Raw genomic sequence first — 45062 nt, forward strand, 5'->3', positions numbered from 1 at the left:
GAATCCGTCATAAACTGATCCGTCCTTTCACACCCCGTCATAACGGGAAAGTGGAACGCAGCCACCGGAAGGATAACGAGCGGTTTTATGCCACCCATACCTTTTATTCCTTTGAGGACTTTTCCAGGCAGCTCCAAGTCTATAACCGTAGGGACTATAATCTGTTCCCTATGAGACCTCTGGGTTGGAAATCCCCACAGACTGTCCTGAAGGAATTTATTAAGGAGGGTGTAACATATGTTTGACAAACCCACAAACCCCTAAATAACATACAAAAATGTCATCATCTATCGTTATCAAGTTTTTTTCCCTTATGTTTTTCATTATTTTCTTTTTCATCTAAAAATAATGATTCGATTTTCTGCATGAATTCAACTGCCAGTGCTGAATGATACGTATCCTTTCGATAGACCCAACCAATTTCAAAATCAAATGGCGCATCTTTAATAGGCAAAACCTGTGCATACGAAAAGAATGGAACATTTTTGTAAGCTGGTGTACAATTTACAACACAGGCATAAGCATTTTTATTTTGGATAAACTCATGAGCAGTTGTTCTGTCATTTACCTCAATCAATGTTTTTGCTCCCATAACTGTGCGCATTTTTTTATTCACAACATCCAAAATAGGAAATTTTTCAGCAATAATCGTTAAAGGGAATTCATGCAATTCTTTGATGCTTATTTCCTTTTGATCTCTTTCAACCTGATGATGAACAGAAAACATCGCTGCTGGTTTACTGCTGTAAATCGGTTCATAAATAATATCATCAATTTCCATTTTGGCAAGCCATTTTCTTTTATCAATGGTAGGTATTGAAATCAATCCTAGTTCCACAGAACGGTCATACACATCCATGAGAATTTCAGACACAGATGTCTGGTTATAACGAAAATTGACAGCTGAATTTTCGTAGCGTTCCATGAGATCCCGAAAAACCACTTGGGCAAACAGAAGATAAGAAACTGATACAGAAAATGACAACGGAATTTGTGCTGCGGAAAAATCTTTCGCAGCATACTCTATCTGATCTGCATATTTCAACAATCCCTGCGCATTTTGGATAAATATTTTTCCAAACTCGGTCAGTTGGATTCCATTATAAGATCTGATAAATATTTTCTGCTGCAGCTCATGCTCCAGTGACTTCAAAGAATTACTAATATATGGCTGTGAAAGAAATAGATTTTGTGCTGCTTTGTTAATGGAACCTGACTGATAAATGCTTAATACCTGCCGTATCTGTTCAATCTTCATCACTCCACCTCCCGTTATATTATAACATATTTTTATAACCCGTGCCAGTTTTACATATTACCTTTTTTACCCTTGTTTCACATATAATAAACTTATCCAATCGGTTGGTGGCAATGAAGGATTATTTCAGAAAGGGTGTGTGATTATGACATCTTGGATTCAGGCAGACGATACTTTATACCTTTGGATGGTCGTTGTTCTGGTAACAGCCATAGCCATCACCATTGAGCAGAAATGGAAATGGGGCGCACGTATCAGCAGCTGTGTCATGTGTATTGCAGGCGGTATGATTCTGGCAAATTTAAAAATCATACCATTTACTTCCCCTGTTTATGACAGCATCGGAAATATATTATTATTACTTGCTATTCCTCTGCTGCTCTTCAAATCAGATATTCGAAAAATCTACAAATCCAGCGGTACCACATTTTTGATCTTTAATATCTGTGCAGTCAGTGCTTTTCTGGCATCTTGCCTGCTGCCTTTGATTTTCAGAAATGTAGACAATATCGCAAAATTCTCTGCTATGTACAGTGTTGCAGCCGTAGGCGGTACCGTTAATGCTGTTGCAGTTACACAGATTTTTGACGTACCTACAGACATGCTGAATGGTCTTGGGTTGGTTGGTAATTTTACAGTTGCTATGATTGTATTCTTTTTCGGACAATTTTGCCGCACGCGCTTCTTCCGTACAAAATTCAATCATCCTCATATTGATGAATATGAACAAGAATTGGCAAAAGGCGGAAATCCTGACGGAACAACAGAAGCAGCCATGTACTGGAAAAGTAAAGGCATTTCTTTGAAAGACATCGCGCAGGCAATGGCAATCACATTTGTTATTGTCAGTGTCAGTCAACTGATTTCCGGTGCCATCAACGCAAACAGCAGCAATTTTATCATCAAGCAGCTCTTTGGCAGCGTTTATCTGGTCATGACATTGCTGACTACCATCGTTGCAACGGTATTCCCCAAATTCATGTCCAATGTAAAAGGTTCTGATGAACTGGGGAACATCATGCTGCTTATGTGGTTTGTAACCATTGGCTGTTCTGCAAACCTTGTACAGATCATTCAATACGGCGGTCTGATTATCTGCGCATTCTGCATCGTATTCTCTGTCATGTGTCTGCTGGTATTCTCCATTGGCAAAATCTTTAAATTTGACTTGGAAGAAATGATGGTTGGCATTATTGCCGCCATTGGTGACCTCCTACTGCTGCTGCCCTTTCCATCAGCATGGGTTGGAAAAAAATGGTCGTTCCCGGTGTACTGGTAGGTCTTTACGGCTACATCATCGGTAATTATATCGGCGTGCTTGTCGGAAATATTTTCGGCGCTTAAACAATGAAAGAAAAGAGGTTTCAACATGTTAGATATTCTGATTCAAAACGGTTCTATCATTGATGGAACAGGAAAAAAAGCATATATAGGTGATATTGGTGTTTCAGGCGGAAAGATTACATTTCATACAGACAAAGAATCTGCCGCTCACATAATCAATGCTTCCGGTAAAATTGTCTGTCCTGGCTTCATTGATTTTCATTCCCATGGTGACATGGTGCTTGGTCAGAATTTCGCAAAATTATGCAAAGTTTCTCAAGGGATCACAACAGAAATCGCTGGTCAGTGCGGTTCTTCCATGTTTCCTGTAAGACCAGAAAAATTAGATTTATATCAAACACTGCTCTCTGTTGGAACAGCCACATATCCTGATGACATGCCAAACTGGACAACCTTTGCTCGCTATTTAGAATATGCCAAACAAGTTCCTCTTGCAGCAAACATTAAATTTTTGGTAGGTCACGGTTCTCTGCGCCTTGCAGTTATGGGATATGCATGCAGAAAGCCTACAAAGGAAGAACTGGAGCAAATGAAAACATTACTGCGAGAATGTATGGAAAATGGTGCCCTTGGCATGAGTTCCGGCCTGATCTATACACCCAGTGCTTATGCAGAAACAGAAGAACTCATTGAACTTGCGAAAGTGGTTGCAGAATATGATGGACTGTATGCTACACATATGCGCAATGAATCTTATGATGTAGTCAATTCTGTAAAAGAAGCCATTGAAATTGGCAGACAAAGTGGTGTACGCGTCAGCATTTCTCACCACAAAGTCTGTGGTAAGCCAAATTGGGGATTGTCCCAAGAAACACTGAAACTGGTAGAAGATGCTATTGCAGAAGGCATTCGCATCACTTTGGATCAATATCCATATACCGCTTCCATGACCCATTTGAATGCCTGTATCCCCCCTTGGTATTTCACCGAAGGCATTCCAGCAATGGCAGAAAAGCTGAAAGACCCAGATATTCGTAAAAAATTAAAAGCTGAAATTGAAGATCCAAAAACGCCTTTTGACAACTATGTTCAAAATTGTGGTGGATACGCAGGTGTTTTTATTTCCTCCTGCCCTGTAACCCATGAAGCAGAAGGCATGTTCTTGAGCGATTATGCGGCACAAAAAGGCATTGATCCATTTGACGCCCTTTGTGACCTTCTGGTCATGAATGGCGGTGTGGGAACAGCCATTTACCATTGTATGTCTGAAGAAGACCTGAACCGGATATTCACCTTTCCCCATACTGTTGTAGGAACTGACGGCATTTGCCGTGCTATGGAAGAAAAAGCGCATCCCCGCTCTTTCGGTACGTTTGTCCGCGCTATTTGTCACTTCCATAAGGAAAAAAATCTCATGGCTCTGGAAGATGTTATCCGCAAAATGACTTCTCTGCCTGCCAGCCGTGCAATGCTTTCCAACAAAGGTATTCTGGCAGAAGGCTATGATGCCGACATCAATATTTTTGATCTGGAACAATTAGAAGATACTCCAAACTATGTACATTCTAATCAAGTATGCAAAGGTATGGAAACCGTCATTGTCAATGGGGTAGTGGTTTACGAAAATGGCAGCCTCACAGGGCAACACGGCGGAAAAATCCTACTGCATCATAACAAATAAAACGAAATAGCACATAACTTCCCATATTCGGATTACATATCCGAGATTCTCTCTCTGAAAAGCCCTTTATACTCCCCATAAAGGGCTTTTGACATTACGAAAAAGTCAGAATCTCCGCATGAAAACAAAGAAAGCTGAAATCCTTATGCTACAAAGGATTCCAGCTTTCTTATTTTTACAATGACTTTATTAGATATGTTTCTTCTGAAGAATGTTATCTTTAAGGGAAGCCTGCTTTTTTCATGCTGACTTCTTATTGACTTTACACTGCAAAAATAGATTCCTACCATCTGCTCTGTCATTGTTCCATAAGCTGCAATGTTTCATTCTGCCAAACACCAAAGACTTCATCCATCTTTTCCGCAACCTGTTTGCCTTTCATGATATCCAGCATCTTCTTTTCAAAAGCTTCAGACTGTTCCGATTCTACCAGCACGCAAAACTGCACCTGATCGGTATACTGGGTATCATGAAGCACATGACCATCCTGCAAAATTTCATACTGTACTTTTCCAGAATCTGTGTAATCCACCGTCACAAAATAACGGCTATACAGCACCAATTCCGCAATACCAGCTGCCAACAATCCTTCTTTTGCAGCTTTGCCATAAGCACGCACCAGACCGCCGGTTCCAAGAAGAGTACCGCCAAAATATCTGGTTACCACAATGGCAGTATCTTTCACGTCTTCCCCTTTCAGAACATTCAACACCGGCATACCCGCTGTGCCCTGGGGTTCACCATCGTCACTAAAACGCTGGATTTCATTTCTTTCACCAATCTGATAGGCAAAAACATTATGGGTTGCATCCCAATATTTCTTTTTCAATTCATCGATAAAACTTCTGGCTTCTTCCTCTGTTTTGACTGGGCGAACAGTCGCAATAAAACGGGATTTCTTTTCCACAATTTCCGCTTCCGCCTGTGCCAGAATGGTTTTATATTTTTTCAACATAAGCAATCACCTTGCTTTAGTATACCAAAAAGCTGCAATCCACTCAAGAAAGAAACCGCATAAAAGCTATATTTTTTGCGCAGAATAATGCTGACAAACAAAAAGGAGGAATACAGACATGGCTGGACAAAAATATCAGGATCTCGCAGATTTACTGCTGCACAACGAACGGGCAAAACATTTTTACAAAGGCTTACCTGACACTACACAAATCGCATTATCCAACAACAGCAGTTCCATCTGCTCCATGGAAGACCTGCGGAATTTTGTAAGTACCGTAGAACAGAAAAAGAAATAAGGTTTCCCTACAAAACAATAACCCCATGGAACAACAGTTTTTTGTCATTCCATGGGGTTTCTCTATTCTTTGGAGGTCATTGCAAAGAACAGATATTATTTTGCTGTAATGCTGTATTCACCGTTTTCTACATCTACAACCAAAGTTGTGCCCTGATCAATATCACCAGCAATGATCTTCCGTGCCAACAATGTTTCGATGTCACGCTGTACCAGACGTTTCAGCGGTCTTGCACCAAAGGCAGGGTCATAACCAGTTTCTACGATATAATCTTTTGCACGTTCTGTCAGTTCACATTTCAGCTGTTTATCTGCCAGACGTTTGTTCAGATCTTTCATAATCAGGTCAATGATATGGGTGATGTTATCCTTTGTCAGAGGTTTGTAGAATACGATTTCATCCAGTCTGTTCAGGAATTCAGGACGGAAGGAATGATGCAGCAATTCTTCTACCTGATTTCTTGCTTCCTGGGTGATTTCGCCGTTGGCATCAATGCCTTCCAGCAGATAATTGGAACCTAGGTTGCTTGTCAGGATGATAACGGTATTCTTGAAGTCAACGGTTCTGCCCTGAGAGTCTGTGATTCGACCATCATCCAATACCTGCAGCAGAATATTGAACACATCGGGATGTGCTTTTTCCACTTCATCGAACAGGATGACGGAATAAGGTTTTCTCCGAACGGCTTCTGTCAGCTGACCGCCTTCTTCATAACCTACATATCCAGGAGGCGCACCAATCAGACGAGACACACTGAATTTTTCCATATATTCAGTCATATCGATTCTGACCATATTCTTTTCATCATCAAACAGACATTCTGCCAATGTTTTTGCCAATTCTGTTTTACCAACACCTGTGGGACCCAAGAACATGAAGGAACCAATAGGTCTGTTCGGGCTCTGGATACCAGCACGGCTTCTCAGGATTGCTTCCGCAACTTTCTGAACGGCTTCATCCTGCCCTACCACTCTTTCGTGGAGGATATCTTCCAGATGCAGCAGTTTTTCACGTTCGCCTTCCATCAGTTTGGCTACAGGAATACCTGTCCAACGTTCGATGATACGAGCGATTTCTTCCTCGGTTACTTTATCACGCAGCAATGTGTTTTTGTTGCCGTTTTCTTCAGCTTCCCGTTCTTTTTCTTCCAGTTCTTTCTGGAGCTGAGGCAGTTTGCCGTATTTCAGTTCTGCGGCTTTATTCAGATCATATTTCCGTTCAGCTGCTTCGATTTCCGCATTGACATCTTCGATCTGTTCACGGAGTTTCTGAACGACACCGATAGCATCTTTTTCGTTTTCCCATTTTGCTTTCAAAGTTGCAAACTGGTCACGCATTTCTGCCAATTCTTTCTGGATTTCTTCCAGATGTTCTTTGGACAGTTTATCATCCTCTTTTTTCAGAGCTGCTTCTTCGATTTCATGCTGGATGATTTTTCTCTGGATAACATCCAGTTCTGTAGGCATGGAATCCATTTCTGTACGAATCATGGCACAAGCTTCATCCACCAGGTCGATGGCTTTATCTGGCAGGAATCTGTCAGAGATATAACGGTTGGACAATGTTGCAGCCGCAATCATAGCCTGGTCCTGAATTTTTACACCATGATATACTTCATACCGTTCTTTCAGACCACGCAGAATTGCGATGGTATCTTCTACGGTAGGTTCGTTTACCACAACAGGCTGGAAACGACGTTCCAGAGCAGGATCTTTTTCGATATACTGTTTATATTCATTCAGTGTGGTTGCACCGATACAATGCAGTTCCCCTCTTGCCAGCATAGGTTTCAGCAGGTTACCTGCATCCATGGCGCCATCGGATTTCCCTGCACCAACAATGGTGTGCAGTTCATCGATGAACAGAATGATTTTACCTTCACTCTTTTTGACTTCATTCAAAACAGCTTTCAGACGTTCTTCAAATTCACCTCTGAATTTTGCGCCTGCAATGAGGGCACCCATATCCAGAGAGAAAATGGTCTTGTCTTTCAGGCTGTTGGGAACATCTTCTTTCACAATACGCTGTGCCAGACCTTCTGCGATGGCTGTTTTACCAACACCGGGTTCACCAATCAGCACAGGGTTGTTTTTGGTTTTTCTGGACAGAATACGGATGACGTTACGGATTTCATCGTCACGACCGATCACAGGGTCCAGTTTTTTGCTTCTTGCTTTTTCCACCAGATCAGTACCATATTTCTTCAAAGCATCATAAGTTGCTTCAGGAGAATCACTGGTTACACGGGTGTTGCCACGTACGGTTGCCAGAATTTTCATAAAGCCTTCTTTGGTGATGTTATACTGACGGAAAATTTCTTTCAGCGCCGCATTAGGGCTGTTCACCATTGCCATGAAAATATGTTCTACGGATACATATTCGTCTGTCATGTTTTCTGCCAGTTTTTCTGCTGCTGTCAGTGTTTTTTCCAAGTCAGAAGAAACATATGTCTGTCCGCCTGTTGCACGAGGCAGTTTTTTCACTTCGTTTTCTGCTGCCTGCAGCAAACCGTTTACATTCACATTCATTTTCTGCATCAGCTGGGGGATCAAACCTTCATCCTGCGTCAGCAATGTAACCAGCAGATGCTGTTGATCCATCTGGGGGTTACCGTATTCCACTGCCATAGATTGGGCGTTCTGAATGGCCTCCAGAGATTTCTGTGTAAATTTTTGTAAGTTCATAACCATTCCACCTTTCTCCATTTAGAATCTATTCAAAATTTAGGTTATTTCCTTTTGAATACGATATTATTATACATTGTTAGCACTCACTTGTAAAGAGTGCTAACAAAACTTTTTGCACAAACTTTCCGAAAAATATCAATATTTATTATGCATTTTTCCATTATTTACACAAACATGACGGACTTTTCAGGCTTCCTTCCTCTTTGATTCTTCTCCCAGCCACAAATCTTCAAAATAAAAAACTGCTGATATTCCACATATAAATGAGTGTCAACAGTTTTTTGATATTTATGTAGGTTCTCCTTTGATTGCCTCTAACTTACCGGAAATTTCTTGAAAAGCTTTCTGAAATGGTGGTGCATCATATGTCTGTTTTGCTTTTTCCAGTAAATCTTCCGCTTCCTGATAATCTTTTTTCATGATGGCCATCAATGTATCAAGGATCGCAATATTGGCGCCATAGCTTTTCCCTCCCCGAAACTTCTGAAAGAGCTGCACATTTGCCTGATATAACGCGGTTGCTTTTTCATATTGATTGGTTTCAAAATAACAAATGAAAAGGTTGATACAATAAACCACATTCACAACAGCACCTTTTCTTTGTTTTTCGGACAATCCTTCCAGTATTTCAACGGCTTCCTTAAATCGTTTTTGCTCCATATATCCCGCTGTCAGATTTAAGCGCAGGGTATTCTGCAAATATCGTCCTTTCGCCGTTTTCAGCAATGCCTGCATTCCTTCAATGTACGCCTGCGGTTTCTCCTCAAGCAGTTGTTCCGACAGAATTCTTACCTTTTTGAAATAATATCGGTTATATAGTATATTAAACAACACTGCACCAATTACAATAACAATCGCGGCGATGTAATAGCCACGCATGAAAACATCCTCATCAATATGAAATGATTTTTGAATGAGTAATGCGACGATGCCGATACAAACACCAATGATAAAAATCTTCATAATGCGCTTCATTCGCATTCCCCCTTATTTCTCTATGCCCTTTTATTTTTGAATCTTACCATAAAGGTCCAAAAGAATCTATTTCAAAATTCTTAATTATAGAAAAAACCAAAACGATAAAAGGTTCTTCTGCAATATTTGATTACAGTAGAACCTTCTTATCTTTTATCAAATCCAATTATATAATTCGAATCATCACAAAATCCCCATCTGCTTTTACTTCCACTTGATAGTCTGTATTGCGTTTCAATTCTTCTAGGGAAGCACTCTCTCCCGGCTCAAGGGTCTGCTCATCTATGACGATATTCCCTTCTGTATCACTGATTCTGAAAGTAACTGCCGATGTACTGTCAATGTGGACGACCATCTTCTTTTTGCAGATCAGATGGTCATAGTTCAAATATTCCTCTCCATTAAAATCAACTGGTTTCCACGCATCTTCTGTATGAATATCACGTAATACAACCATGTTATCTTCCGTGAAAAAATCATATACCTCCCCCACATTCGTATATACCATATAACCTGATATGATAACAGCAATGGTTACAAAAACTGTCACAACCGCAGTCAATATTCTCTTGATTTTTAGCTGATGCTTCAGTTCTTTTAATATTTTTTCATTTTCTTCCTGAATTTTAGGTGCAGACGGAAAAACAAATTCCTGACGCATGATTTCAAAATCCTTTTTACAATTCTCACAAGTCTGCAAATGCATCTCAACAACCTGTGTCGTTTCTTCGCTCAGAATTCCTTCTATATATAACGGCAATAAATCCTTCGCAATACTACAACCGATTTTTTCCATTCTCTATCCCCTCCATATATTCGATAATCTCTTTTTTTTCACGATAAAATGTCACACGCGCCCAATTGGGTGTTTTTCCAAATAACGCAGCAATCTTTTCAAAAGGAAGCTCCCCGAATACACGCAAAGTAAATACCTCTTTATATGGCTCTCTCATCTGATGAAGAAACTGGTGAACAAGCAGCGCACTCTCCTCATCTACGATTTTACTGGTAAAAGATGTCTGACTGATAAGAGGCATCTTTTCTATCTCTTCTGCAACATATATTTTCTGGCGTTTACAATGGGTATAGTATGTATTCCTTGCAATGGTAAACAGCCAGGCGCGTATATCTTTTCTGCCATCAAAAGTATCAATTGTTTTCAGTGATTTTGTAAAAGTTTCCTGCGTGATTTCTTCTGCCAAATCTTCGCTGGCCGATATACTTCGTAAAAATAGAAAAACATCTTTGAAATATCGTTGATATACACTTTCAAAGTCCACCCATTTTCACCACCTTTCACTATAATAACAATCGAAGCTTGAAAACATTACAAGTTTTTTGAAAAAAGTCTCAAACAAAACGGTAGGAAATTCGGCTGTAAGAACACACCAAATTTTCTACCGTTTTAGAATTCTATAAAAAAGCTTTTTCATGGTATCTGTATACAAGGAATCGGACACAGAAAATTTTTTTTAAAAAACTACCATTCCTCCCATGATTTAAGGAATATATTTTTTAATCAGTCGATATGCTGTTGGCTGGCTGACACCTAAAGCCTGGGCAACCTTCACGCTGTTTTGATATTTCTGATAAGCTTCCTGCACCATTTTGCGCTCCACATCTTCTAATGCTTCCCGCAGACTTTTCTTTTCAGAAGTTATATCCTGTTTTTCTTCATATTTATTTTCCCCAATATCAAAAATCATTTTGGGTAAATTTTCCGCTTTGATTTCTTTGCCGTTTGTCAGCACCACTACTTTTTCCATGACATGAGATAATTCGCGTACATTGCCAGACCATTTATAGCGGAGCAGAATTTCCATGGCATCTTCGGAAAGGGTGTGATTTCGAAAATGACATTCATTATATTTGTCCAAATAATGCCGAATCAGGACTTCGATATCATTTTTTCTCTCACGCAAAGGCGGAATGGAAACTTCAAAAATATTGAGCCGATAATACAAGTCTTCCCGAAATGTTTTGGCTTTTACCATATCAGCCAGATTTCGATTGGTTGCCGCAATGATTTTCACATCCACCTTCTGCTTCTTTTCGCTTCCCAGTGCCATAAATTCCTGATCCTGAATAAAATGAAGCAGTTTTCCCTGCAAATCATAAGGAATTTCCGATATTTCATCCAGAAACAGCGTTCCGCCATCTGCGATTTCCACAATTCCCTTTTTGCCTGCGGTATTCGCGCCGGAAAACGCCCCTTTTTTATAGCCAAACAATTCGGATTCAATGAGGTTTGGGTTCATGCAGGCGCAATTGACGGCAACGAAAGGCTTGTGTTTGCGGATACTTTGCTGATGCATATATTTTGCCAGAAATGTTTTGCCTGTTCCCGTTCCCCCCAGAATCAGACATGGATTTTTGACATTTTTGATTTTTCCAATGGTTTCCATAACGCTTTTCATATTCTCACTGGCATACAAAAAGCTTTCTTCCCGGGGTTCTGTTCCATCTGTAATTTCCAGAAAAGCTTCTTCCGCTTTACCCATTTTGTTGTAATTATAAATATCATTGACATTTTGGGCTACATACTTGATATTCCCCTGCTCATCGAATATAGGAACAGAGATGGTGATGATGTCCAGACCTAGATTCGTGATTTGCCTTTTTACGACCATCTTCTTTTTTCGTATACTTCAGGTAATGTGGAATTGCTCCAGTAAGTTTCATCCAATTGTGAAAAATGCGTCCCAATCAGTTCCTCTGCTGTTTTTCCATAATGTCTTTCAGCCGCTTTATTTACAAAAACCAATGGGTTCTTCCCCATTTTTCAGCACTCTGGTGATGGTAGAGGACAATGTGAAAGAGGTTGCATCCAAAGTTGTTGCTAAGAACAGAATGATAACAACAAGATACAGAACCATCGCTACTTTGGAGAACGGCAGCGCATTGATGGTAGCCGTTGCAATCATTTCAGATTGACCATTTGCCAGCATAGCAGGTACATCCAGAATGCCGTCCATACGCAATCCCTGCTGGAATGCTGTTACGCTGCCAAAGAACAGGAACAAGCCTGCAGTACCTGTAATCAGCATATTGATGATGATTTCTCTGACAGTTCTGCCTTTGGAAATCTTTGCAACAAACAAACCTGTGAATGGTCCAAATACCAGCCAATATACAAAATAAAATACGGTCCAGTCCTGGGGATAGCCGCTTCTGGCCACGGGATCTGTCCAAAGGGTCATTCTGACGAATTCTGTTGAGAGAATACCAAGGGAGTTCACCAAAGAATCCAGAATAAACTGTGTATTGCCTGCGATAAAAATGAAAATCAAAAGTGCAATACAGAAATAACATTCCAGTCACTGATTTTTCGCATACCTTTTTCAATCCCTACCAGAGAGGAAATGGAATACAGAACGGCTGTGCCAATCAATACCATTACCATCAAAGTGAAGGATGTGGAAATACCAATCAAATCTGCAATGGCAGCTGCAATGGTAGATGCAGAGGAACCGGCAGAAATACAAATAGAACCAACGGCTGCAAAGATGAAAATAAAGTTTACAATTTTACCAAACCATCCGTTTACCGCTTTTTCTCCCAGAGAATATTTGCATAAAGCACCGAAACGCAGTTCATTATCTTTCTTAATGTAATAATGATAAGCGAAAGGCAGTACAAAAATACACAGCAATGCCCAAGCTGCCGGACCCCAGTCAAAAATCGCATAAGTCAAGGATAATTCATAAGCATATGCTTCGGAAATGGGCGCACCAGCTAAGGCAGGTGCAGCATTAAAATGATATCCCCATTCCAAAAATGCCCAGTAAACAGTTCCTGCACCCAAACCTGTAAAAAACATCATAGCTACCCAGCTCATGGCTTTAAACTCCGGTTTGCAGTTGCCAAAACGAATATTTCCGTATTTGGAAAAAGCCAGTGCTACCAGAAAAATCAATACAATGACAGTAAAGAACTGCATCACAGAGCCAAATGTATATGTCAACGCATGCATAACCTGCGCACCAATTGCCTTTCCAGCTTCTGGATACAAAGTCATGCCAATCATCAAAGCAAGAATGATCACAATGCTGACGATCATCAATCCGACTTCATATTTCTCATTGAGTTTTTTCTTTTCATTCATACAATCTCCCCCTTATCTATCAGATTACCTTTGCTTCTTTTAACGCACTGATTTTTTCTTCCGTATAACCTAACTGCTGTAAAATTGCATCGGTATGTTCACCCAATGTTGGAGAGGGAATATTTGTAACAGGCTTGTTTTCTGACAAATGAATGGGATTTCCCACCAGTTTTACAGGTCCCATGACGGGATCTTCCACTTCAATAACCATATCTCTCGCCAGCAATTGGGGGTTTTCTAAAGATTCTGCAATGCCCATAACAGAGGAGACCGCGATGGAAGAACCATCAAATAAAGCTTCCGCTTCTTTGGATGTGTAATCTTTCAATTTCGCTTCAATCAAAGTTTTCAATTCTGCTTGCTTGTCCAAACGCTGTACATTGGTTTCGTATTCTTCTATATCAGGCAATCCCAAGATATTACAGAATGTTTTCCACTGACTGTCGTCTTTCACAGTAATGGCAATATAGTCGTCTTTTGTTTGATAAACATCGCTTGGAGCCACGTAATGACTAGCGTTTCCGGAACGGCTGATTACCTTGCCATTGTTGGCATATTCTAAAACGGGATATTCCAAAAGTCCAAACAGCGCCCCCAGCATCGTAACATCAATCTGTTGACCTTTTCCTGTTTTCTGTCTATGGTGGAAAGCGATCATCAATCCCAGTAACAACAGCAATCCTGTATAACTGTCACCGATTGCCGGTCCAATTTTTGTGGGACCTTTATCAGCAAATCCGTTCACATCCATAATACCGCTCATGGCTTGGATGACATTGTCATATGCCGGATATTTGGATAATTCGCCTTTTGTTCCGAAGCCAGAAATAGTAGCGTAGATAATATCTGGTTTTACCTGTTTCATCTGCTCGTAGCCTACGCCATATTTTTCCAAAGTACCCGCTTTGAAATTGGAGCACACAATGTCCGCATCTTTAATCAAATCATAGATGATTTTCTGTCCCTCTTTGCTTTTGATGTCCATTGCAATGCTTTTTTTACCTCTGTTAAATGAAGCATAGTAAGCACTATAATCATTTTTAAATGGTCCCCATGTTCTTGCCTGATCTCCGCCGTCAACACGCTCAATTTTAATGACTTCCGCACCATAATCCGCTAAAAATAATGAGCAGAAAGGACCGGCATATGCATGTGTGAAGTCAACCACTTTTACTCCGTCTAAAAATCCCATATGATACAACTCCTTTTAGATTACTTTTTTGCCTTGCAGTGTGTGAATATCTTTTTCTGTTATACCGAGCATTTCCATACAAGCATTGGTATCTTTTCCAAGAGCCGGTGCGTCGGCAAATGATTTTGCTTTGGTATCGCCCAATACAAAAGGAATGGAAGGATAACGAAGCGTACCATATTTTTCGCTGTTCACAGAAACCATATATCCGTTTTCCAATGTGTTTGGCAAGTCTGTAATTTCAGGGATTGTCAATACCGCACAGCACGGAATGCCTTGTGTTCTGCATTTATTTTCTACTTCTGTTTTTGTATAAACAGACAGCCGCTTTGCAAGAATGGGACGAAGAGTATTCATATAATCTGTTCTTCTTCCTTCATTATCAATAAATCTTGGATCTTCTTTTAAATCACCCAAATCCAATACATCACAGAATTTTTCCCATTGGTTCTGTGTTGCGACACCCACTGCCACATAACCATCGGATGTTTCAAATGTGTCATAAGGCGCACAAGAAGGATCAAAATTCCCTTTTCTCTTATGTACTTCTCCTACAGTAGAATAAGCCGCCGGTGCAGCCTCAATGCAGGAATAAATAGAATCCAGTAATGCGATATCTACTTTCTGACCAATGCCTCTGATGTTCCGATCAATGAGCGCCATGACAATGCCTGTGGCAAAATATGCAGCACTGTAATGTTCCGCAATGGATGGTGCAGATTGAACAGGATATTCGTTATGAACACCAGTCATATCCATGGCAACACCTTTTGCCTGGGCTGTAAGAGAGCTGGCAGGCTTATTCTTATAAGGTCCTGTTTCTCCATAATAAGAATAGGAAGCATAAATAATATCGGGTTTCATTGCTTTCAAATCCTCATAACCAAACCCTAATGACTCCATATAGCCCGCTTCTGCACCTACACAAATGACATCATAGAAAGGAAGCAACTTTTTCAAAATTTCTGCTCCTTCTGCTGTAGCAATATCCAGTGTGATACTCTTTTTCCCACTATTCAGGTAATTGAAATACAGACTATCGCCATTTTTGACAGGCTCCCAGTTTCTTGCTTTGTCCCCGCCATTTGGTCGTTCCACCTTTGTTACTTCCGCGCCATAAGATGAAAGATACAACGTTGCTAAACTGATGGTTAGCTTTTCGGATAAATCCAAAATTTTGATGTTTTCTAGTGCATTCATGGTCACAACTCCTTTTGATTTCTTTGCACATATATAAAGCAAAATCTGTGCCAAATCCAGAAATGCCAAAAATGCGGAAAAAATGCACATAAAAAAACAAGATTATTCAGATTCGAATAATCTTGTTTTTGATTGCTATTCTATTCAGAATAATTTATTTATAATAGAATAATTTTGTTTCAGTAATCTTTTCAAATGCCTTGGATATTCCTCCTAGAAAAAATAGATATAAAAAGGTTGAAACGTGACGCGAATCCGCGACCGCTGGTCGGAGATAAGGACTGATATATATTTATTTTTCTATATGTCTATTTTACAATATCCTCAGGATATTGTAAATGGATTCCTGTAAAATAAATCACTTCATTCTATACTTTTCAAGGAGTTCCTCATCTAATTCCACACCAAGTCCAATGCAATCAGGAACTTTCACATATCCATTTTCAAAAGGAATCAGGTTCTTCACCAGTTTCCGGAACAGTGGGCTATTGGACTGTGAATATTCCATAAGATCACAACTTTCTGTTGCTGCTAAAAATTGCACTGTAGCAGAAAGCAATATCCCTGTACTGAATCCATGAGGAATGAGCTTTGTGCCATGAAGCTGTGCCAAGTCATAAATCTTCCGCATTTCACTGATTCCGCCGCATCTAGTAATATCCGGCTGCACAATATCTACTTTTGACCGATTCAGAAATTCCTGAAATTCATAGCGAGTTGTAAGAGATTCTCCGCCTGAAATTTTCGCACTGGTAATGCCGGACAATTTCGCATAACCATCCAAGTCATCAGCCAAAACAGGTTCTTCCACCCAATTCAAATTATATTTTTCCAGACGCTTCATCATATAAGCAGAGTGTCCATAAGTTCTCCATTTAGAAGCCAGGTCGATTTGCAATTCAAATCCTTCGCCTAATTCTTCTCGAACAGCTTTTACGATAGCTTCATCCAAATCGGGATTATCCCCAAACACACCACCGCCAAATTTCAGACTGGTAAATCCTTGTTTTTTCAAGTCTGCTGCTATTTTTGCGCTTTCTTCCGGTGTGTCCGCAGGAATGAATGTACCATAAGCACGTATTTTGTCCCTGTATTTTCCACCCAAAAGAATATGTATGGGAACCTGATAATACTGGGACGCGATATCCCACAAAGCAATATCAATGGCGCTCATGGCATGGATACCCAGCCCCCTTCTGCCATTATAGTTAGATGCCCAGTACATCTTGTCCCATAATTTCTGTATCTCCAGTGGATTTTCACCAAGAATCAATCTCTTTAAACCACCGCAGTACAAATTGGATTCCGGAGCATCCACCATGGCTTTTGCTACCAAAGGAGATGTATCACTTTCGCCCCAGCCAACAATACCAGTATCCGTTGTGATCTTCACCAAAAAGGCATCATCTCCCCATTCACAAGGTGCATCTATTGCAGGGACACGCAAACAAATGGCTTCTACATCTTTGATAATCATATGATTGCTCCTTTCTACAACAGCGACATCCAACGGGCTGCGCTTTTGTCGTTATTTTTCTGTCTTTGTAATATATTTCTGGATCAGTCGATTTGCTTTTGTCTGGCTGATCTGCAAACATTCTGCCATCTTCCGGCTGCTCTTGCAGTGGGCAAAGGCTTCTGTGACAATTTTCTTTTCATATTCCTCAACAGCTTCATCCAAGGACATTTTCTGAGTAAGTACCGCGCAGCCAGTACCTTTTTCATTTGCTACATGAAAGAAACTTTCCGGCAGATTGGTGATTTCCAATGTCTGCTTTTCCGCTGTCAAAACGCCCCGTTCAATGACATTGGACAATTCACGGATATTTCCTTTCCAAGGATATCTTTGAAACAATTCCATCACACGTTCTGAAATCTGAATATTTCTTTCGTATTTTTGATTGAAGATATTCAAAAAACTTACAGCCAATGGCTCAATATCCTCCTGTCGTTTTCGCAGAGGCGGCATCATAATGTCAAACACATTGATCCGATGATACAGGTCTTCCCGAAACTTTCCTGCTTCCACCATTTTTCTTAAATCGCAGTTGGTGGCACAGATGATACGCACATCCAGCTTAATGGGTGTCTGGGAACCAACTGGCATAATGACTTCCTCCTGCAAAGCATGGAGAAATTTTGCCTGCAAATCATAAGGCAATTCCCCAATCTCATCCAGAAACAGCGTTCCGCCATTTGCCGCTTCAAACAGCCCCTTTTTTCCACCCTTCTGGGCACCAGTAAATGCCCCTGACTGATAACCAAACAATTCCGATTCGATAATAGTCGGACTCAAGCTAGCAATATTTACACAAACGAAGGGTTTATGCGCACGGGTGCTGTTTTCATATATATATTTGGCAAGAAGGCTTTTTCCGGTTCCGGTTTCGCCCAAAATCAACACAGGCGCTTTTGTTTTGGCGATCTTATCAGCGGTATGGAGGGTTTCTTCCATGACTTTGCTCTGATAAATGATTTTGCTTTCATGTCCATGTGCCTGTTCATCCTCCAGCACCTGAGATGCCAGCACCTTATACAAGCTGTCATCGCTGTCTCGCACACTTTGGAGCACATACTCGACTTCTCCATGTTCGTCCATGATAGGTACAGAAATCGAAGCAATATAAATGCCCAGAAATGTTTTCTGCTTCTGGATCATAGGTCTTTTTCCATCAAAAGTCAGTGTAACACAGCTGGGTGACCATAGTTTTTCATTGATGGTACACTCCTGCAATGTTTTACCGAGAAATTTTTCCGGTCGGATGCCATAATGCCGATAACAAGCATCATTGACATACACAATCTTCCCATTCTTATCCCAAATAAAAATCTCATCATAACATTGATCTATCATTTCAATGAGCTTTTCTGCATTGATAGCACCTTTCAGCAACATGGCACTCGCTCCTTTTGTTTTTTATCTTCTATGATACCTGTTTTTCATGAAAAAAGAAATATCCGCATGATTTTTTTGAGAACCATCACCATGCGGATATTATGTCACAAAGGATATTGCATTATGTTTCTTCAGACACTGCGGATTCTCTTACGATCTCTTCTTTTGTTTTATGTCCAAAGTCTTTCTTCATCTCCCGCAGCAAACCAAAATACATGATTCCCAAAAGGATTACCAGCGGGAAACCGGAAAGCAATACAATCGATTTAATGGTGTCAATATCTGTACCAATGAAGTAAATGGCAATCGGCAGTGCACACAAAATCAGGCACCATGCAAATTTCAAGGGCTTTGGTGCTTCGCCTTTTTCGTCCAGCTTTTTCGCGATAGTTGTGGACAATGTCTGAGAAATCGCGTCCATCGTTGTTGCCAAGAACAGCACGATTACAAACAGATATACGCACATAGCCACTTTGCTGAAAGGCAGTGTATGCATAGTTGCAAGAGCAATGTTTTCAGACAAACCATTGGCAAGCATATAAGGGATATCCAGAATGCCCTGCATTCTCAGATCCATCTGATAGCCGCCCATAATGCCAAAGAAGAAAATCAGACCGGCAGAACCGGAAACCAGCATATTGGCAATGATTTCTTTCAGCTTTCTGCCTCTGGAGATCTTTGCTACAAACAGTCCTGTAAAAGGTCCGAATACAAACCAGTAAATCAAATAGAATACTGTCCAAGACTGAGGATAACCAGTCGCAGCTACAGGGTCTGTCCACAATGTCATACGAACGAAATTAGAAGTTACCAATCCCAGCGCATTGACAATACTGTCCCAAATGAAGCTGGTAGGTCCAACGATGAAAATAAAGAGCAACAGAGCGCAGCATGCGTAAACATTCGCATCAGAAATCTTTTTCATGCCTTTCGCTGCGCCTGACATAGATGTCAGTGTATAAATGATGGTAACGCCCAGCAGAACACCAACAGTCAGCCCAAAGGAATTGGGAATACCAATCAGGTCGGAAATGGTTGCCGCAATGGTAGAACCGGATGTACCAGCTGTGATGGCAACAGAACCAATAGCAGAGAAAATGAACAAAAAGTCTACGAATTTACCAAAAATACCTTTTACACGTTTTTCGCCGACAGTGTATTTGCAAAGCTGAGAAAAACGCAGTTCGTTGTCTTTTTTAATGTAATAATGGTACGCAAAGGGAATAACGAATACGCACAGCATCGCCCAAGCAATGGGACCCCAGTCATAGAAGCAGTATGCCAAAGACTGTTCATAATTATAGGCTTCGCTGATGGGCACGCCATTGATCTGGGGAGCTGCGTTGAAATGATAGCCCCATTCCAGAAATGCCCAGTAAACAGTACCTGCGCCGTTACCGCAGAAAAACATCATTGCTACCCAAGACATAGTAGAATATTCCGGTTTTGTGTTGCCGAATCTGATATTCCCATATTTGGACAACGCAAGTACCACCAGAAAAATAAAAATACCAAATGCAATAAGCTGCATCGTAGAACCAAAGGTATGTGTGAGCAGATTCATGATCTTATGGGAAATGGCAACCCCTTGTTCGGGGAACAGCGTCAACCCCACAACCATGATGGCAACAACAATCAGACTGGCAATCATCAGACCCACTTCATACTTTTCAGATAATCGCTTCTTTTCCATACGCTCCCTCCTGTCATAATCATGATATCACATGATAATCCGTATCCATGCGGTTTTTTCAAATACCGCATGGATACATTGCATCAATTATCTTTTTATCAGCAAATTTCGTTCTGAACAAATGCTGCAATTTCGTCTGCTGTATAGCCAGCTTCCAGCAATACTTTTTCTGTATCGCGTCCCATAGCGGGTGCACCCTTTTCAATAACTGCAGGTGTTTCACTCATGATCATAGGGTTGCCCATGGCAAGGTATTCACCTACGCCATCATCTGTCACAGGAATCAGCATATTTCTTGCTTTGAGCTGAGGATGTTCCATCAGCTCAGGAATAGTATTCACAGGAGAACAAGGCAAATTACATGCCAGGAAAATGTCGTTCAATTCTGCCTTTGTTTTGGATGCGAAGAAAGGCAGGATCTTTGGTGTCAGTTCGTCATACAGAGCAACACGGCTTTCGTTTGTACTGTATTTTTCTTCCTGCAGCAGTTCCGGCATTTCAATAGCATTGCAGAATCTTTCCCATTCGGACTTAGAGCCTGCCGCAACGCCTACGGAGAAATAACCATCTTTGCAGGGATATACGTCATAAGGGAACAGTGTAGGGTCTGTGTTGCCGCAACGGCTGATTTCTTCATTGAGCAGTTCTTTATACATAATAGGGCTTTCCATGATGCCAAAGAGGCAGTCCATCATCGCTACATCCAGTCTTTGACCTTTGCCTGTCTGCAATTTGTGGAAATATGCCATGGTAATTGCCAGAGCCATTGTCAGACCAGTGAAGTTGTCGCCAATGGCAGGACCTACTTTGGTAGGTACATCATCAGCAAAACCTGTCATTTCCATCATGCCGCACATTGCCTGAATAACATTGTCATAAGCAGCCAGAGAACTCCAAGGACCATTCTGTCCATAACCGGAAATAGATGCAAAAATGATTTCAGGGTTGACTTTTTTCAATTCTTCATATCCTAAGCCCATTTTATCCAGTGTGCCTACTTTGAAGTTTTCTACTACGATATCCGCGTCTTTCACCAATCTTTTAATGATTTCTGCGCCTTCGGGTTTGCTGATGTCCAGAGAAATGCTTTCCTTACCTCTGTTGATAGCTGCGTAATAGCCGCTTTCCCCTTTATCATTGATGGGTGTCCATTCTCTGGACTGATCCCCTAAACCTCTTCTTTCAATTTTGATGACCCTTGCACCAAAGTCCGCAAGCTGCATGGTACAGAATGGTCCGCTATATGCCTGTGTAAAGTCGATTACGGTTACACCTTCCAAAACTTTCATGTCGAATCTCCTTTCCATTATGCCATTTCGATGATTTTCTTTTCTGCCAGCGCCTGGATTTCTTCTTCAGAGTATCCCAGCTGTGTCAGATACTGACGTGTGTGTTTGCCAAGGTTGGGCGCACCTTCTGTAAATCCGCCTGGAGTATCGCTCATTTTGATAACGGTACCGGGGATACGGATTTCTTCGCCAATGCCTTCGTCATACACTTTTGCCAGCATGTTTCTGACTTTGATCTGTTCTGTTTCCATAGCTTCGGAAACGGTATAAACCGCACCGCATGCCAGACGCGCATTTCTAAGTTTTTCTTCGATTTCAAATTTGGACATGGTGCCTGTTACTTTTTCGATTGCCTGTTTCAGTCCATCTTCGTAATGATCGCCTCTGGATTCGTTTGTCATATATCTTTCGTCTGCCTTCAGATCATCCATACCCAAAGCATCACAGAATTTTCTCCACTGACCGTCAGTAGAGATACCGATAGCTACATAGCCGTCTTTTGCTTTGAATGTGTCATAAGGAGAAATGGAAGGATAAGAGTTCCCTACTCTTTCAGGTACACTGCCTGTCATGCAGTATGTAATGGGTGCCGCTTCCAGAATGGAGAACAGACAATCCAGAATGGCAATGTCGATTTTCTGACCTTTGCCTGTTTTCTTTTTCGCAATCAGTGCCAGCATAATGGCAGTTGCCATATAAGTACCGCTGAGCTGATCCCCCATTGCCGGACCTGCTTTTGTAGGTGCACCATCAGCAAAACCGGTGCGATCCATCAGACCGCTGCCTGCCTGCAGCTGCAGATCCAGTCCGATGGTCTGCTTCATGGGACCGGTCTGTCCATAGCCATTCAAAGAAGCGTAAATGATTTCAGGATTGACTTCTTTGATTTTTTCATAGCTCAGACCCATTCTTTCCATACTGCCGTATTTGAAGTTTTCTGTTACCACGTCAGCATCTTTGATCAGATCCAGCAGAATCTTTCTGCCTTCTTCTGTGCCGCCGTTGATACCGATACTTTTCTTTCCACGGTTCAGATATGCGTAATAACCGCTGGATTCATTTTTGAAAGGTGACCAGTATCTTGCCAGATCGCCTACGCCTGGTCTTTCGATTTTAATGACTTCCGCGCCAAAGTCTGCCAACAGCATGGTGCAGAGGCTCCCTGCATGTGCCTGTGTAAAGTCCACTACTTTCACACCTGTTAATGGTTTCATAAAAAACTCCTTTCCCACGTTTGGTATTATGGTTTTATTTGTTGCCATATTATATAGCAATAACCATGCCAACTCGGAAAATGCCGAAAAATCATAGTTTTTGTATTTTTTTAAAAACAAAAACTGAGTTGTTTCCAACTCAGTTTTTCTTTCCCTAATTCAATTATCCTGATAAAATCAAGCTTTTTGATATATTGAGTTAAAAATAACTCATGAGTTGTTTTCAACTCACCATTCTTTATGGTTCATGTGCATCCTGACTATTTTTTTCATTTGGCAATGATAAAATAATTGTTGTAGCCAAAATACATGCAAAACCTACAATATCAATCCATATCATTTTCTCTTTTAAAAAGATCACAGATAAAAGCAGCGAAATCACTGGCTCAACTGTGGATAGCAGACTGCCCTTTGCCGGTCCAACCAATTTTGTTCCCGTCAAATACAGCCAGTATGCAAACATCGTGCCAAAAATCCAGACAATGACAAAGACGATACCGGATTCTAAATCATATACCCCCTGCTCATTCCAAATCTGGAAGTATAATGCTGAAAGTATCCCACCAATAAACATCCCCCAGCCGGAAATCAACATAACAGGGTACTTTGCCATGATTCGCTGTGGAAGAACAGAATAAAAGACGAACATAACCGCGCTGAGTATACCCCAGAAAAGGGCTGTGGAAGATATCTGCAAAGTTTTGACATTGCCATGTGTTGCCAATAAGAACACGCCCATAAGCACCAGCACACAAGAAATAATCTCTTTCTTTATAGGGCGCCTCTTTTCACGAAAAAGCGTATAACCCAGAATGAATATTGGTGCCATATAGCAAAGGAATGTGGCAGTAACGGCATTGGAAGCCTGTATTGACCAAAAATATGTAAGTTGGCATCCCGCTGCACCTAAAATCCCAAATAATACAACATCACGAAAATCTTTCTTCGTTTGAAACACAGAAAAAACCTTTTCTTTTTTATAGCTCAGATATAAAAGCAGACACAACCCCGCTAGCGTCAGACGCACTGCAACGACCCATTCTGGATTCAGTCCTTTTTCAGAAAAGAGAAATTGTCCGCCTACACCCGCAATTGCCCAGCAGCTTCCGCCTAATGCTGACATGATACAGCCTTTGTGAACTGCACTTTTTTCTTTCATTTGATTGACACCTCTTTCTTGCACATCATATACCCTGTCTTCCCGCATCTACCTGAATAAGGTAATACCAATAAACTTTTCGTAATTTCTTATTTAATGAGCAAGAAATGTGCCATAACTTTTCACATGGAATCATTTTCAATGCTACTTGAATAAGGGGAGGAAACAAAAATAGTTAAGGCTTAAAGCCTTAACTATTTTTTGTTAAAGTTACAGATTAAGATTCGTATGACAGACCGTTTGTCGCGGATAATGACTGATAGATATTTAATTAATTATAAGGTTATTTTTAAGGGATTGCTTAGTAAATAAGGATAATACTTGTTCAACTAACCCCAATAATTCTTGCTAACAGCATTAAAAATCTTCAAAAATTTATCTAATATAATTATAAAATTAAAAGATCTAATCGTAAGCTAGCAGTAATATTTTCACTTGAAATTCAGCCACTTAATCTGGAAACAGTTGATAAATTAAAAATTCCATATTTAATATCGTAAATTTTCTTCAAAAATCTTGTAAATACCTAAAATTTATATATTTATTAATAAGTATTAAAGTGTTGACTTCTCAACATCTTTTTCATATAATTTTTTTCTAAAAGGAGAATGTACTATGTCTTTTACATATAAACCGCTTTGGAAATTACTCATTGACAAGGATATGAGCAAAAAATATCTAATGAATGCAGCAAACATTTCTAAGTCAACCATGGATAAGATGGGGCGCTCAGAAATTGTATCTCTTGAGATTATAGATAGAATTTGTAATTATTTTAATTGCAAAGTAGAGGATGTTATTGAACACAACCTTGAGAAAGGAAGAAAACCAAATGCGAAATAGCTATTCTAAGGCTGCTGCCGCAACCTTTATTCTAAATAAAGATAAACCTATTCATAGATGGTATCCTTACTTAGAAGGATATTCTTCTTGCTTGATTGACGATATCGTAATGGAAATCGGTCCAGAGAATATACATGTCATCTTTGATCCGTTTGGTGGAACAGGAACTACTTCTTTAGTAGCTTCATCACATGGGATAAAATCATACTATTGCGAAACAAATCCATTTATGCAACAAGTAATCGAAACAAAAATTAATTGCGTTAAACATCTTAGAGAAAGTGGTATAGGAAGTAAATATTTAAAAAAGTTTTTGTCCAAACTTGAAAAATATTGCTATCAATTACGCTTTGACGAACCTTCATGGGATGGATTCGAAAAATTCTTTGATCCTGTTGTTCTTTATCAATTGAAGGACTTAAAAAATGAAATTGATTGCATTGATGATCCAAATACTCGAAGCATTGCATTAGTTCTTTTAGCATCAGTTACAGTCAGAGCCTCAAAAATGATTCGACAGGGCGACCTTAGATATGCTAAAGAAACTGAAAAAAAAGCTGATGATCAAGATATACTTAACAATTTTATCTGCAAACTAAAAATGGCAATTAATGATATTGATCATAATGATTGCCCAACATTATCTGAAACAATTCGCTTAGCCGATGATTGTAGAGATATTACGATAGAAAACCAAGTTGATTGTGTTATCACTTCACCGCCTTATCTTAACGGAACTAATTATATTAGAAACACAAAACTTGAACTTAAACTTAGTGGGTATATACAAACCGAAAAAGATCTTCCTAAATTTCATTCTAAAGGTATTATTGCTGGAATAAATAATGTATCAAGTAAAAACACAAATTTTAAACCTCTAGAAATTGTCCAACCTTATATTGAAAAAGTTGCACCCATAGCCTATGATAAGAGAATTCCGCTAATGATTGCTGGATATTTCCATGACATGACTAAAGTAATTGAGCGACTTTCTCACGCAATGAAAGATAGCGGCTACTTCATTATGGATATAGGTGATTCGCAATTTGCAGGAGTTCATATTCCTACTCACGAAATTCTTACCAAAATTTGTGAAAACTATGGTTTTGTATTATATGGAGAAGATATATTACGAGAACGCAGATCAAAAAATGGAATGATTCTTTCTCAGAGATTATTAAAGTTCCGCTTTCACAAAAAAGAATCAAAAAAACAGGTTTTTCTAGCGGAAGCAAAGAATTTTATGAACACAATGCCTTATAAAGCAGCACCTTATTCTGGCAGAAATTGGGGACATCCGTGGCACTCTTTATGTTCATATCACGGAAAACTAAAACCAGCGATTGCCCATTTCCTTATTGAGCAATTTACGGACCCAGGAGACATAGTCGTTGATCCTTTGTGCGGTGTTGGTACAATTCCTTTGGAAGCATGTCTCCAGAATAGAGTTGGTATTGGTAATGATCTAAGTGAACTTGCTTTTTGTGTGACAAAAGCAAAAGTTGAAAAGGCAGAAAAAGATGATTGTTTCAAAGTTCTTGATGAACTACACTCATATATTGAAAGTAAGAAAAATAGTGACACAATTATACTCCAAATTCAAAAATACAAAAATTTTGGATATAACGGAAAACTTCCGAATTATTTTCATGAAGATACCTTTAAAGAAATATTGTGTGCTCGAAGCTACTTTGTACAAAAAATCAAAAACCTTTCGGCTCCAGAAGCAATGGTCTTTTCCTGTCTTCTACATATTCTACATGGAAACAGACCATATGCTTTATCTCGAAACTCACATCCTTTGACACCATATGCACCTACCGGAGAGTTTGTCTACAAAAATGTAATCGAGCATATTAAAAACAAACTTCTTATTTCATATAAAAGGGGGAAATTTGAAACTTATTGCTCTGGAAAGGCAATTTATGGAGATTATCAAGATTTAGCAGCTCATAATATAACAGCTAACGCCATAATATGTTCACCTCCTTTTGTAGATTCTATTAAATTCTATATGCAGAACTGGATGCGTTTATGGCTATGCGGTTGGGAAGAATCGGATTACAAAAAGGCAGAGAACACCTTTCTTGATCAAATTCAAAAAAAAGATTTTGATATATACATATCCTTTTTCGAAATGTGTCATAAAATTTTAAAGCCTAATGGAAAAGTAATCCTTCATCTTGGGAAAACCCAAAAGGTGGATATGGCAGAGGAACTTTCAAAACGAGCCATTCCGTTTTTTGATGAGGTATACCGAGGCACTGAAAATGTACAGGAAATCGAAAAACATGGAATTAAAGATAAAGGCTCTACAGTTGAACATCAATATTTGTTCTTAATAAAAAAATAAGCATAGCTTAACGGGGACTAGCATATCACTAGTCCCCGTTACTCATTTATTTAATTGTTACAGATTGAGGATAACGCCCTTTCTCCTTTCTGTATTGCTCTACAAGATCTACCTTACCAGCAATAATACGCTTTAAAGAATCATTAATTTTATCTGCTGTTCTGATACCATCTCTAACTTTTTGGTAATCTGGAGTCATCAGGAATTCGTCATAGAACCAAACAACGTTTTTAATCAGCAGATCAAGTACTTGCTGATTAACCTCTTTCTTGCATAATTGCTCAAGAGGTAGTCCAGTAATAGAACTTAATCTAACAAGTTCTTCTTCACTATAATAATCAACTGGGAAGTGATCACTCTTTTGTGAATTATGACTGCTACACAAACAAGTAGCTGTTTCATCAAGGCGATATAAATACGCTAGAGGCATAGTATGGTCTAAAGCCATATCTTCCAATGCAATAGGCTCAGAATCTGGCCCACATTTAAAACATCTCCTATCGAATTTCTCCCAAATAAACTGTGAAAATTCTTTCTTAGTACGATGTTCAAACTCAAAATGAATAAGATTCCTTTCCAAGAGAGAATTAACAAGAACCTCAATAGCTCGACGCCTCAGCCCATCCTCTTTAAATTGCTGAGGATTACGTTGAGGATTTAGCGGTGCATTTACAAAAAATTTCTTACAAGCCTTACATTCTAGCTGATGTCCATAATAAGAGACTACCTTATCATCCTCAATTTTTAAACCAAACAAGTCATCCGAATTTAATCTAGCTATATTTTCGATCTTATATGCTCTAAATGTAGAATGTACGCATGGTGCTCTTTTTTTACAATGAAGTGAAAAGCTAAGTGTTTTAAGTTCATCATATATATTGATTGGCAAATATCGTCCACAGCGATTACAGCTCTTGAGAACGATTTGTTTACCCTTAATAAATTTTTGCTGTGATATTAGATAAAAATCAACTGGTAAATCTGTACGTAAATAGTACAGATATGGAATATGGAGATCTGTTTTTTGGTAAAAACTTTTTTCACATGATGTATTTTTAAATTCTTCTTTTGATACCACATCAAAATCGAAAGAAACAAAATCAAGAATATTACCCCTCTGACCAATAATGGTCATGTTGATAATAACATCAAAAATCTGTGAATCCATATTAATAATCTGTTCTATATGCATACCTATATTAGACCAATTACCTGCTTCAATTGTTTTTTCCCGGTTATGACTAAAAATATATCTTTGACCTTCATAGGAATACTGCATTTCCAACAAGACAGTGGCCTTCTTTTCTGAAAAGATATATCCTCCAAACGCTATTATCGAAATTCCCCTTTCAAAAAGTTCAACCATATCAATAGATGAACGCTTGAAAACAAATGTAACAGAATCTTCATCACATACATATCGTTCAGCTCGAGTAATAAGACACTCCCCACCCGTTGTATTATCACAGGTATGATATCCGCTTTCACGAGTTACACCTCTACGGCGATATGTTCTCAAGTCTTTCTGAGCCATAATGCTGCCTCCTTTCACATACTTTTAAAAAGTTCACTCAACGTAGCCCTGAGACTATCTGCATTTATAAGCACGCTAAAAACCTACCACGCTCTCGATTTTCTTTACTCCTCCCTCGTAGCCATTTTTTGTGCTCTTTTCTTTTATAATTTTGTCCGTAAACTAGTCAATATATCTATTGAAACCCATTTACTCTACTATATAATCTTCTTTTAACCGAGTATTTATATATTTGCATATCTCTTTTCATTTTTCTAAATATTATTCGTTTTAAATATTGCAAAGTATACTCTAAATTCCAAAAGTATGGCTCCTGTATACGCCGTTTTTTCATGACAATTTTCAAACTCTGCATCAGATAAACAGTTACATATGATATAAGTAGTATTACGGTTATTTATCCAACATTATTTGTATGCCTTTTACTTCATTCTTTACTCCGCATTATTGTTATCCCTCAAAGAAATTTGTTTATTTTACATCTTTGCTTCTCTATATGCTCTATCTTCATCATTATCCTTAAATATAATATATATATACTCTGGGATAGCATAACACTCTTTTCTGTGTTGAAAAATCACTTTCTGAATATCTTGTAAGTCTTCCATTGTTTTTATTTCATTATTATTAATATCACCATCAAGTTCTTGCAATGAACCTATATCTTTATTCAACTTTTTCACCGTATCTAATAGCCATTTTAGCATCGGAACCACAAATGCCAATCTCCATAACAGCTCTGTAATCTTTTCATTTTTCCACAATCCCATTGCTAAAATAACGACAAACAAAATTATAATAATAGTTACACTTATAAATCTAAATCTTTTTCTAAGTCCAACATCCCACCAAAAATTTTCTCTCTGACATGCTAAAATTCCATCTATGATATTTTTTTCATCTACTCCAGGTGTATACCAATTTTTCAGTTTCTTTTTTTCCTGTGGATTGTTCAAAATTTTCTTTGAATGAATTGCAACTTCATGATCAATATTTTTATCCTTTCCAAAAAGCCTTTTTTCCCAAGGCATGCCATACACATATACATCAAATTTTTGTTGAATAAATGCTGCTAATTGTTTCTTTTCTTCAATATATTTATCAATAACAAAACCGAAAGCCATACTAACTATAGACAATATATACGATATGTATTTCAACTTAGTATTTTCTGGAATGAACAAAAGAATTATAGATAATACAAATGGTATCCACACCGATAATGCCACGGAAAATTCATTAAATTTCTTTGCATCTCTATACAATTGTCTTTGTGCTGCCAACATAGCAATTGATTTATTTTCATTTTGTCTCATTAAAATTCCATTAGACATTATAATTCCCCTATCACTTCTTTAATCTCACTCATTGCACATAAAGGATATTTGTCTTCATCTTCTATGGCCTCCTTTAAATTATATATAGCCTTATCCAATCTTTCTCTCTGATAATTGTATTTAGATAGTCTATATAATTCATTCATGCCAGTTAATACATATGTTTTCAAATCATATCCTTGATATCGAGTTGTCTGATAATGATTAACTATTATTTTTTCCAGCTCATATGAATTAAAAGCTTTATAGTTTTTACAAACATTCCAGTACTTTAATAATCTGATTAATGGTTTTACCATATGATAATTATTCTTATTTGCTGTTGTAAGATTGTTGAAATCTGTAGCACAAAATGTATACATCCATTCATTGAGATTATTTTTTATTTTATATAATCCACCCTCCTTAATTGCTGGGACAATTTCAAATTTGATATGTAACATTTTGAGAACGACTGTCGGCGACGATTGTCGAATCTGTGAAGTTGAATATTTTGCCTCTACTCCTCTCCGCACTCTATTTAAATATGTCTGAGGAGTTGCACCATCATTATCCATTACAAGCATAATATCCACATCCGTTCCATAATCAACCGATTGTGGTAGATTAGTATCTCTCTCATACGAGCCAAATATTTTTATTTCTTTCAGATTAACAGATTCATTCTTACTAAAATAATCTCTCATTCTATCTTTAAATGTATTTAATGAAACGTCTATAGATTCTTTTTCATTGCCTTTAATTATCAAATTCGAAGCCGTTTCTTTCAAATATGTATTAATTGACATTTTATATTCTCCCTCACAGTTGATGTACCTTAGCCACCTGTATATTCTGGAAAATCATTCCCCAACACTTCTCTCCATTTCGTAATAGCTCTCTTTTGATTATTGTCAATTAACTCCATATCTGAAGCTTCTACAGCCTTATTATATGCATTGGTCAAAGCATCACTTATTTTGCATCTATCATGCCATGAAAAAGAATTCAAATTTCCCTGTATTCCTTTAGGATCATCTACATCGGATAATATAGTTAAAGATAAATAGTTTAACAAATCTCGAAACTCTAAATCTATCCACCAATCTTCGGAAATTTCTTGATTTTCATATTTCTGAAGAATCATGCATTCCAACAAATATGAACCAATTCTAATTGTAACTTTTCTATTATTCCAATATTTTGCAAGTCTAATCAATTCAAGTAATTTTCCATTATGCTTTTGGTTTATATCTATGATACGTTCATTATCTATCCTAGGATCAGTCTTTTTCCAATTTCCAGAACCATCTGGTATCAAATAGAAACCAGTATCTGTATAAAAGCAAGGAACAATATCAAAATTCCATGTATACGATTTTAATTGAAGTGTAGCTGCTTCATGATTTTTATGCATTTCAGCCTTATTATAATCTTGTAAATCTGATAATTTAGATATAAAGCGATTTATTACTTTTGTCGAATTTAGAAAATTTGTGTTATCTGTCGTTAATCTATTTTCAGAATCAGAATAGTTACCACTTATATAAAATACATCTCCCGATTGTATATATGTTCGTGTTCCTTCCCCAGATAAACATAACATCAAATCTATATCATCAATTGGTCTAATCTTTGTACGACGCTCAAATGAACCAAATCGTAGGATTTTCTCTTTATATACCTTAAAAAAATCCGCATCACCACTAAATTTTTTTATATTATCAATTAAATTATCCCTACTGGAACGCGCCGTTTTTGTTTTTTCCTGATCAAGGTTAACTTTTCCTTTCATAAATTCTGCAAATGCATTATTTACCGTTGTCGCCATATTTTTCATCTCCTGATTCACTAACTCTTTTTTTACAATTATCTTAATCCCGTAACCCCCTCCCTATTAAAACATATTCTATACTTTTGCATTGTAACAATCCAGACCTTTATTTCCTTACAAGTTCCACTGCAAATCTTTTATATTTCTTGAAAACCAGAATATTCTTCCTACTGTAACATCTTCTATCATTTCTTTAATTTCTAATATACATTTTGGGTCCATCAAACCTGCGGAAGCAGCTGATTCAACAAAATAACTTCAAATTTTGTTCTCTTGATATAACACTACATCTGTCTTCTTATCATAAAGTGTAATTTCAAATCCTAATTCTGTCAAATTGTCCACATTTTTACAAAATCTTTTTCTATTTTGCCAAAAAACAAACACTCTAAGTTTGCTTCAAATCTCGAAGTGAGTTCCTCAATAATAGTTTTCTGTAATTCATTGTGTATACCTAGTGAAAATTTAAAGTTCTCACCATTTATATTTACTGGTATCATTGTTATCTTCTTTTTGGAAAGATACAAATTTAAATAAAAAAACCCTTAAAATTCTGTTTTTACAGAGACAACTAAATTCTTGTTCCCAAATATATCGGATATATTTTTTTAGATAATTTGCGTACAATCGTAATCTGCAATGGTTTGAAAATTATAATTTCATAATATCCCCACCAAAGTAACGAAACGTATAATAATGGTCTTTCCTTCATTATTTTTCCAAACCAAAACAATCCTGTTACTGGTTTGTACTTTCCGTAACTTCATTTAACAACAGAAAATCTTAACAAACACACTAACATTTTCTTCTTTGTACTTCATTGTATATGTCATATATTCGGATGAAAAGGTATTAAAGCATGATTAAACTGAGCTATTCATTTATTTATATACCCAATGCCTACTTTCTCGATATTTAACATATTTCTTTCTGAGACATATCCAACAAGAATTGGATTTGCCGTTACTACCAATGCCCCACATAATATTCGAACATTAGCGTTCCTGATGTAATCTTGGTAAAAAAGAAGATTCTGTTGATAGTTTCCCCACAGTTCTGTAATTTCCACCACATAGTCAACTATTTGATTGGTACTTTCAAAAAGCAATTTCTGGTTTCTTATGAAGTACCTCGCTGCAAAAATTATTTTTATTGTATCACTCAGCACTCGTTTCATCAATCATAATGGAATCACACCCAAGCGATGCTTTCCTTTTTGATATTCAGAAATGCTATAATAAATTTCGAAAAATAAATATATTATAGTATATATCAGATAATCAGGAGTATCAATGATTATCATTCTCCAAGATTTCATGATAAAATTTTGCCAATTAGAGTGGTTTCACACAACAGACCTCCCGCTTAAGAAGCAAATGTTTCATTCAACTTTGATTTTCAATTCTTCTATCACTCCACATTTTCATCTTCAAAAATTTATATGTAATATTTATTCATCAACTATTGCCCAACCAAAAATCAGCTGACCGTTTTCAACGATCAGCTGATTCTCAGTTCATTCCCTTTATTACTCCACTGCAGTCCCCACGAACTTATAGTAAATCTCCACTTTCTGTGTCTTATTTCCATCCTCACCTACGACCTTTTCATGGACGACAATCCTTTCGATGAGCTCATTGAGTATGTAGGCATTCAGTTCCTGTATATCCGTATACTTCTTGATGAGAGGAATGAACTTCTCCACATTTTGGAACACTTCCTGGGTTTTCTCCCACTGCTCTTTCAGTGTTTCCTGCTTGCTTTTCAGTTCTCGCTCCTCTTGATCAAGCCCCCGATACATATCCTCATATCGTTCATCACTGATTCTCCCCAAGGCAAGGTCTTCGTATAATCGTTTGATGACTGCTGTGATTTCTGATAATCTTCTTTCAACTCGCTGCAATTCCACTTTGATTTTTGTCCCATCCTGTTTCTGCTGGTCTGTTTTCATCTTCACCAGCATTTCCAGATACTGTTCTTCCGCATTTTGTGCCCTACTTGCATGGCGGCGGATATCCTCCAACACGATTTGATACAACGCTTTCCAGCTGATGTAATGGGAGGTACATCGATCCTTACCATAGTTTCTATAGACCCAGCAGCTGAAGCCTGTATAGGTACCTCGTTTGGCATCATAGCTGACATTCAGAGAAGAACCGCAGTCAGCACACTTCACCAATCCTGCGAAGGGCTGCAATTCTCCTTTGGAGTTTGGTCTTCTCTTAGCTTTCATCATCTGATACACCGTGTCCCAAAGTTCTTCGGAAATGATAGCCTGATGCGCATTATTATATACGATCCAATCTTTTTCCGGCGTTTCCTCTCTCCTTTTATCGAAAAATCCCTTTGTTCTTGTCCTGCCAAACACTGCCTTTCCGAGATAGACCGGATTGTTCAGAATGGAGCGTATGGTTGATGCGTGCCAGTCAAAATCCTGTCTCCAGTAATCGCTTTCATAATAATCGGGATGGTTCCGATTGAAATATGCCTGAGGATTCAAGATTTTTCGCTCTCGCAATATCTTTGTCATCTTTCCATATCCGATGCCATCGGCGAAAAGTCTGAATATCATTTGCACCACTTCTGCCGCCGGCGGATCGACAATGAGTTTATGTCTATTCTGTGGATCTTTCTCATAACCGAATGGTGCATGGGCACCTAGGTACATTCCTTCCTTTGCTCTGGCTCTATGGGCAGCTTTTGTTTTGGCTGACACCTGTCTGGTGTAATAGGAATTGATAACATTCGTGAATGGAAGAACTAAGTTATCCGAACCATTTTTTGAGTCATAATTTTCTGCGATGGAGATGAAGCGGACGCCTTTCTCCTCGAAGTAATGTTCGATATAAAGCCCCATCTGGGCATACTCTCTGCCGAATCTGGAGAGGTCTTTGACGATGACCACATTGATTTTTCCAGCTTCAATGTCTTCCATCATCTGTTTGAACTGGGGTCTTTCGAAGTTTGTTCCGCTCCATCCATCATCACAATAAACGCCTGCAATGGGGATTCTTTTTTCCGCACAGTACTGTTTCAACAGTGCTTTCTGCGTCTGGATACTATTGGATTCTCCGGCGTTGCCGTCATCCTGGCTGAGTCTGCAGTAAATTGCAGCAGCGATATTTTCCATAAAATCACCTTCTTTCAGCCAAACATCATATCCCTACATAGCCGGTGAATCCATATCCCAATCTACTGAATCTTCTTCCTCTGGTTCGTCATATGCACCAGATTCAAAATCTTTTTTGATCATATCCGCTACTTTTTCGGTGATATCTTTGTCCCCGTTGAAGCAGCTTTCCACATGAAATTTGATCCCTCTGATTTCTTTGGTACTCATTACTCTTGATACCTTTCTCATAAAGCACCTCCTGCATTACCCCATTTTCATGCCATGGGCTTCTTTTTTCTCCTGAATTTTCTGTCGCAGTTTACGGTCAATGGTTTGGATGACCGCATCCTGTTTTTCATAATCTTCCACAACGATGTTGCTGACTTCTTTCAATAGCCGTATCAAATGATTCCTGATGATTTCATTTTGTATCTGATTTTGCTTTTGATGCTGGTTTCCCATCTGCTTATTGCCGATTTCCAATGCCGTTTTCAGCACCAGATTTTTGATGTTCCGAAACTCTGGCTCCTCGGAAAAAGAATATCTGGCGTAGCCTTTGCCATCATAAAAAGATATGACCTCGTCTTTCAAATCCAGCCATGACTGGTAAAGAGAATCTATCTTTTCATCCTTACTGATTTCAGAAACGATTTCATCTACCAGCAATTTATTTTCTTTGGCAAGGCGACCGTAGACTTTTTTATGTTTTGCTGTCTGCAAGTTCTTTGCCAAGGTAAATAGTAATGCCTGTGCATAAGGATTTTCTTTGTGTTCCAAAGACAAGGAACGCTCCAAAAGGTTTCTGCATTCCTCCCGAATCCATTTCCGCATCTCATCTTTCTGCTCATAGAGATGGTAAAATTCATCATGAAAAATCTCATGAGCGAAGGCACTTCTCAAATTTTCAATGCCTTTTTTCGTTAGATAGCCCTCCTTCGGGTCTTTAGAATAGCACATGATATGGATATGTGGGTGGTGACCTTCGTTATGGAAAGCACCATACCAAACCAGATTTTCTGGCTTGATCCGCATTTCTTTTGCCATTGCCAAAGATTTTTGCATGACCAGATTTCTCCAAACCTTTGCATTATCATAGCCCAATCGTTGGGCATCCTCTCGTTTCAGAGAAACCACAAAGTTCCAGATGCGTCCCTGATATTCCGCTGCTTCCTTCTGGACTTTCCGCAAATCAATCTTTTCATCTCTGTCATTCCACAGGGCATGCCCCTGCTCTGTGAACTCCGCCCGAGGGCGTTTGGCTAAGTAACCCACATAATTTTTCATATCATTTCCATGATACATTTGCACCTCAGCGATTTTATGAATGAGATCTTCCGCTGTTTGACAGCTTGGATTTTCTTCATACGCCTGATATTCTGCGGCACATTCTTCTTTCAACCTCGGAGTTTTTTTCAGTTCTTTTGCGATCCATTCCCTTTGGAGTGCAGAAACTTCATCAGAAATCGGCTGAGAATATCTTTCCGCATTCGGTCTGGTGGCGATGTATTTCACATAGTTTTTCATTTGTCCTTTGGAAATGTTCTTCACATATCGTGCAGTAAAAATGATTTTTGCCATGACTTCGCCACCATCCTTTCATCCATTTTTTTACTTTATCATATCTTCCAGAGATAAAGTTCCATTCATGCTTTTCACTTCCCGCTGGCAGAAATTGTGGAGCTCGGTCAATGTTTCTGCATCTATTTGAAAATAATAAGCAATAATACGCTGCAGTTTTGCCAACTCCACAGCCATACGAAAGCTCTGATTGGAGAGTCTGCCTTCAGAAGATTTCACCGATGACTCCACAACCTTCTGAATCTGCTCACCCAATACCACTTTGTTTTTCTCTGCGGAAAGATAACCAGCATAGTACCTGACGGCTTTTTCAATAAATTCATTCCGGCTCCGGCAGTCATCCATTGCCATACCAGCCACGCAAAGATTGGCAGTTTCCTCCGAAAGCCGGACAGTAAATGTCTGTTTTGTATTCTCCTTCTGCAATCCTCATCTCCCCCTTCCATCTCTCCTTGATGTCGGTACCGACGTCAGGCACAAAGCCCGTAGTTTCTAAGGGAAAAGGCAGTTTTTCCCACTGCAAAGCGCCGCTTCCGACGCCTGTGCCTTCTTTCTGACACCAGCTTTTGGGGGCAAACAATCTCCGCACTGCGGGGATTGGAGAGAATCTTGGCGGAACAAGACACCGCCACTTTAACCAGCAATCTTTTTTCGCCCTTCCAATTGGCTTTACAACAGGGTCAAAGAAAGCCATTCACTGCCAATTCTCAACATTTCCCCAAAAATCCCTCACGTTGCCCTTTTGTTCCTCTGGCGATCACATCCCCTAATCCTGTTTCTCATCGCCACACAGGCGGTCACGCCGCCGACAAACGCCTTCCTTCTCTCCGACAGGGTCAGCAGGGTCAGTTTTTTGCCAGCCCACCCAAAAACCGTCACTACCGTCACTTTGCTCATTTTTACATCTTTGGAAAATCCAGCTTTCCCCTGATTTCAAAGGGTTTTCTAATCTACTGTCTTTTTCTTTGACAGGGTCAGTAGAAGGATTCTTCTGCCGACTACCGTCACTGATGAAATCTATTTTCATTTCCCTTTTCTCCTTCCAGCCATGTGATTTTTGAAATTTCCATGATCCTTTTGCCATCGCTTCTTCTGGTATGGAAAGCATAACCCAAACGCAGAAGCTCTGCAGAGCTTTTCTTCAATCGTTTCAAGAGCGTCAGATGGGAAATTGTTTTTCCAGAAGCGTTGCTGAACAGCTCTGCCAATGCACTTGGCTCGCCTGAAAGAAAAATATGTTTTTTCATACACCCATCCACAATGGAAACGATTTCGTCGACGGATTCTTTTTGTTTTTCCAGCGAATCCTCTTTTTTCATCCAGATACTGTTTTCATCTCGTTCCAGTTTCAATTCCCGCGGCTCCACATCTCTCCCCAGAACAGATAACTTCACAGAACCACTGCCCCTTTTGTTTTCTGTCATCACCAGAATGGTATCGGCTGCCCCCTGCAACCCTGTCGTACCGGAAATCATGTGGAATGCGTCTTTGCTTTCCTGCTTCCTCAAGTGATGAATCAAAAGTATGGTCAGCTGATATTCATCAGCAATCTTTTTCAGAGATTGGATGTCTTTATAGTCCGTCCCATAACTGTAATCCAGACTTTGTTTTCTGATGCACTGCAATGTATCAACGACGATGAGCACCGTTTCTTTCTGCTCTGATAAAAACTTTCGAATCTGTTCTTCCAGTCCTTCTCCAAGGCAAGCTGCTTCCCAACAAAAAAACAGATTCGCAGGTGCGTCATCTGTTATGGTAAGGGTTCTGTTTTGCAGACGGGATTGATTGTCCTCCAAACAGAGATATAATACAGTTCCTTTTGCCGTTTCGCAGTCCCAGACAGGCTCCCCCTTCGCAACGCAAAGGCAAAGCCACAGAGCGAAAAAAGATTTCCCTGTCTTAGGGGCACCAGCAAGTATGGCAAGTCCTTGGGGAAGAAATTCTCTGACTGCAAACTTGATGGGTTTGTAATCCATATCCATGAGTTCCTCGCCACTCATGACCTGAAGCGGTTTCGTCATAACACCATAACACCTCCTCTCTTATGAAATTTTTATGGGAATCTGATATGGGCATTGGAACACCACCTCCTCGTTCATGTCTCAAAAATATTTAGACTTATCAAAAATATTATTTTTATAAGTCTATAACTAAAATTTAACACGCCATTGCTTTTTTGTCAAGACACATTTATAATAATATTATAGTTCTGTCTAATTTTTATTTTGAAAGGAAAATGACCATGGCTGATGATCTGCAATATAAAGTCTATCTGTTAGAGGGACAGGAAAACTTCGTAACAGAAACAAAAGAATATGCGCTGAAAAAAGAATATCAGTTTCCTGATAGTCTGATCGATTTTCTGTATGTGGATTTCCAACCCCTTATGGGCGCATTTGAACAGCTGGGGCGGGATATTGAAAACCTCTACCAGAAAAAAGATGCCCAGTACACCAGAAGCGTTTTGGACTTTCTCCATGACATGGCAAAGGTACACCCCTATTTCGAAATCACTTACCATGTTTGGAAAAAGAGATTCCGTCAGGCAGAAGAACAGGAATTCAAGAACATCATTGACCTACTGCCGAGAAAACAACTGACTTGGATTCCTTCGGAAGCAGTGGAGATACAGCGTCAGATCAGAGATATTTTCGACAACTGTTTGGACAGAGATTTATCTCAAGGGACTGTCAATGAACGGCTGACAAGCCATTTCAAAAAATATCAGGATGATTCTTTGAAGCTGTTCCACTTCCAGAAATTGAATATCAAATATGAAATGGTAGAAGATCGAGCTTTTACAGATGTGCTTTATCCAGAAAGCATTTATGATGTCATTGATTATATCCTGCGGGAATGCATCAAGAGAGAACAGCCCATCAGAAAATGCAAGAACTGCCAGAAATATTTTGCCATCCGTGGCAGAACCGATACGGAATACTGCTCCCGCCCTATTGACGACATGGGCAGGACATGCAGAGATTTGGGGGCGTCCTATCTTTGGGAAAGAAAGAAAAAGGATGATGAGATATTCAAAGTTTACAGACGGGAATATAAGAAGCGTTTCGCATGGATCAAGAGCAAAAAAATCTCTCAGGAGGATTTTTACGCATGGTCTGAGAAAGCAAGACAGCAGAAGGAATTGTGTGATCGTGGGGAGATGACACTGGAGGAATTTAAGGATTGGCTGAAGAAATAATGCAACATAAAGGGGTGAAACAATTATGCTGATGATTCTTTGGATTGCGGGGATAATTTCAGGTTTTGCGTTTCCATTATTTCTTATCTCAGCAGTGAGATCAAAGGATGAAGAAAACGAAGTAATGACATATACCTTTCTGTCCTGCTTGACTTTTGGAATTTGTATGCTTTCTATTTTGGTGACACTTGTATATTCCTAATGACTGTAGAATCATTTGATTCAAAGAAATAAAATTCTCGGCTCAAGCAAAAGCAAGATTTCTGGATGAATGATGTAGGTGTAGAGAGATGACATGTAAAATGAAAGGGCTAGCAAAAACATCAAAGGGGGACTCTGTATGAAAAAGAAATTGAGTATCATCGCTGTTGTTCTTTTGTTATTAGGCTGTGCCTATTACTTTGGAGTTGGTTTTTTGCCTGCAACGAACGTTGTTGTGACGGATTTTGAGGTTTCAGAACAACAGGATAGCATGACCATCCAAACTTCCATCGCTTCCTCTGCTGGTTATACGAGAAGTGTAAAAAATGTATCTGATGATCCCGAAAAAATGATGTTAAAATTCTATTCTGCTTTTGGAGGCGTCAATGGCTCCATTGGAGCAAAAAGTGAATTTGATCTTCCCATCTCTCCTGAATGTGAGGAAATCTATGTCCTGTTATATGATGATTATAGATTGACCCTTGCGAAAAATCCAACTACTGGAGAATGGGAACGAATCAAATAACAGGCTATTGGAAAAAATCATAACTTGAAATCACTTGACTTCTGATTCCATAAGAGTTTATATACCACAAAGCATATTAAATTCTAAAAGGTGGTTATCTTATGGATATTTTCGAAGCATATCTCTCCTCACCTAACGAAAGCACCCCAACATTCTCCGCATTCTTTCAGTCAGCACAAGACCTAAAGGAAAGCCTTGGGACGAAGGGATACTTGCTGGATCATTATCTTTCTCTCTGCTTTCGTTTGGTTGCACAGATTGATTTTGTCAGCTTGCAAGATGAAGTTTCAGAAGCCATGGTTGCCATAATGCGAAGCATTTCTGATGCAGAAGCAGAAAAAGCATTTGCCTGTCAGGAAGTTCATACAAGACAAATGCTCTGGCTGATATCTCATGCAGACTCCTTGTTGGAGCAGGCATTCCAAGACTTCATACAGGAAAAGACACTTTCCTCTGAAACCAGTGTAGACATCATAGACCTCAGACAAACAGAGGAAAAAATAAAAGTTCTCATTGGACAGGAGAAACTGGAATCTTTCCAGAGAATATTTCTTCGTCGTTTTCTGTTTTCTTCTGTGGCACAGCTCTTTTTACAAGGCATGACCACAGAGTTCATCAGAAGATTTCTGACCACCGATATAGAAACAGGGAGCGAGGTTTTCCGAATCCATCTGAAAAATTTTGGACATGAAAAAAACGGCTAAAACCTAAGGTTTTAACCGTTTTTTTGCAAAGAGCCGGAAACGTGACTCGAACACGCGACTTACTGATTACGAATCAGTTACTCTACCGACTGAGTTATTCCGGCATATCTGATGGACTATCCTTATCTACAACCAGCGACCTGTTCCTTACGAATCAACGAAAACAGTATCATCAGATAAACATCTATAACACTATATCACAAATTCTCATAAAACGCAATAAAAAACATCATAAGCAGACTCAAAATACGATGCTATCTTAACCTCTTATTTCTCCAACATCTAACAAAAATAAATTCTCATAACGATTTTCTAAATTCATCTTATGTTCCAATGGAAGATAAAATGTATACACCGTTCATTTTATGTCTGATTTTCTCACATCTATTTTTTTCTAAAGACTTTATAATCAAAGAATCACAGAAAACATCCAAGGTTCTCTGTGATTCTCCCATTCATAAAAATTTAGTTATGCTCTTTTCTCTTTGATCAAACCAATGAGAAAAATCACTGCAAAAATCAAGCACAAACTTCCCCAAACAATCAAGTCCTGAAAAATGCCATGTGCGGTCAGTCCCAAAACGCCTGCCAGAGCATAAGCAATGATGCAGAATATGCTGCCTCCGCGACTATTTCTTGCCGCAGTGGCTACGATACCTGCCACCAGCATCAGCAATGCCACAGCCATTCCTACGCCGCCGCTGGTTCCGCCTTCATTTGCCAATGCATCCCCCACTGTAGCTGCGCAAGATTGGAATAAAACCACCATTGTCAGTACAATGCTGATGATACCAATAACTAATTTTGCTGTTTTCATGTTACTTCCTCCCTTTTTCTATTTGTTTTTTACGCAAATAACCTCTCACAAAAAGGAAGGCAAACTCATTCTCGATCGCCTCTTGGAACCACATATCTGGATAATTTGATCCCTTTGCTGATTTCAGAAACATAACCGGACTGGATTCCAGAGAGTTCCACAATATGTTTGATGGTACAGCCACTGCTTTGCAGTTCTTTCGCATAAAGAATACCAAATAGATTGACCTGACACACCGCTTCATTCCGTCTGGCATTTTCGTACATACTGCGCAGAATTTCTGCCAATTCCATATCTGTCATAGGTTCCCTCCTTTGCTTTTTGCTATTCGCTATTTGCAAATTCAGTATAAAGGAAAAGCCCCATGATTTTTCCCCCGATTTAGGGGAGTTTTTAATCTGCGCTTCTAGTCAGTTCCGTTTCTCCATATTCCTGCAGCCAACTATTGACCGTATCCACAGAAGTAATTCCCTCATTGAATGCAATGATAAAAATGGCATCTCTCTGTTTTTTGGGATACAGTCCCGGCATTCCATACAATGCCAATGCCCGTTGCACTTCCTTCAGATTCATTCCCATGGCAATAAAGATACGGAGCAGCTTATCCCGATCTTTGGTATGACTTTCTCCATTGAGCAATTTATATCCATACTTCTGGGGCATATCCGCTTTTTGAAAAATATCCTGCCGTTTCAGATTCCTTTGCTGAATCAGCTGATCCATATAGGTAATGAAGCTATGTGACTGCACTGTCATATCATCCTGCAATATTGACAATTCCGCTTTCTTGGTATGTTTTAATATTTCCATTAACTTTGATGTGCTTTTTTCTTCCATATTTCCACTCCTGTTTACAAAAGCCTGTTCATTGTAGTAAAATTATACTGCATTTCACATTTTGAAACAATAGGGATTCATTTTGAGGTGAACTTATGGAATTACAAACCCGTCTGCGTTTATCATTCTATAGAGAAATTGCTGATATTAACACAGCCCATCATATCCGTCTGGTACAGCACACAGTAAGCGGAAAAATTTTTGTAAAAAAAGAGCTATCCATATACGATTTACAGGTTTTTCAATATCTGATGACTGAAAACATCCCGGGCACCCCAAAAATTGAAGAGCTTATCGAAGAAGGCAACACCTTATACGTCATCGAAGAATATATTTCCGGTAATTCTCTGGAGGAAATCCTTGCCAAAGAAGGTAGCTTTTCAGAAGAAAAAGCTGCTGATTATATTCTGCGCATCTGCCGGATTTTGCAGCCCCTGCACCAGCAGCATCCCCCCATGGTTCATCGTGATCTGAAGCCATCCAATCTGATTTTGACTTATGACGGCAGATTGGTTTTAGTGGATTTCAATTCCGCAAAGTCTTATCATCCCGAGCGTTCTCAGGATACTGTTCTTTTCGGCACAGCCGGATACGCTGCTCCAGAACAGTATGGTTTTTCCCCTTCCGCACCAGCTGCTGATATTTACGCATTGGGGGTACTGTTCCACAAAATGCTCACCGGTGCCCTTCCAACAGAAACAAACTACACAGGAAAATTTTCTGGTGTCATTGCCAAATGCATCGAAATCGATCCGAAAAACCGCTATAATTCTGTTACTGCATTCCAAAAAGCCATCGAAAAAATACTGAAGCCTCCTCTCACTCTGGAACAACTTAAAATTCCTGAAAAATGCCAAGGATACGCCTTGCCGGGTTTTCGCAGCAGAAAAAAAGGTTATATGATCGGGGCTGCCATCTGGTATTTCTGTCTTGTAATCGGCTGTCTTTTTATGGAATCAGACAATGTTGTTGGCATTCAGTTGATTCCTTACAAAATTATCAGCTTTATCATATTTTTCTCTCTGACACTTTGGCTGGGGAATTACAGAGGCATTCAATATTATTTCCCCCTTTGCCTTCATCGCAATCGCGCAATTCGATATATTGCCATTGGATTTTTCGCCTATGTATGGATTTTCCTGTTAATGATTATTCTGGCTTTCGCTGTGGATGCCCTTGCACCATAAAACAAAAATCTTTGCCGCCTTTGGGCGGCTTTTTCTTTTTCATAACTATTTTACATTCAATGAACCGGATCCCATGAGAAACCCAGAAATAGTAATTTTTTCTAAATAATTGTAAAAGTATGTTGCACACCTTGGAATTAACCTGTAAAATGTATGTATATTCCATTTATCATTTATATTTTTTTAAGCAATGCACCAAAAACAAATATCCGACCATGGTCATTCTGTATAAAAATTCAGAAACCATCTGCATGACACCATCAACAATCTGATGCACATGATAAAGGAGAGAAACTATGCACTGCCCCTACTGTAATCATAAAATTTCTGCACATGCAAACTTCTGCGAGCAATGCGGGAAAAAAATCCCCAAGTGTCCTACTTGCAGTCATATTATTTTGAAAAGAGAAAATTTTTGTCCCGTGGATGGAACCCCTTTTCCTCCCGAATTTTTTGCTGACTGGCCAATGGAAGAAGCTTCTCTTTCCGAAAAAACCACACTTCCAGAAGAAACCGCACTTCCAGAACCTGATTTGCAGGAACTTTCTTACAGCACGGCGGAACCAATCGAATCAGATGTCATAGATGATGAGGATTTTGAGGAAGAATATGACGAAGAATATGATGACTTTGAAGATTTCGAGGATTATGATGAATCTGAGGAATCAGAAAAAACCAATTGGAAACCGATTCTCATAGCAGCTGCCATTGTCGGTGTCATTTGCATCTTCATCAGTTATATTGCAATTGTAACAGGACCAGGTACTTTGAAAACAGAGGAAAACACGCAGGTAGAAGCATCTGCAAAACAACAGGACACCCAAGAAGCAGACGCTGCTGTATTTCTTCAGTATTCCGATGATTTATTCTTGATGCCACAGGATGATATAATCATTTAACAGCAGAAAACAAATACGAAAGAAAGCTGGTTTATTTTGTTCAAGCAATACAAATGGAATTGCTTTCAAGAATTTTCACAAGAAAATAAAAATAGCCGGAACCCTTAAAATGAACTGAACCCAAAAAGTTAGACAATATTTTCAAATTAAAATTGTTTAAGAAGCCAGAAGGGCTTGTTGTCTGTAAATTGCAGGTGGCAAGCCCTTTAACTTTGCTTTGATTCGATGGTTATTAT

At 39.0% G+C, this 45062-nt stretch carries 42 protein-coding genes, 1 tRNA gene and 2 pseudogenes; 13 read left to right on the forward strand and 32 right to left on the reverse strand.

All coding sequences use genetic code 11. The annotated features are described in order from the left end of the window. Positions 1-245: integrase core domain-containing protein (locus tag INF29_RS06800; RefSeq protein WP_193485461.1), on the forward strand; the 245-nt coding region annotated here is incomplete at its 5' end. Positions 246-283: 38 nt separating this feature from the next. On the opposite strand, the gene INF29_RS06805 is transcribed toward INF29_RS06800, so the two are convergent. Continuing rightward, a complete protein-coding gene (locus INF29_RS06805; protein ID WP_087990144.1) occupies positions 284-1258 on the reverse strand; it encodes a LysR family transcriptional regulator in 975 nt (324 codons plus the stop codon). Between the two features lie 145 nt (positions 1259-1403). Between INF29_RS06805 and INF29_RS06810 the strand changes: the two genes are divergently transcribed. From INF29_RS06810 to INF29_RS06820, 3 genes are read left to right on the forward strand one after another with little or no spacing between them, the layout of a single operon-like run. Beyond that, positions 1404-2537 (forward strand): DUF819 family protein, encoded by a 1134-nt coding sequence (locus tag INF29_RS06810; protein WP_193485464.1) that lies wholly within the window; start codon positions 1404-1406, stop codon positions 2535-2537. Beyond that, the gene (locus INF29_RS14920) at positions 2513-2602 is read left to right on the forward strand and encodes a DUF819 family protein (protein ID WP_193485465.1); all 90 of its coding nucleotides are present in this window, start codon (positions 2513-2515) and stop codon (positions 2600-2602) included. The genes INF29_RS06810 and INF29_RS14920 overlap by 25 nt, the downstream gene beginning before the upstream one ends. 25 nt (positions 2603-2627) lie before the next feature. After that, positions 2628-4223, forward strand: a complete 1596-nt coding sequence (locus INF29_RS06820; protein ID WP_193485467.1) for an N-acyl-D-amino-acid deacylase family protein — start codon at positions 2628-2630, stop codon at positions 4221-4223. 298 nt (positions 4224-4521) lie between these two features. On the opposite strand, the gene INF29_RS06825 is transcribed toward INF29_RS06820, so the two are convergent. Further along, on the reverse strand, positions 4522-5178 hold the full coding sequence (locus tag INF29_RS06825) for a YigZ family protein (protein ID WP_193485469.1): 657 nt from the start codon (positions 5176-5178) through the stop codon (positions 4522-4524). A 118-nt stretch (positions 5179-5296) separates the two neighbouring features. Between INF29_RS06825 and INF29_RS06830 the strand changes: the two genes are divergently transcribed. Continuing rightward, the gene (locus INF29_RS06830) at positions 5297-5476 is read left to right on the forward strand and encodes a hypothetical protein (RefSeq protein WP_022254111.1); all 180 of its coding nucleotides are present in this window, start codon (positions 5297-5299) and stop codon (positions 5474-5476) included. A 95-nt stretch (positions 5477-5571) separates the two neighbouring features. Here the strand turns inward: INF29_RS06830 and clpB are convergent, their stop codons facing one another. The 14 genes and pseudogenes from clpB to INF29_RS06905 form a co-directional block, all read right to left on the reverse strand. Next, on the reverse strand, positions 5572-8160 hold the full coding sequence (gene clpB / locus INF29_RS06835; RefSeq protein WP_193485471.1) for an ATP-dependent chaperone ClpB: 2589 nt from the start codon (positions 8158-8160) through the stop codon (positions 5572-5574). A 291-nt stretch (positions 8161-8451) separates the two neighbouring features. Further along, entirely contained in the window at positions 8452-9138 is a 687-nt protein-coding gene (locus INF29_RS06840; protein ID WP_193485473.1) for a tetratricopeptide repeat protein, read from the reverse strand. A gap of 166 nt (positions 9139-9304) precedes the next feature. Continuing rightward, entirely contained in the window at positions 9305-9934 is a 630-nt protein-coding gene (locus INF29_RS06845; protein WP_193485475.1) for a zf-HC2 domain-containing protein, read from the reverse strand. Then, positions 9915-10418 carry an RNA polymerase sigma factor gene (locus INF29_RS06850; protein ID WP_193485477.1) on the reverse strand — a complete coding sequence of 168 codons (504 nt, stop codon included), beginning with the start codon at positions 10416-10418 and terminating at the stop codon, positions 9915-9917. Before INF29_RS06850 ends, INF29_RS06845 begins: the two co-directional genes overlap by 20 nt. Positions 10419-10637: 219 nt before the next feature. After that, on the reverse strand, positions 10638-11768 hold the full coding sequence (locus INF29_RS06855) for a sigma-54 interaction domain-containing protein (RefSeq protein ID WP_193485479.1): 1131 nt from the start codon (positions 11766-11768) through the stop codon (positions 10638-10640). 117 nt (positions 11769-11885) lie between these two features. After that, positions 11886-13243 (reverse strand): annotated as a pseudogene (locus INF29_RS15335) (BCCT family transporter). A 19-nt stretch (positions 13244-13262) separates the two neighbouring features. Continuing rightward, positions 13263-14435, reverse strand: coding sequence for a CaiB/BaiF CoA transferase family protein (locus INF29_RS06870; RefSeq protein ID WP_193485485.1), 1173 nt, complete (start codon positions 14433-14435; stop codon positions 13263-13265). Positions 14436-14450: 15 nt separating this feature from the next. Next, positions 14451-15635 carry a CaiB/BaiF CoA transferase family protein gene (locus INF29_RS06875; RefSeq protein ID WP_193485488.1) on the reverse strand — a complete coding sequence of 395 codons (1185 nt, stop codon included), beginning with the start codon at positions 15633-15635 and terminating at the stop codon, positions 14451-14453. Between the two features lie 358 nt (positions 15636-15993). Then, positions 15994-17112 carry a mandelate racemase/muconate lactonizing enzyme family protein gene (locus tag INF29_RS06880; RefSeq protein ID WP_193485490.1) on the reverse strand — a complete coding sequence of 373 codons (1119 nt, stop codon included), beginning with the start codon at positions 17110-17112 and terminating at the stop codon, positions 15994-15996. Between the two features lie 51 nt (positions 17113-17163). Further along, a complete protein-coding gene (locus INF29_RS06885) occupies positions 17164-18531 on the reverse strand; it encodes a sigma-54 interaction domain-containing protein (protein ID WP_193485492.1) in 1368 nt (455 codons plus the stop codon). Between the two features lie 121 nt (positions 18532-18652). Next, a complete protein-coding gene (locus INF29_RS06890; protein ID WP_193485494.1) occupies positions 18653-20224 on the reverse strand; it encodes a BCCT family transporter in 1572 nt (523 codons plus the stop codon). 98 nt (positions 20225-20322) lie between these two features. Continuing rightward, a complete protein-coding gene (locus tag INF29_RS06895) occupies positions 20323-21513 on the reverse strand; it encodes a CaiB/BaiF CoA transferase family protein (RefSeq protein WP_193485496.1) in 1191 nt (396 codons plus the stop codon). Positions 21514-21530: 17 nt separating this feature from the next. After that, positions 21531-22727 (reverse strand): CaiB/BaiF CoA transferase family protein, encoded by a 1197-nt coding sequence (locus INF29_RS06900; protein WP_193485498.1) that lies wholly within the window; start codon positions 22725-22727, stop codon positions 21531-21533. Between the two features lie 238 nt (positions 22728-22965). Then, entirely contained in the window at positions 22966-23886 is a 921-nt protein-coding gene (locus INF29_RS06905; RefSeq protein ID WP_193485500.1) for a DMT family transporter, read from the reverse strand. A 615-nt stretch (positions 23887-24501) separates the two neighbouring features. On the opposite strand from INF29_RS06905, the gene INF29_RS06910 reads away from it, so the two are divergent. Further along, positions 24502-24729: a helix-turn-helix domain-containing protein gene (locus tag INF29_RS06910; protein WP_193485502.1), complete on the forward strand. Its 228-nt coding sequence runs from the start codon at positions 24502-24504 to the stop codon at positions 24727-24729. Next, entirely contained in the window at positions 24719-27082 is a 2364-nt protein-coding gene (locus INF29_RS06915) for a DNA methyltransferase (RefSeq protein ID WP_193485504.1), read from the forward strand. Before INF29_RS06910 ends, INF29_RS06915 begins: the two co-directional genes overlap by 11 nt. Positions 27083-27128: 46 nt before the next feature. Here the strand turns inward: INF29_RS06915 and INF29_RS06920 are convergent, their stop codons facing one another. The 11 genes from INF29_RS06920 to INF29_RS06970 form a co-directional block, all read right to left on the reverse strand. After that, positions 27129-28616: a hypothetical protein gene (locus INF29_RS06920; protein ID WP_193485506.1), complete on the reverse strand. Its 1488-nt coding sequence runs from the start codon at positions 28614-28616 to the stop codon at positions 27129-27131. A 476-nt stretch (positions 28617-29092) separates the two neighbouring features. Then, positions 29093-29950, reverse strand: a complete 858-nt coding sequence (locus INF29_RS06925; RefSeq protein ID WP_193485508.1) for an S-4TM family putative pore-forming effector — start codon at positions 29948-29950, stop codon at positions 29093-29095. Continuing rightward, complete coding sequence (locus tag INF29_RS06930) at positions 29950-30741, reverse strand: SMODS domain-containing nucleotidyltransferase (RefSeq protein WP_193485510.1); 792 nt, start codon at positions 30739-30741, stop codon at positions 29950-29952. Before INF29_RS06930 ends, INF29_RS06925 begins: the two co-directional genes overlap by 1 nt. A gap of 29 nt (positions 30742-30770) precedes the next feature. After that, complete coding sequence (locus INF29_RS06935) at positions 30771-31763, reverse strand: SMODS domain-containing nucleotidyltransferase (protein WP_193485512.1); 993 nt, start codon at positions 31761-31763, stop codon at positions 30771-30773. A 335-nt stretch (positions 31764-32098) separates the two neighbouring features. Then, positions 32099-32266, reverse strand: coding sequence for a BsuBI/PstI family type II restriction endonuclease (locus INF29_RS15340; protein ID WP_243184117.1), 168 nt, complete (start codon positions 32264-32266; stop codon positions 32099-32101). Positions 32267-33294: 1028 nt separating this feature from the next. Next, positions 33295-34896, reverse strand: a complete 1602-nt coding sequence (locus INF29_RS06945) for a recombinase family protein (RefSeq protein ID WP_193485514.1) — start codon at positions 34894-34896, stop codon at positions 33295-33297. A gap of 33 nt (positions 34897-34929) precedes the next feature. Continuing rightward, the gene (locus INF29_RS06950) at positions 34930-35127 is read right to left on the reverse strand and encodes a hypothetical protein (protein WP_022363988.1); all 198 of its coding nucleotides are present in this window, start codon (positions 35125-35127) and stop codon (positions 34930-34932) included. A 15-nt stretch (positions 35128-35142) separates the two neighbouring features. Continuing rightward, positions 35143-36456, reverse strand: coding sequence for a MobP3 family relaxase (gene mobP3, locus INF29_RS06955; protein ID WP_193485516.1), 1314 nt, complete (start codon positions 36454-36456; stop codon positions 35143-35145). A gap of 30 nt (positions 36457-36486) precedes the next feature. Further along, positions 36487-36882 carry a hypothetical protein gene (locus INF29_RS06960; RefSeq protein ID WP_193485518.1) on the reverse strand — a complete coding sequence of 132 codons (396 nt, stop codon included), beginning with the start codon at positions 36880-36882 and terminating at the stop codon, positions 36487-36489. Between the two features lie 340 nt (positions 36883-37222). Continuing rightward, positions 37223-37483: a hypothetical protein gene (locus INF29_RS06965; RefSeq protein WP_193485520.1), complete on the reverse strand. Its 261-nt coding sequence runs from the start codon at positions 37481-37483 to the stop codon at positions 37223-37225. Continuing rightward, positions 37461-38477, reverse strand: coding sequence for an AAA family ATPase (locus tag INF29_RS06970; RefSeq protein WP_193485522.1), 1017 nt, complete (start codon positions 38475-38477; stop codon positions 37461-37463). The genes INF29_RS06965 and INF29_RS06970 overlap by 23 nt, the downstream gene beginning before the upstream one ends. A gap of 221 nt (positions 38478-38698) precedes the next feature. Here INF29_RS06970 and INF29_RS06975 point away from each other — a divergent pair, with 221 nt between their 5' ends. The 3 genes from INF29_RS06975 to INF29_RS06985 all read left to right on the forward strand — a co-directional run bounded on the left by INF29_RS06975 (position 38699) and on the right by INF29_RS06985 (position 41086). Further along, on the forward strand, positions 38699-39655 hold the full coding sequence (locus INF29_RS06975; protein WP_193485524.1) for a DUF6076 domain-containing protein: 957 nt from the start codon (positions 38699-38701) through the stop codon (positions 39653-39655). Between the two features lie 340 nt (positions 39656-39995). Continuing rightward, complete coding sequence (locus INF29_RS06980) at positions 39996-40382, forward strand: hypothetical protein (protein WP_193485526.1); 387 nt, start codon at positions 39996-39998, stop codon at positions 40380-40382. 101 nt (positions 40383-40483) lie between these two features. Beyond that, entirely contained in the window at positions 40484-41086 is a 603-nt protein-coding gene (locus INF29_RS06985; protein ID WP_193485527.1) for a hypothetical protein, read from the forward strand. A 31-nt stretch (positions 41087-41117) separates the two neighbouring features. Here the strand turns inward: INF29_RS06985 and INF29_RS06990 are convergent. From INF29_RS06990 to INF29_RS07005, 4 genes are all read right to left on the reverse strand, one after another. Continuing rightward, positions 41118-41190 (reverse strand) — tRNA-Thr (locus INF29_RS06990). 365 nt (positions 41191-41555) lie between these two features. Next, positions 41556-41903, reverse strand: coding sequence for a hypothetical protein (locus tag INF29_RS06995; protein ID WP_072853953.1), 348 nt, complete (start codon positions 41901-41903; stop codon positions 41556-41558). Positions 41904-41968: 65 nt separating this feature from the next. Further along, on the reverse strand, positions 41969-42205 hold the full coding sequence (locus INF29_RS07000; RefSeq protein ID WP_072853955.1) for an HTH-like domain-containing protein: 237 nt from the start codon (positions 42203-42205) through the stop codon (positions 41969-41971). Positions 42206-42296: 91 nt separating this feature from the next. Then, on the reverse strand, positions 42297-42740 hold the full coding sequence (locus INF29_RS07005) for a hypothetical protein (RefSeq protein WP_193485529.1): 444 nt from the start codon (positions 42738-42740) through the stop codon (positions 42297-42299). Between the two features lie 95 nt (positions 42741-42835). Here INF29_RS07005 and INF29_RS07010 point away from each other — a divergent pair, with 95 nt between their 5' ends. The 3 genes and pseudogenes from INF29_RS07010 (at position 42836) to INF29_RS07015 (ending at position 44826) form a co-directional block, all read left to right on the forward strand. After that, positions 42836-43927, forward strand: coding sequence for a serine/threonine protein kinase (locus INF29_RS07010; RefSeq protein WP_193485531.1), 1092 nt, complete (start codon positions 42836-42838; stop codon positions 43925-43927). Positions 43928-44223: 296 nt separating this feature from the next. Continuing rightward, a pseudogene (locus INF29_RS15345) lies at positions 44224-44337 on the forward strand (double zinc ribbon domain-containing protein); the annotation flags it as partial. Between the two features lie 12 nt (positions 44338-44349). After that, positions 44350-44826: a hypothetical protein gene (locus INF29_RS07015; protein ID WP_243184118.1), complete on the forward strand. Its 477-nt coding sequence runs from the start codon at positions 44350-44352 to the stop codon at positions 44824-44826. Positions 44827-44982: 156 nt separating this feature from the next. Here INF29_RS07015 and INF29_RS15350 read toward each other — a convergent pair. After that, on the reverse strand, positions 44983-45062 hold an 80-nt coding region (locus tag INF29_RS15350), incomplete at its 5' end, for an IS3 family transposase (RefSeq protein WP_408626509.1).

This window comes from Anaerotignum lactatifermentans (assembly GCF_014982935.1).
Taxonomy (GTDB): Bacteria; Bacillota; Clostridia; order Lachnospirales; family Anaerotignaceae; genus Anaerotignum; species Anaerotignum lactatifermentans.

What these genes read in the sequence shown, in the direction of transcription:
- INF29_RS06805 (WP_087990144.1), bottom strand. Translation starts at nt 1,258, where the DNA reads ATGAAGATTGAACAGATACGGCAGGTATTAAGCATTTATCAGTCAGGT.
- INF29_RS06810 (WP_193485464.1), top strand. Translation starts at nt 1,404, where the DNA reads ATGACATCTTGGATTCAGGCAGACGATACTTTATACCTTTGGATGGTC.
- INF29_RS14920 (WP_193485465.1), top strand. Translation starts at nt 2,513, where the DNA reads ATGGTCGTTCCCGGTGTACTGGTAGGTCTTTACGGCTACATCATCGGT.
- INF29_RS06820 (WP_193485467.1), top strand. Translation starts at nt 2,628, where the DNA reads ATGTTAGATATTCTGATTCAAAACGGTTCTATCATTGATGGAACAGGA.
- INF29_RS06825 (WP_193485469.1), bottom strand. Translation starts at nt 5,178, where the DNA reads ATGTTGAAAAAATATAAAACCATTCTGGCACAGGCGGAAGCGGAAATT.
- INF29_RS06830 (WP_022254111.1), top strand. Translation starts at nt 5,297, where the DNA reads ATGGCTGGACAAAAATATCAGGATCTCGCAGATTTACTGCTGCACAAC.
- clpB (WP_193485471.1), bottom strand. Translation starts at nt 8,160, where the DNA reads ATGAACTTACAAAAATTTACACAGAAATCTCTGGAGGCCATTCAGAAC.
- INF29_RS06840 (WP_193485473.1), bottom strand. Translation starts at nt 9,138, where the DNA reads ATGAAGCGCATTATGAAGATTTTTATCATTGGTGTTTGTATCGGCATC.
- INF29_RS06845 (WP_193485475.1), bottom strand. Translation starts at nt 9,934, where the DNA reads ATGGAAAAAATCGGTTGTAGTATTGCGAAGGATTTATTGCCGTTATAT.
- INF29_RS06855 (WP_193485479.1), bottom strand. Translation starts at nt 11,768, where the DNA reads ATGGTCGTAAAAAGGCAAATCACGAATCTAGGTCTGGACATCATCACC.
- INF29_RS06870 (WP_193485485.1), bottom strand. Translation starts at nt 14,435, where the DNA reads ATGGGATTTTTAGACGGAGTAAAAGTGGTTGACTTCACACATGCATAT.
- INF29_RS06875 (WP_193485488.1), bottom strand. Translation starts at nt 15,635, where the DNA reads ATGAATGCACTAGAAAACATCAAAATTTTGGATTTATCCGAAAAGCTA.
- INF29_RS06880 (WP_193485490.1), bottom strand. Translation starts at nt 17,112, where the DNA reads ATGATTATCAAAGATGTAGAAGCCATTTGTTTGCGTGTCCCTGCAATA.
- INF29_RS06885 (WP_193485492.1), bottom strand. Translation starts at nt 18,531, where the DNA reads ATGTTGCTGAAAGGTGCTATCAATGCAGAAAAGCTCATTGAAATGATA.
- INF29_RS06890 (WP_193485494.1), bottom strand. Translation starts at nt 20,224, where the DNA reads ATGGAAAAGAAGCGATTATCTGAAAAGTATGAAGTGGGTCTGATGATT.
- INF29_RS06895 (WP_193485496.1), bottom strand. Translation starts at nt 21,513, where the DNA reads ATGAAAGTTTTGGAAGGTGTAACCGTAATCGACTTTACACAGGCATAT.
- INF29_RS06900 (WP_193485498.1), bottom strand. Translation starts at nt 22,727, where the DNA reads ATGAAACCATTAACAGGTGTGAAAGTAGTGGACTTTACACAGGCACAT.
- INF29_RS06905 (WP_193485500.1), bottom strand. Translation starts at nt 23,886, where the DNA reads ATGAAAGAAAAAAGTGCAGTTCACAAAGGCTGTATCATGTCAGCATTA.
- INF29_RS06910 (WP_193485502.1), top strand. Translation starts at nt 24,502, where the DNA reads ATGTCTTTTACATATAAACCGCTTTGGAAATTACTCATTGACAAGGAT.
- INF29_RS06915 (WP_193485504.1), top strand. Translation starts at nt 24,719, where the DNA reads ATGCGAAATAGCTATTCTAAGGCTGCTGCCGCAACCTTTATTCTAAAT.
- INF29_RS06920 (WP_193485506.1), bottom strand. Translation starts at nt 28,616, where the DNA reads ATGGCTCAGAAAGACTTGAGAACATATCGCCGTAGAGGTGTAACTCGT.
- INF29_RS06925 (WP_193485508.1), bottom strand. Translation starts at nt 29,950, where the DNA reads ATGTCTAATGGAATTTTAATGAGACAAAATGAAAATAAATCAATTGCT.
- INF29_RS06930 (WP_193485510.1), bottom strand. Translation starts at nt 30,741, where the DNA reads ATGTCAATTAATACATATTTGAAAGAAACGGCTTCGAATTTGATAATT.
- INF29_RS06935 (WP_193485512.1), bottom strand. Translation starts at nt 31,763, where the DNA reads ATGGCGACAACGGTAAATAATGCATTTGCAGAATTTATGAAAGGAAAA.
- INF29_RS15340 (WP_243184117.1), bottom strand. Translation starts at nt 32,266, where the DNA reads ATGATACCAGTAAATATAAATGGTGAGAACTTTAAATTTTCACTAGGT.
- INF29_RS06945 (WP_193485514.1), bottom strand. Translation starts at nt 34,896, where the DNA reads ATGGAAAATATCGCTGCTGCAATTTACTGCAGACTCAGCCAGGATGAC.
- INF29_RS06950 (WP_022363988.1), bottom strand. Translation starts at nt 35,127, where the DNA reads ATGAGAAAGGTATCAAGAGTAATGAGTACCAAAGAAATCAGAGGGATC.
- mobP3 (WP_193485516.1), bottom strand. Translation starts at nt 36,456, where the DNA reads ATGGCAAAAATCATTTTTACTGCACGATATGTGAAGAACATTTCCAAA.
- INF29_RS06965 (WP_193485520.1), bottom strand. Translation starts at nt 37,483, where the DNA reads ATGAAAATAGATTTCATCAGTGACGGTAGTCGGCAGAAGAATCCTTCT.
- INF29_RS06970 (WP_193485522.1), bottom strand. Translation starts at nt 38,477, where the DNA reads ATGACGAAACCGCTTCAGGTCATGAGTGGCGAGGAACTCATGGATATG.
- INF29_RS06975 (WP_193485524.1), top strand. Translation starts at nt 38,699, where the DNA reads ATGGCTGATGATCTGCAATATAAAGTCTATCTGTTAGAGGGACAGGAA.
- INF29_RS06980 (WP_193485526.1), top strand. Translation starts at nt 39,996, where the DNA reads ATGAAAAAGAAATTGAGTATCATCGCTGTTGTTCTTTTGTTATTAGGC.
- INF29_RS06985 (WP_193485527.1), top strand. Translation starts at nt 40,484, where the DNA reads ATGGATATTTTCGAAGCATATCTCTCCTCACCTAACGAAAGCACCCCA.
- INF29_RS06995 (WP_072853953.1), bottom strand. Translation starts at nt 41,903, where the DNA reads ATGAAAACAGCAAAATTAGTTATTGGTATCATCAGCATTGTACTGACA.
- INF29_RS07000 (WP_072853955.1), bottom strand. Translation starts at nt 42,205, where the DNA reads ATGACAGATATGGAATTGGCAGAAATTCTGCGCAGTATGTACGAAAAT.
- INF29_RS07005 (WP_193485529.1), bottom strand. Translation starts at nt 42,740, where the DNA reads ATGGAAGAAAAAAGCACATCAAAGTTAATGGAAATATTAAAACATACC.
- INF29_RS07010 (WP_193485531.1), top strand. Translation starts at nt 42,836, where the DNA reads ATGGAATTACAAACCCGTCTGCGTTTATCATTCTATAGAGAAATTGCT.